The sequence below is a fragment of the Blastococcus sp. TF02A-35 genome, assembly GCF_004571075.1.
Taxonomy (GTDB): Bacteria; Actinomycetota; Actinomycetes; order Mycobacteriales; family Geodermatophilaceae; genus Blastococcus.
Window position 1 is genome coordinate 1 of record NZ_SPQP01000024.1, and the last position, 55,996, is coordinate 55,996.

The window sequence follows — 55,996 nt, forward strand, 5'->3', positions numbered from 1 at the left end:
CGGGACCGGAGGACCGGGGTGCGGGTCAGTGGTGCGTGGAGTTGTCCTTCGCGCGCTGGATGGAGGCCTCGATCTCGGCCTCGGCCTCCGCGCGACCGACCCACTCGGCACCCTCGACCGACTTGCCCGGCTCGAGGTCCTTGTAGGTCTCGAAGAAGTGCTGGATCTCCAGACGGTCGAACTCCGACACGTCGTGGATCTCCTTGAGGTGGGCCACCCGCGGGTCCGTCGCCGGAACGCAGAGGACCTTGTCGTCGCCACCGGCCTCGTCGGTCATGCGGAACATGCCGATGGCCCGGCAGGTGACCAGGCACCCCGGGAACGTCGGCTCCTCGAGGATCACCAGGGCGTCGAGCGGGTCGCCGTCCTGGCCGAGGGTGTTCTCGATGTATCCGTAGTCCGCCGGATAGCGGGTGGAGGTGAACAGCATCCGGTCCAAGCGGATGCGTCCGGTCTCATGGTCCAGCTCGTACTTGTTCCGCTGGCCCTTCGGGATTTCTACCGTCACGTCGAACTGCACGAACGTAGTGTGGCTCACGGGGGCCGATCAGGTGGGCGCAGGCCCCCCTCTGGGGGGTGGAGAGCATTTCGTCGGGTGGATCGACGGTCATCACCGCGAACTACGGGCGGTTCCGCCGGCGCATGACGATGGCCGTCATCGCGCTGGTCCTGCTGCTCGTCGGAGGCGGTGTCGGGCTCGGCGTCTTCATGCGCGGCGAGGACTCCCCGGGCACCGACGCGGCCCCCGTCCCCGACGCCCGGCTGCCCGAGCTGGGAGACGTCGAGCCGGTCCTCGCCGCCCTCGGTGCCGAGGCCCCGGTCCCGGACCCCGACGTCCTCACCACCCGCCTCACGCCCCTGGTCACCGGCTCCGCGCTCGGCGCGGGGGCGAGCGCCCAGGTCATCGACGTCGCCACCGGCGAGGTGCTCTTCGACCAGCAGGCCGACGCCCCCGTGACGCCGGCGTCCACCGCCAAGCTGCTCACCGCCGTCGCCGCCCTCACGACGCTCGACCCGTCGGACACCTTCCCGACGACCGTGGTCAGCGGTACGGCTCCCGGCGAGGTCGTGCTCGTCGGCGGGGGCGACGTGACGCTCTCGCGGACCACCCCCTCCCGCACCTACCCGGGGGCGCCCACCGTCGAGGACCTGGCCACCCAGGTCGTCGGGGCGCTGCCCGCCGGCACCGCGGTGACCCGGGTCGTCGTCGACAGCTCGCTCTACACCGGCCCGCTCACCGCGGCCGGCTGGGGGCCGGGCGACGCCCCGTCCAGCTACGCCGCGCCGGTCACCGCCACCGCCGTCGACGGCGCCCGGGTCAGCCCGGGTGCCACCGCGCGCAGCGGCCAGCCCGGCCTGGACGCCGGCGCCGCGCTCGCCGACGCGCTCGGCGCCCCGGGCGCCACCGTCGTCCTGGGCCAGGCCCCGGCCGGTGCCAAGACGCTGGGCACCGTGCGGTCGGCGCCGGTCGCCCGGCTCGTGGAGCAGGCCCTCTCGCTGTCGGACAACCTGCTCGCCGAGGCCCTGGCCCGGCAGGTGGCCATCGCCCGCAACCAGCCCGCCTCGTTCGAGGGCGCGGCGCAGGCGGTCACCGACGCGCTGGAGGAGGCTGGGGTCGCCGTCGGCGACGTGACGCTGGCCGACGGCAGCGGGCTGTCCCGCGGGAACCAGCTCACCGCCGAGGTCCTGGCCGAGCTGGTCGCCGGCGCGGCCGACGGCAGCCTGGGCGACGCCGCGGGCCTGCTCGCGGGCCTGCCGGTCGCCGGCTACGACGGCACGCTGGCCGACCGGGGCGACGCCGACCCCGCGACCGCTCCCGGGACCGTGCGGGCCAAGACCGGCACCCTGCTCGGCGTGCACGCGCTCGCCGGCACCGCCGTGACCGCCGAGGGCCGGCTACTGGCCTTCGCGGTGATCGCCGACAAGAGCACCGGCAGCGAGGCCGCGGCCGAGGGCGTGCTCGACGACTTCGCCTCCGAGCTGGCCGCCTGCGGCTGCTGACCGGCGGGGGAGGCGCTCCGGCGCGGGTACGGTGAGGCGATGAGCAGCCCCACCTCGATGGTCGACTGGGCCCTGGCCGGACGCACCGCCCGGCGGCTGGTCAGCTCGGGCCCGCAGACCACCCGGGACGAGGCCGCCGCCGTCGTCCGCGAGCTGCACGAGGCCGCCGCGACCGCGGTCGCCCACGTGGAGGCCCTCACCGGGCTGCGCCCGGTCCCCGGCGGGGCCGTCCCCGAGGTCGTCGTCGTCGACCGCCCCGGCTGGGCCGACGCCAACGCCCGCGGCATGGCGGCGCTGCTGGACCCGCTGGTCGAGAAGCTGGCCGAGCAGCAGGAGAGCCGCCCGGGCGCGCTGGCCACCGCCATCGGCTCGCGGGCCACCGGCCTGCAGGCGGGCGGGCTGCTGGCGTTCCTCTCCAGCCGCGTGCTCGGCCAGTACGAGATCTTCGGCACCGGCGGCCGGCTGATGCTGGTCGCGCCGAACATCGTGGCCACCGAGCGCAAGCTGGGCCTGGACCCGTCGGACTTCCGGCTGTGGGTCTGCCTGCACGAGGTCACCCACCAGCTGCAGTTCACCGCCGTCCCCTGGCTGCACGGCTACGTGGAGTCCCAGATCGCCGAGTTCGTCGCCGCCACCGACCTGGCGCCCGAGGCGCTGCGCGCCCGCCTGCAGGAGGTGCTGCGCAGCGTCGGGGACGCCGTGCGCGGCACCGAGCCCGGTGGCGGGCCCGAAGGGCTGATGGCCCTGGTGAACGACCCGCGCCAGCGCGAGGTGCTCGACCGGGTCACCGCGGTGATGAGCCTGGTCGAGGGGCACGCCGAGTACGTGATGGACGGCGTCGGGCCGGACGTCGTGCCGTCGGTGCGCACCCTGCGCAAGCGGTTCGCCCAGCGCCGCAAGGGCCGCGGCCCGCTGGACCGGGTGCTGCGCCGGCTACTCGGCCTCGAGCAGAAGATGAAGCAGTACGCCGAGGGGCGGGTCTTCGTCGGCGGGGTCGTGGAGCTCGCCGGCATGGACGGCTTCAACCGCGTCTGGGACGGCCCGCAGAACCTGCCGCGGATCGACGAGCTCACCGCTCCGGAGCGCTGGGTCGAGCGGGTGCTGGGCCGCCCGGCCATCCCCGCCTGACCGCCGCGTGAGCGGGCCACCCCGGGCGGTCGCGGTCCTGCGGCACGCGGTCCGGGCCGGGCTGCGCGCCTCCGACCGGCCGGTCCTCGCCGCCTGCAGCGGGGGAGCGGACTCCGTGGCGCTCGCCGCGGCCCTCGCCTTCGAGGCGCGCGACGCCGGCGTGCGGGTGGGCGGCGTGACCGTCGACCACGGGCTGCAGCCCGGGTCGGACCGCAGGGCGCAGGAGACCGCGGGCCTCCTCGCCGGGCTCGGCCTGGACCCCGTGCTGGTGCTCACCGTGCAGGTGGGGGAGGCCGGCGGCCCGGAGGGCGCCGCCCGCGAGGCCCGGTACGCGGCGCTGGCCACCGCGGCGGCCGGCCACGACGCCCGCGTCGCGCTCGGCCACACCCTCGACGACCAGGCCGAGACGGTGCTGCTGGGCCTGGGCCGCGGCTCGGGCCCGCGCTCGGTCGCCGGGATGGTGCCGGACCGGCCGCCGTTCTGGCGGCCACTGCTCGGCGTCCGGCGGGCCACCACCCGGCAGGCCTGCGCCGCCCAGGGCCTCCCGGTGTGGGACGACCCCTGGAACGACGACCCCGCCTACACCCGCGTCCGGCTGCGCACCGAGGTGCTGCCCCTGCTGGAGGAGGTGCTCGGTGGTGGCGTCGCGCCGGCCCTGGCCCGGACGGCGGACCTGCTGCGCGAGGACCTCGACGCCCTGGACGGGCTGGCCGCCGCGGAGCTCGCCCGGCTGGCGGCCGAGGCGGGCGACGGCAGCCTGCCCGCGCGGCCGCTGGAGCCGCTGCCGGCCGCGCTGCGCCGCCGTGTGCTGCGGGGCTGGCTGCGCGCCGCCGGGGTGCCCGACCTCCAGGCGGTGCACCTGCGGGCGGTGGAGGCGCTGGTCACGGGGTGGCGGGGGCAGGGCCGCATCGACCTACCCGGCGGCGCAGGCGTCGTCCGGGCGTCTGGCACTCTGGTGGTGCTGCCGCCGGACCTCCGGCGCGCTGTTCCCGGACCCGCACCCCTCGAGGAGCCCCTTCCGTGACGACGGAGCCCGCCAGCACCCCCGGGGCCCTCGGTCCCGACCACGGCTACGGCCCGGACATCGACCACGTGCTGCTCAGCGAGGAGCAGATCCAGGCCAAGATCGGCGAGCTCGCGGCCCGCATCGCGGCCGACTACGCGGGCAAGGAGGTCCTCCTCGTCGGTGTGCTCAAGGGCGCCGTGCTGTTCATGAGCGACTTCGCCCGTGCGCTCCAGCTGCCGACGCAGATGGAGTTCATGGCGGTCTCCTCCTACGGCTCCTCCACCAGCTCCTCCGGCGTCGTGCGGATCCTCAAGGACCTCGACCGCGACATCACCGACAAGCACGTGCTGGTGCTCGAGGACATCATCGACTCCGGGCTGACGCTGTCCTGGCTGCTGAAGAACCTCGGCGGCCGGGCGCCGGCCTCGCTCGAGGTGTGCGCGCTGCTGCGCAAGCCCGACGCGGTGAAGGTCGAGGTGCCGGTGAAGTACGTCGGCTTCGACATCCCCAACGAGTTCGTCGTCGGCTACGGCCTGGACTACGCCGAGCGCTACCGGGACCTGCCCTACATCGGGACGCTCAAGCCCGAGGTCTACTCCAGCTGAGCGCCGGGGCGTCCTCCGCCTGAGGGATGCGGGGGGCTTCCCGGCTCGCACCCAGGGGATCCACAGGGTCCCCGGTGTACCGTCGATCGTGACGACGCTGCACCGAGCGCCGGGGTCCCCACCCGGGCCGCCGGCTGCGTCCTGGGGACGATCGGGAGGGTCGACGGGCAGGCCGGCACGCCGGCGCCCGGCATCGGTGTATGGAACGCAAGAAGATCTTCCGCTCCGTCTGGTTCTGGATCGTCCTGGTCATCCTGCTGGCTCTGACGGTCTCCACGATCGTCGGCAACAGCGGTGGCTACAAGGAGATCTCGACCTCGACCGCCATCGAGCAGATCGAGCGCGGCAACGTCGAGTCCGCGACGCTCAACACCCGGGAGCAGACGCTCGACCTCGAGCTCGCCGAGGAGGTCGAGGGCAGCACCGAGGTGACCGCCTCCTACCCGGTGGCGTTCGAGGGTGAGCTGGTCGACCTGCTGCGCGAGCAGGAGGACGGCTCCGAGGGCTTCGACACCAACGTCACCCAGGACAGCCTCCTGGTCAGCCTGCTGGTCAGCTTCCTGCCCTTCCTGATCCTCCTGCTGCTGCTCTTCTGGCTGTTCAACTCCATGCAGGGCGGCGGCCGCGGCGTCATGCAGTTCGGCAAGTCCAAGGCCAAGCAGGTCACCAAGGACACCCCGAAGACGACCTTCGCCGACGTCGCGGGCGCCGACGAGGCCGTCGAGGAGCTGCACGAGATCAAGGACTTCCTGCAGAACCCGGTCAAGTTCCAGGCCGTCGGCGCCAAGATCCCCAAGGGCGTGCTGCTCTTCGGCCCGCCCGGGACCGGCAAGACGCTGCTCGCCCGCGCGGTGGCCGGCGAGGCCGGCGTGCCGTTCTACTCGATCTCCGGCTCGGACTTCGTCGAGATGTTCGTCGGTGTCGGCGCCAGCCGGGTCCGCGACCTCTTCGAGCAGGCCAAGACCAACGCCCCGGCGATCATCTTCATCGACGAGATCGACGCCGTCGGCCGGCACCGCGGCGCCGGCATGGGCGGCGGGCACGACGAGCGCGAGCAGACCCTCAACCAGATGCTGGTCGAGATGGACGGCTTCGACGTCAAGGGCGGGGTCATCCTGATCGCGGCCACCAACCGGCCCGACATCCTCGACCCCGCGCTGCTGCGCCCCGGCCGCTTCGACCGGCAGATCGCCGTCGACCGGCCCGACCTCGAGGGCCGCAAGGCGATCCTCTCGGTGCACGCCAAGGGCAAGCCGCTCGCGCCCGACGTCGACATCGAGACCGTCGCCCGCCGCACCCCGGGCTTCACCGGCGCCGACCTGGCCAACGTGCTCAACGAGGCCGCGCTGCTCACCGCGCGCAACAACGGCTCGCTCATCACCGACGACACCCTCGAGGAGGCGATCGATCGCGTCATCGCCGGCCCCGAGCGCAAGACGCGGGCGATGAGCGAGAAGGAGAAGAAGGTCACCGCCTACCACGAGGGCGGCCACGCCCTGGTGGCGCACGCACTGCCCAACCTGGACCCGGTGCACAAGGTGACGATCCTGCCGCGCGGCCGCTCGCTCGGGCACACGCTCGTGCTGCCGACCGAGGACAAGTACACCCAGACCCGCTCGGAGATGATCGACACCCTGGCGTACGCGCTGGGTGGCCGGGCGGCCGAGGAGCTGGTCTTCCACGAGCCGACGACCGGTGCGGGCAACGACATCGAGAAGGCCACCGCGATGGCCCGGGCGATGGTCACCCAGTACGGCATGAGCGCCAAGCTGGGCGCGGTCAAGTACGGCAGCAGCGACTCCGAGCCGTTCCTCGGCCGGGACATGGGCTCGCGCCCCGACTACTCCGAGGCCGTCGCCGCGGACATCGACGGCGAGATCCGGGCCCTGATCGAGGCCGCGCACGACGAGGCCTGGGAGATCCTGGTGGAGCACCGCGAGGTGCTCGACCAGCTGGTGCTGGAGCTGATGGAGAAGGAGACCCTCTCCAAGGACGACATGGCCCGCATCTGCGCGCCGGTCACCAAGCGTCCGTCGCTGGCCCCGTACAACGGCTTCGGCAAGCGCACGCCGTCGGACCAGCCGCCGGTGCTCACCCCGTCCGAGCGCGCGGCGCAGAACGGTTCGGCGCCGCACGAGACCACCCCGGTCGGCGACGTCGGGGCCCCCGCGCAGCGATGAGCGAGATGCCGGCGGAGCCGGAGGACCTGCTCCTGACGCCGGCTGCCGGCGTGGACCAGGAGCGGGCCGCCGCGGCGGTCCGCGAGCTGCTCATCGCGGTGGGGGAGGACCCCGACCGGCCCGGGCTGCAGGACACCCCGGCCCGGGTCGCCCGCGCCTACGCGGAGACCTTCGCCGGCCTGTGGCAGGACCCGTTCGACATCCTCGCGACGACGTTCGACGAGGACCACGACGAGCTGGTGCTGGTCAAGGACATCCCGATGTACTCGACCTGCGAGCACCACCTCGTGCCGTTCCACGGCGTGGCGCACGTGGCCTACATCCCGGGCAGCGACGGGCGGGTCACCGGGCTGTCGAAGCTGGCCCGGCTCGTCGAGGTCTATGCCCGCCGGCCCCAGGTGCAGGAGCGCATGACCCGGCAGATCGCCGACGCGCTCAACGACGCGCTCAAGCCGCGCGGCGTGCTCGTCGTCATCCAGGCCGAGCACCTGTGCATGGCCATGCGGGGCATCCGCAAGCCCGGCTCCTCCACGGTCACCTCGGCCGTGCGGGGGATCTTCCGGGAGAACGCGGCGACACGCAGCGAGGCCATGAGCCTGGTGCTGGGCAGGTGACCGCCGTGCCGCGCCCCGACCGGTGCGTGGTCATGGGCGTCCTGAACGTCACCCCCGACTCGTTCTCCGACGGCGGCTGCTTCGCCGAGCCGGGGACCGCCATCGCGCACGGGCTGGCCATGCACGCCGCCGGTGCCGACTACGTCGACGTCGGCGGGGAGTCCACCCGCCCCGGCGCCGACCGCGTGGACGCCGAGGAGGAGTGCGGCCGCGTCGTCCCGGTGGTCCGGGAGCTCGCCGCTGCCGGGGTGCGCGTCAGCGTCGACACCACCCGCGCGGAGGTCGCCGAGGCCGCGCTGGCCGCCGGGGCGCAGCTGGTCAACGACGTCAGCGGCGGGCTGGCCGACAAGAACATGGCCGAGTTCGTCGCCGAGGCCGGCGTCCCCTGGGTGCTCATGCACTGGCGCGGGCACAGCCGCGAGATGTACGCCGCGGCGCAGTACGGCGACGTCGTCACCGAGGTGTGCGCGGAGCTGATGGCCCGCGTGGAGGACGTCGTCGCCGCCGGCGTGCGGCCCGAGCAGCTCGTGCTGGACCCCGGCCTAGGCTTCGCCAAGCGCGCCGAGCACAACTGGGCGCTGCTGGCCGGGCTGGACCGGCTGATCGGGCTGGGGCTGCCGGTGCTCGTCGGCGCCTCCCGCAAGACCTTCCTCGGCCGGCTGCTGCCGGGCCCCGACGGCGCACCCCGCCCGGCCGAGCAGCGCGACGCCGCCACGCTGGCCACCACGGTGCTCGCCGCGGAGGCCGGTGCGTGGGGCGTGCGCGTCCACGACGCCGCCGCCTCGGTGGACGCCGTCCGCACCGTGGCCGCCGTCCGCGCGGCGAGAGGAGCCGGCCGTGGCCAGCACCCCTGACCGGATCACCGTCCGCGGCATCCGGGCGCACGCCCACCACGGCGTCTACGCCTTCGAGCGCGAGCGCGGCCAGCTGTTCCTCGTCGACGCCGTGCTCGAGCTGGACACCTCCGCGGCCGCCGCCGGCGACGACCTCGCACGGACCGTCAACTACGCCGAGCTGGCCCAGAAGCTGCAGCACGTGCTGGCGGGGGAGCCGGTGAACCTGCTGGAGACTCTCGCCCAGCGGCTGGCCGACGTCTGCCTCGCCGACCCGCTGGTGGACGCCGTGGAGATCACGGTGCACAAGCCGGAGGCCGAGCTCGGCGTCCCCTTCGACGACGTCGCCGTCAGCATCCGCAGGCAGCGCCGGTGACCCGGGCGGTCCTGTCGCTGGGCGCCAACCTCGGGGACCGCGCCGCGACGCTGCGGGCGGTGCTCACCGCGCTCAAGGACGACGGCGTGCTGGTCGCCCGGTCCACCCTCTACGAGACGCCGCCGTGGGGGCCGGTCGAGCAGCCGCCGTACCTGAACGCCATCGCCGTCGTGCGCGGGGACCGCGACGCGCGCGGGTGGCTGGAGCGCGCCCGCGAGCTGGAGCAGGCGGCCGGCCGCACCCGCGAGGTCCGCTGGGGGGCGCGCACCCTCGACGTGGACGTCGTCGCCGTGACCGGGGACGACGGCCAGCCGGTGGTCTCCGACGACCCGGAGCTGACGCTGCCGCACCCGCGGGCCCACGAGCGCGCGTTCGTGCTCGTCCCGTGGGACGTCGTCGAGCCGACCGCCGTCCTCCCCGGGCACGGCCGGGTCGCCGAGCTGGTGGCCGCGCTCGACCCCGCCGAGGTCGCGGCGGTGCAGCGCTGGGACCACCTCCACTGAGCCGGCCGTGACCCCGATCCGTCGTCGCGACCTGCTGGTGCTGGCCGCCGGCCTCGCCGTCGCCTCCTGGCTGATGGTGCGGGCGCTGTACGGCGAGCTGCCCGCCCTGCGCTGGTGGCAGCCGGTGCCGCTGGCGGTCCTCGCCCTGGCCGAGGCCCTGGGTGCCCGCACCCTGCGGTCCCGGCTGGCCGCCCAGCGGGAGGCCCGTGCCGGGCGCGGTCCCACGGCGGCCGACGGCCGCGCCGCCCTCCTGCGGCCCGTCGAGCCGATGGTGGTGGCCCGGCTGGCCGTGCTGGCCCAGGCGAGCGCCTACGCCGGCGCCGTGGTCGCCGGGATCTGGGGCGGCGTGCTGCTGCACGCCGCGCCGGCGGTCGGCCGTCTCGCGGCGGCGGGCGGCGACACGGTCGTCGGCGTGGTCGGCGTGGCGTGCTCCGCGGCGCTGGTCGTCGCGGCCCTGTGGCTCGAGGGCGCCTGCCGAGTGCCGCCGACCGACAGCGGTCCCGCCGGTGCGGAGCCGTCCGCCCCGAGGTGAGCAAGATCGGTCGGGCCGCGGGCGACCGCGGGGACCCAGACTGACCCCATGACCGGACGGGACCGTCTGCGCGAGCTCCTCGACGCGGTGCTCGACGAGGACAACCGCACCCTCACCGACATGGCCGACGACGCCTACGCCTCGCCGTTCCACTTCTCGCGGGTGCTCACCCGGGACGCGGGGGAGTCGCCCGTCGCGATGCGCCGGCGGGTGATGCTCGAGCGCGCCGCCTGGCAGCTGCGGCAGGGGAGCAGCGTCACCGACGTCGCCTGGGCCGCGGGCTACGAGTCCGTCGAGGGGTTCAGCCGCGCCTTCAGCCGTGCCTACGGCCGGGCGCCCAGCACCGTGGACGCCACGTCCGGGCACTGGCTGCCGGCGCCGAACGGCATCCACTTCCACCCGCCCACCTCGCTGTGGGTGCACAGCACCGAACGGGTCATGGACCCGCTGACCGAGCAGCTGGTCGCGCACGACCTCGACGACGCCCGCCACCTCGTCGAGGTGGCGAAGGGGCTGACCGCCGAGGAGCTCCGGGCCGTGCGCCTGCCCGGGCTCGTGGTCCTGCCGTGGGACGGCCCCGAGGAGTCGGTCCAGGCGGTGCTGGAGCACCTGGTCTTCACCTTGGAGGTCTGGCTGGCCTCGATCGAGGGCCGCGACACCCCCGGGCACGACGACGACCCGGACGCCGCCCGGCTGCTGGAGCGGCACGACGCCGTGGCACCGCGCTGGCTGGCGACGGTCCGCGACATCGACCGCCGGGGTGGCTGGGACGACCGGCTGGTCGACGCGCTGTGCGAGCCGCCGGAGAGCTTCGTGCTCAGCAGCGTCGTCGCGCACGTGCTGACCTTCTCCGCCCACCGCCGTCAGCTGGTCCGGCACCTGCTCCGCACCGCCGGGCAGGACGTCGGCACCGGCGACCCCATCGAATGGCTCCGCGCGCGCCGCGGCGAGACCCCGGGAGGAACCCCGTGCTGACCTACCACACCGCCACCACCCTCGACGGCTTCATCGCCGACCCGGACGACTCCCTCGACTGGCTGCTGCGCCAGCAGCACGACGCGAGCGGCCCCTTCGGGTTCGACGAGTTCATGGCCGGCATCGGGGCCGTCGTCATGGGCTCGACCACCTACGAGTGGGTGCTGGCCCACGAGGGGGACGCCTGGCCCTACGCGATGCCGACGTGGGTCATGACCTCCCGCGACCTCGCGCCGGTCGAGGGCGCGGACATCCGGTTCGCCTCCGGGGACGTGCGCGCGGTGCACGAGGAGATGACCGCGGCCGCCGGGGGCAAGGACCTCTGGCTGGTCGGTGGGGGAGACCTCGCCGGGCAGTTCGCCGAGGCCGGGCTGCTCGACGAGGTCGTCGTCTCGGTGGCCCCGGTGACGCTGGGGGCCGGGCGGCCGCTGCTGCCGCGGCGGCTGGACCTCGAGCTGGTCGGGTCGGCGGTGAACGGTGCCTTCGTCTGCGCCCGGTACCGGGTGGCCGGCCCCCTGCTGGAGGACCGCGCCTAGGAGCGCGCCGCCCCGGCGGTCTCGGGCACCGCCCCCTCCACCGAGCGCCGGAGCGCGGCGTGCAGCGACTCCGGGGTCAGCACCCCGAGGAACCGCTCGCCGTCGAGGACCGCGACCCACCCCGCCTCCAGCTGCAGCATCTGCGCGAAGGCCGTCTTCAGGGACGCGCCCACCGGCACCCAGGCCTCCATCCGCCGGCAGGCGTCCCGCACCGTGCCGCTGCCGGACGCGCGCTCCACCGACAGCCACCCGTGCAGCGCCTGCCGGTCGTCGAGGACCACCGCCCACCGCGCACCGGCGCGGACCATGGCCGCCCGCGCCTCGGTGAGCCCGTCGTCGACGCGCACGACGGGCGGGTGCTCCAGGTCGGCGGTGTCGATGCCGGTGACCGCCAGCCGCTTGAGCCCCCGGTCGGCGCCGACGAAGTCGGCCACGAAGTCGTTCGCCGGCCGGCCGAGGAGCTCGGCGGGCGTCGCGAACTGCTCCACGTTCCCGCCGGTGCTCATCACCGCGATCCGGTCGCCGATGCGCACCGCCTCCTCGATGTCGTGCGTCACGAAGACGATGGTCTTGCGCACCGTCTCCTGCAGCCGCAGGAACTCCGACTGCAGGCGCTCGCGCACCACCGGGTCGACGGCGGAGAACGGCTCGTCCATGAGCAGCACCGGCGGGTCGGCCGCCAGCGCCCGGGCGACGCCGGCGCGCTGCCGCTGGCCGCCGGAGAGCTGGCCGGGGTAGCGGTCGCCGTGCACCGCCGGGTCCAGCCCGACCAGCTCGAGCAGCTCGTCGACCCGGGCCCGGGTGCGGGCGCGGTCCCAGCCGAGCAGCCCGGGCACCGTGCCGACGTTGGCCCGCACGGACTGGTGCGGGAACAGCCCGACGTTCTGGATGACGTAGCCGATGCGACGGCGCAGCCGCTCCGCGTCGACCCGCGTGACGTCCTCCCCGCCGAGCAGGATCCGCCCGGTGGAGGGCTCGACCAGCCGGTTGATCATCTTCATGGTGGTCGTCTTGCCGCAGCCCGACGGGCCGACGAGGACGCTGATCTCCCCGGCGGCGAACGTCAGGTCCAGCTCGGCGACCCCGACCGTCCCGTCCGGGTAGGTCTTGCTGACGCCCTCCAGCCGGATCTCCTCGGCCGTCGAAGCTGCCGGTGGGGCGGGGTGAGCAGTAGCGTCCACGAGGTGGCCTTCCTGACAGGCATCCGGTGCTGAGCGCGGAAGCGGGGACGGCGCTGGCCGCGGACGCGGCACCGAACCCGTGGTTCGACCTCTCCTGGGTGGCGGACAACTGGTCGACCATTCTGCCGCTGGCGGGCCAGCACGTCAGGCTGACGCTCGTCTCGGTCCTGATCGGTGCGGCGATCGCCTTCCCGCTGGCGCTGCTCGCCCGCCGCAGCCGGGGGCTGGCCGCGGGCGTGCTGGGCTTCTCGACGTTCCTCTACACGATCCCGTCGCTGGCCATGTTCGCCTTCGTCGCCCCGTTCACCGGCCTGTCGGAGACCACGGTCGCCATCGGCCTGGTCCTGTACTCCCTGGTCGTCCTCGTGCGGAACTTCCTCGCCGGGCTGCAGGCGGTGCCGGCGGAGGTGCTCGAGGCGGCGCGGGGGATGGGCTACGGCCGCCGGCGGCTGCTGCTGCGGGTGGAGCTCCCCCTCGCGCTGCCGGCGGTGATGACCGGGCTGCGCATCGCCACCGTCTCCACGGTCGCGCTGGTCACCGTCGGCGTCATCGTCGGCCAGGGCGGGCTGGGCCAGCTGATCATCGTCAACGGGTTCGGGGCGAACTACTACCGGCCGCCGATCGTGTTCGGGACGCTCGCCTGCGTGCTGCTCGCGCTCGTCGCCGACCAGCTGCTGGGCCTGGTCGAGCGGCTGCTGACCCCCTGGGCGCGGGCATGAGCGCGCTGGCGGACGCCGTCGTCTGGCTCAACGACCCGCTCAACTGGACCCGCCCCCGGGGCATCCTGGAGCTGGCCGGCCAGCACCTGCGGATCTCCGCGCTGGCGATGGGCATCGCCCTGGTCGTGGCGCTCCCGCCGGCGGTCTGGCTCGGCCACCGCGGGCGGTCCGGCGGCTTCCTCCTGGGGCTGTCGAACGTCTCCCGGGCGGTGCCGACCCTCGCCATCCTCACGATCTTCGCCGTCACGCCGCTGGGCTTCACGATCTGGGCGCCGGTCATCGCGCTCGCGGTGTTCGCGATCCCCCCGGTGCTGGCCAACACCTACGTGGGCTTCCGGGAGGTCGACCGCGACGTCGTGGAGGCCGCGCGGGCCATGGGGATGACCGGCCGGCAGGTGGCGTGGCGGGTCGAGCTGCCGCTGGCGCTGCCCCTGGTGATGACCGGGATCCGGACGGCGGCGGTCCAGGTGGTCGCCACCGCCACGCTGGCCGCGCTGCTCGGCGGCGGGACGCTCGGTGCGGTCATCCGCTCGGGCTTCGGCCGCCAGGACTACGGGATCGTCGTCGCCGGCGCGCTGCTGGTCGCGGCGCTGGCGCTGCTGACCGAGCTGGTGCTGGCCGCGGTGTCCCGGGCGGTCACCCCGGGGCCACCCCGGCGGCTGCTCCCGTCGCTGCGGCCGCGGCGCGCGCAGGTCGCGGCGCTGCCGCCCACCTGAGCGGATCGGTCGCGCACGACCGACTTGCCCTCGCAGGGCAGGGACCACTTGGATGGGGCTGCGGGAGCTGCTCCCGCCAGACACGCGTGGTCCAACACGGGGCCACGGGACACAGAAGGCGGAGCCATGCGCACGCGTGCCCTCATCACCCCGCTCGCCCTCCTCGCCGTCCTCGGGACGGCCGCGTGCGGGGAGTCCGGGTCCTCCGGGAGCAGCGGCGGGGGTGGCACCGAGGCCTCCGGCGACGCGTGCGCCCCCGTCGCCGGTGACCAGCTCGTCCGGCTCGAGGACGACAAGAACCTGCAGACCGTCGACAACGTCATCCCCGCGGTGTCGCAGGAGGCCGCCGCGGCCGACCCGAACCTGGTCACGACCCTGAACACGGTCTCGGCGGTGCTCACCACCGACGACCTGGTGGAGCTCAACGACCAGGTGGACAACCAGCGCCGCGGCGCCGAGGAGGTCGCCCGCGAGTACGTGGAGGAGCAGGGCCTGGGCGAGGGCGTCTCCGGGGGCAGCGGCGAGGTGCGGGTCGGTGGCGCCAACTTCACCGAGAGCCAGGTGCTGGCCCACGTCTACGCGCGCGTCCTCGCCGCGGCCGGCTACCAGGCGACCGTGCAGTCGGTCGGCAACCGCGAGGCCTACCTGCCGGCGCTCCAGCGCAACGAGATCCAGGTGTTCCCCGAGTACGTGGGCACGGTGACCGAGTTCCTGGAGGGCGACGACCAGACGGCGGTGGCCAGCAGCGACCTGGACGCCACCGTCGAGGCGCTCACCGGCCTCGCCGCGGAGAACCAGCTGGTCTTCGGCGAGCCCGCCGAGGCCGCCGACCAGAACGCCTTCGCGATCACCCAGGAGCTCTCCGACCAGCTCGGCGGGGTCACCACCCTGTCGGAGCTGGCCGAGGCCTGCGGCGACGGTTCGCTGGTCCTCGGGGCGGTCTCGGAGTGCCCGACCCGGCCGTTCTGCCAGCCGGGGCTGGAGAAGACCTATGGGCTGACGTTCGCGAGCGTCGAGGACCTCGACCTCGGCGCTCCCACGAACGAGGCGCTGAAGCAGGGCGTCGTCTCGCTCGGCCTGGTGCTCTCCACCGACCCCGCGCTCGCGGCCGGGTAGGGCCTAGCGGTACCAGCCGCCGGGGGGCAGCTGCTCCCCGGCGGCCACCGGCGTCGCGACCCGGTTGCCCTCCGGCGCCAGCGGGCAGGACCAGCGCGGGTCGTAGGCGCAGGACGGGTGGTAGGCGAAGTTGAGGTCGACGACCAGCCGGCCCCCGTCCCCGCCGAGGTCGGCGCCCTTGACGGTGTCGAGCAGGTAGCGCCCCCCGCCGTACGTGCTGCCGCCCGCGGTGCCGTCGCGCAGCGGCAGGAACACCCCGCCGCCGTACAGGGCCACCCACCAGACGTCGAGCCTGCCGACCCCGGGCAGGTCCACGGCGCCGATGCGGTCCAGCGGCACCACGCCGTCGGCCGCGGTGGGGACCTCCAGCCGCAGCGGCTCGGCGGGCCCGACCAGCGGCTCGAAGCGCAGCGCCGGGTCGTAGGGGGCCACGGGGAGCCCGGTGAACCCGGCGCGGGCGGCGCCGTCCAGCGGGGACTGCGGGTGGCCGGCGAAGAGCTCGTCACGCCCGGCCCGCCACCGCCGCCAGCCCTCCTCGGGGTCCGCGGTCGCCCGGACGGCGGCGTGCAGCGCGGCGACGCGTCGGCGCCAGTCCAGCAGCGGGAGGCTCACCCGGGCAGCCTTGCACGCCGCGCCCGCCACTGTGGGCACGGAGCCGGATGCTGCCCGTGAACGCCGCTCGTCGCTACGCTGGACCCATGCCCCGCCGCGAGGACGACGACGTCGCCCGCGGACCCGTCCTCACCGACCGCCGCACGCTCATGCAGGCCGGCGGTTTCCTGCTCGCCGGCGCGGCGACCCTCGTCGTCTTCCTGACCGAGAACCCGCAGCTGCTCCGCCTCGCCGTCGTGGCGGTGGCGTGGGCGTTCGTCCTGGCCACCTTCGCCGCCGGCCGCTGCGGGGCCGACCGCGTCCGGGCCGCGGCGCGCGAGGCCGACCTCCGCCGGGCCTACGAGCTGGAGCTGGACCGCGAGGTCGCCGCCCGCCGGGAGTACGAGCTGGAGCTCGAGAACGAGCTCCGCCGCGAGACCGAGGACGCGATGCGCGACGAGCTCGACGCGCTGCGCCAGGAGATCGCCTCGCTGTCCGGCCTGCGCGACGAGGTCGCCCGCGTCTCGGCGATGCGCGCGGACCTGGCCGCGCTCAGCGGGCTGCGCGACGAGGTCGCCCGGGTGGCCGCCCTCCGCGACGACGTCGCCGCGCTGACCTCCCTGCGCGGCGAGCTGGGGCAGATCGGTGCCCTCCGGGACGACATGGGCCGGCTGCGTGCGGAGCTGGCCGAGCAGCTGTCCAGCGAGATGCTGGTGGAGCGGATCGTGATGCGCACCCAGGCCAGCCGGCTGCCCGGTGAGGCGCCCCGGCTCGACGGCCCCGCCCGCACGCTGGAAGGGGCCGGCTGGAGCGACGACACCCCGCCGCGCGAGCTGACCGGGGGCTGGCCGGCGATCCGGCTCGACGAGCAGCCGCGGACCCAGCAGTTCGAGCAGGTGCGCGGCACGGCGTCGTGGGCGCCGTCCCCGGTTCCCCCGCCCGCGCCCCCGACGACCTCGTTCCCCGCCGTCACCCCGCCGTGGCAGGCCGCGTCGGCGCCGCCGACCGTGGTCCCCGCGCCCCCGGCGGCCGCCCCCTACGAGCCGGCCCCCGCCTACGAGCCGCTGCCGAGCTACCTCTCCGACGCCCGCTACACCGCGGAGCCGGCCCGTCCGCAGCCGCCGGAGCCCGGCGTCCCGCCGGCGTTCGACCGGCACGCGCGGGCGGCCGCGCACGAGTCCGACCCCTACCTGGGCTCCCGGTTGCCGGCCGCCGGGCCGGCCGCACCGCCCACGGTGGTCTCGCCCGTGGTGACGCCGTCGTCGGCCATGCCGCCGGCCCCTGCCGAGCGGCCGCAGCTGCCCGTGGAGTGGTCCGTCGCCCGCCCCCTGCTGGAGCCGCCCCCGGCCCCGCCGGCCGACGAGGCCGCCCCGCGTCGCCGGCGCACCGACGAGCCGCCCGCGTGGTCGCCCGCCCCGGAGCAGGCGCCCACGACCGAGCGGCCGACCGCGGCCCCGGCGTGGTCACCGCCGGCCGCGCCGGACACCTCCGACAGCCTGGCGCGGATCCTCGCCGAGAACGGCGGCACGCCGCCCTCGGGTGGGCGGCGGCGCCGCCGCTACCGCGAGGACGGCGAGTCCGACGACGTCCTGGCCCGGGTGCTCGGCCGCGACTAGCGAGGTCCTCGCGACAGCCCTCCGCCGTCGACCACCAGCGTCTGGCCGGTGACCCAGCCGGCGCCCTCGCCGAGCAGGTAGGCCGCCGCCTCGCCGATGTCCTCGGGCGTCCCGAGCCGGGCCATCGGGTAGGCCTGGGCCACCTCGGCCTCGCGCCCCTCGAAGAGCGCCCCCGCGAACCGGGTCTTCACGACCGCCGGCGCCACCGCGTTCACCCGCACCTTCGGCGCCAGCTCGACGGCGAGCTGGGTGGTGAGGTTGATCAGCGCCGCCTTGCTCACGCCGTAGGCCCCGATCTCCTGCGACGAGCGCAGGCCGGCCACCGACGCGACGAACAGCACCGAGCCGCCGTGCTCGGACATCCAGGCCCGCCACGCCTCCTGCACGAGGCCGAGCGCCGACACCACGTTGGTGTCGAGGATCTTGCGGAAGGCGTCCAGCTCGAGGTCCATGAGCGGCCCGTACGCCGGGTTGATCCCGACGTTGCCGACGAGCACGTCCAGGCTGCCGAAGGTCTCCACCGCGGTGCGCACGGCCTCGGCCCGGTGCGCCGGGTCGCCGGCATTGCCGGCGACGGCCACCGCGACCTCCGGGCCGCCCAGCGACCCGACCGCCTCGGCCAGCGCGTCGGGCTTGCGGGCGGTCAGGACCACCCGCGCGCCCCGGTCGACCAGGCTCCTCGCGATCCCCAGCCCGATACCCCGGCTGCCGCCGGTCACCAGGGCGGTGCGTCCCTCGAACGTGCGCACGCTGCCTCCTTCGTCGGTGTGCCGGGGGTCACGGTAGGGCGGCCGCCGACCGCGCCGGCCCGCGGGTGCACGTCCCCTGGGTGAGGTAGGACACAGGGCTGCGCCGTTGCGGGCCGCCCGAAGCGGTCACACACTCGCCATCGGCACGTCGCCCGCGTGACACATCCGGTTGCAGCGGGCGCCGTCTCCCCGCACGACCCGCACGACCCACTCGCGGCCACCCGGCCGCGACCGACGTCCGGTACCCGCCAGGGACTGGAACGAGAGGTGCACCGATGCCTGCTGCCCGTAGGAACCGTGCCGCCGGGCTCGCCCCGGCCCCCGACGCACCCGCGCGCCTGCGCGTGGGGGTCATCGGCGCCGGCCGCGTCGGCGCCGTCCTCGGTGCCGCTCTCGCCGCCGCCGGCCACGACGTGGTCGCCGCCTCGGGTCTCTCTGCCGCCTCCGCCGAGCGCGCCGCCCGGCTGCTGCCCGGCGTCCCCCTCGTCCCGGCCGACGCCGTCGTCGCCGCCTCCGACCTGGTCGTCCTCGCCGTGCCCGACGACACGCTGCCCGGCCTGGTCTCCGGACTCGCCGAGACCGGCGCCTGGCGCGCCGGCCAGCTGGCGTTCCACACCTCCGGCGCGCACGGGCTGGCCGTGCTCGCCCCCGCGACGGCGGCCGGCGTGCTCGCCCTGGCCCTCCACCCGGCCATGACCTTCTCCGGCGCCCCCGAGGACGCCGACCGCCTCGACGGCGCACCGTTCGGCGTCACCAGCCGCCCCGAGCACCGCCCGGTCGCCGAGACCCTGGTGCTGGAGATGGGCGGCGAGCCGTTCTTCGTCGCCGAGGCCGACCGCGGGCTCTACCACGCGGCGCTGGTGACCGGCGCCAACCACCTGGTCACGCTCGTGGCCGAGGCCGCGGACCTGCTCCGCACCGCCGGCGTCGACGAGCCGGCGCGGGTGCTGGCCCCGCTGCTCACCGCCGCGCTCGACAACGGCCTGCGCCGCGGCGACCGCGGGCTCACCGGGCCGGTCAGCCGCGGCGACGTCGGCACCGTCGGCCACCACCTCGACACCCTGGCCGAGCGCGCCCCCGACGCGGTCGCGGCCTACGTGGCGATGGCCCGCCGCACCACCGAGCGGGCGCTGGCCGCCGGCCGCCTCAAGCGGCACGAGGGCGCCCCGCTGCTGGACCTGCTCGACGGCTCGCCCACCCAGCCGGCGGACTCGCGATGAGCACCACCACCCGCCCCGCCGTCGCCGAGTCGGTCGCCGAGCTGCGCCGGCTGGTCGCCGCGCTCCCCGGACCGGTGGCCCTGGTGCCGACCATGGGCGCGCTGCACGAGGGGCACCGGACGCTGGTCCGCGCCGCCCGCGAGCGGGCCGGCAGCGTCGTCGTCTCGGTCTTCGTGAACCCGACCCAGTTCGGCCCGGGGGAGGACTTCGACCGCTACCCGCGCACCTGGGACGCCGACCTGCAGGCGCTGGCCGAGGAGGGCGCCGACGTCGTCTTCCACCCGCCGGTCGACGAGGTCTACCCGTCCGGCGCGCTGGGCGTGACCGTCCACCCCGGCCCGCTGGGCTCGGTGCTCGAGGGCGAGGTGCGGCCCGGCCACTTCGCCGGCGTGCTCACCGTCGTCGCCAAGCTCCTCGGCCTGGTGCGCCCCGACGTGGCGTTCTTCGGCGAGAAGGACTACCAGCAGCTCACGCTGGTCCGGGCCATGGCCCGCGAGCTGGCGCTGGGCGTCGAGGTCGTCGGCGTGCCGACCGTCCGCGAGGGCGACGGCATGGCGCTGTCCAGCCGCAACCGCTACCTCTCGCCGGGGCAGCGGGCCACCGCCGCCGCCGTCTCCGCCGCGCTGCGCGCCGGTGCCGCTGCGGGAGCGCAGGGCGCCGACGCCGTCCTCTCGGCCGCCCGGACCGTGCTCGCCGAGCACCCGGAGCTGGTTCAGGACTACCTCGAACTCACCGATACCGACCTGGGGCCGCCGCCCGCCGCCGGTCCCGCCCGCCTGCTCGTCGCCGTGCGCGCCGGCAGCACCCGCCTCCTCGACAACACCGCAGTCCAGCTGGGAGCCCCCCGATGATGCGCACGATGCTCAAGTCCAAGATCCACCGCGCCACCGTGACGCAGGCCGACCTGCACTACGTGGGCTCGGTGACCGTCGACGAGGACCTCCTCGACGCCGCCGACCTGATCCCCGGCGAGCAGGTCGCGATCGTCGACATCACCAACGGCGCCCGCCTGGAGACCTACGTCATCCCCGGTGAGCGCGGCACCGGCGTCATCGGGATCAACGGTGCCGCCGCGCACCTGGTGCACCCCGGCGACATGGTCATCCTGATCAGCTACGGCGTGATGGACGAGACCGAGGCCAAGAGCTACATCCCCAAGGTCGTGCACGTCGACGGCGCCAACCGGGTCGTCGAGCTGGGGAGGGACCCCTCGGCCCCGGTGCCGGGCGCCCCCGACCAGCAGCGCAGCGACCTCGGCGTCCCCGTCCGGTGACCCGGTGCTGCTGACCGTCGACGTCGGCAACAGCCAGACCGTCCTGGCCACCTTCGACGGGGACCGGCGGGTCGGCTCCTGGCGGGTGACCACGGCCGCCCGCGCGACCTCCGACGAGCTGCGCATGGTGTGGCGCGGCCTGCTGCGCGACACCGAGGTCACCGGCGTCGCGGCCTGCTCCACCGTGCCGGCGCTGCTGCCCTCGCTGCGCCAGCTGCTGGGCTCCCTCGAGGTCCCGGTGGTGCTGATCGGGCCGGGGGTACGCACCGGCGTCCCGCTGCACGTGGACAACCCGCGGGAGGTCGGCGCCGACCGCGTCGTCACCGCGCTCGCCGCGCACGAGCTGTTCGGCCGCACCCGCGACGGCCGGGGACGCCCGGTCGTCGTCGTCGACTTCGGCACGTCCACCAACGTCGACGCCGTCGGCCCGGACGGGCAGTTCCTGGGCGGCGCGCTCGCCCCGGGCGTCGAGGTCAGCCTGGACGCGCTGGCCAGCCGGGCGGCGCAGCTGCGCTCGGTGGAGCTGTCCTGCCCGCCGCAGGCGATCGGCAAGAACACCGTGGCCGCGCTGCAGTCGGGGCTGGTGCTCGGCTTCGCCGGCCTGGTCGACGGTCTGGTCACCCGGATCGCCGCCGAGCTGGTCGCCCAGTTCGGCTCCGCGCCGGTCGTCGTCGCCACCGGTGGGCTCGCCCCGGTGGTGGTCGACAGCTGCGCCTCGATCGGGGAGCGGGAGCCGGACCTGACCGTCCACGGGCTGCGGCTGGCCTTCCAGCGGCATCGGGCGCAAGCCGCCCGCTGACCCGCCCGTACGCTTTCCTCCCGTGAGCGAAGGACCGAACGGCCCCGGCGAGGACAACGGCGGCGAGGAGCTGCCCGAGCAGATGCGGGTGCGCCGCTCGAAGCTCGACCGGCTGCGCGAGTCCGGCGCCGACCCCTACCCGGTGTCGGTGCCGCGGACGACGTCGCTGTCCGACGTCCGCGCCGCGCACCCCGAGCTGGAGCCGGACACCATGACCGGCGAGCGCGTCGGGGTCACCGGCCGGGTCATCTTCTCCCGGAACACCGGCAAGCTGGCCTTCGCGACGCTGCGCGAGGGGGACGCCGAGCTGCAGGTCATGCTCTCCCGCGACCGCGTCGGCGAGGACGCTCTGGCGGCGTGGAAGTCCGACGTCGACCTCGGCGACCACGTGTTCGTCGAGGGCGAGGTCGGGACGTCGCGCCGCGGCGAGCTCTCCGTCTTCGCCGACTCCTGGCAGCTGACCGCCAAGGCGCTGCGCCCGCTGCCGGTCGCGCACAAGCCGATGAGCGAGGAGCTGCGGGTGCGCCGCCGCTACGTCGACCTCATCGTCCGCGACGAGGCGCGGCGCACCGTGCGCCAGCGGGCCACCGTGATGTCGACGCTGCGCGCCGGCCTGGGCCGGCGGGACTTCATCGAGGTCGAGACGCCGATGCTGCAGACGGTGCACGGGGGCGCGGCCGCCCGGCCGTTCCGCACGCACATGAACGCCTTCGACCTCGACCTCTACCTGCGGATCGCCCCCGAGCTGTTCCTCAAGCGCTGCATCGTCGGCGGCCTGGACCGGGTGTTCGAGATCAACCGGAACTTCCGCAACGAGGGTGCCGACAGCTCGCACTCCCCGGAGTTCGCGATGCTCGAGTTCTACGCGGCCTACACCGACTACCAGGACGTCGCCCGCATCACCCGCGAGCTGGTCCAGGAGAGCTGCGCCGCGCTCTTCGGCGACCACGTCGCGCGCCACCACGACGGCACCGAGGTCGACCTGTCCGGGGAGTGGCGGCAGGTGAAGCTGTTCGACCTGGTCAGCGAGGCGGTGGGGGAGACGGTGACCCCGCGGACGCCGATCGAGCGGCTGCGCGCCCTCGCCGAGCGGCACGAGGTCGGCGTCGACCCGGCCTGGATCCACGGCAAGCTGGTCGAGGAGATCTTCGAGGCGCTGGTGCAGCCCTCGCTGCAGGAGCCGACGTTCGTCATGGACTACCCGGTGGACACCTCCCCGCTGACCCGCGCGCACCGGTCCGAGCCGGGCGTGGCCGAGAAGTGGGACCTCTACATCGGGGGCATCGAGCGGGGCACGGGCTACTCCGAGCTCGTGGACCCCGTGGTCCAGCGCGAGCGGTTCACCCAGCAGGCCCTGCTGGCCGCCGCCGGCGACCCCGAGGCCATGGTGCTCGACGAGGACTTCCTCGAGGCACTCGAGTACGGAATGCCCCCGACCGGTGGAGTCGGTATGGGGATGGACCGGTTGATGATGACCCTCACCGGGCTCGGAATCCGCGAGACGATCCTGTTCCCGCTGGTGAGACCAATAAGTTCCTGATCGGCCGCTCTTGGCTTCCCCACAAAAGGGCAGAACGTCCCGGGTGCAATGTCTCGTAAAAGTGAGGCTTGTGCTTTAATCGATTCACACCCGTCGGGTGTGGAATAACGATCGGCTCCCGGGCCGCTGTGAATAAAGCGAGGAACGAATGGCGCGCAAGGTCCAGGTCATCCTGAGCGACGACCTCGACGAGAATCTCCCGGCCGACGAGACCGTCAGCTTCTCGCTGGACGGGACCTCGTACGAGATCGACCTGGCGGAGAAGAACGCCAAGGAGATGCGTGACGCTCTCGCCCGCTACGTCTCGGCGGCGCGCAAGGTCGGCCGCGGCAGCGGCAACCGCGCCTCCGGCGGTGGGCGCTCCCGCGCCACCGGTGGTCGCATGGACCGCGAGCAGGCCGGCGCGATCCGCGACTGGGCCCGCAAGAACGGCCACGCCGTGAGCGACCGCGGCCGCATCCCGGCCAGCGTCGTCGAGGCCTACGAAGCCGCGCACTGACCGAAGGACCCGCTCGCCCCCCGGCCCGATCCGCTCGCGCCGGGACCCTGCGAGGGGGCTGTTCCAGCCACTCACCGAGCCCGGCTCCCCGCGAGGGGGGCCGGGCCTTCGGCTTCTCCGGGGCGCGCCGACGTCCGCTCACGGCGTAACGGGTGCGGAACAGCGCCTGGAAAGGGACGGTTGGAACGAGCAGCCACCCACCGCACCGCCGCGCCGCGACGGGACGGCGTGGTCCGCGACTACAGTGGAAAGACCGGTGCCCCCGCGCGCCGACGGACGTCGGGTGCTCCTCCCCATCTCCGGGGAGAGCAGTGCCGGACCAGCCGGTCAGAGGAGAAGCAGCAGATGTTCGAACGGTTCACCGACCGAGCCCGTCGAGTCGTCGTCCTGGCCCAAGAAGAGGCCCGGATGCTCAACCACAACTACATCGGCACCGAGCACATCCTCTTGGGCCTGATCCACGAGGGTGAGGGCGTCGCCGCCAAGGCCCTGGAGTCCCTCGGCATCTCGCTGGAGGGCGTCCGCCAGCAGGTCGAGGAGATCATCGGGCAGGGCCAGCAGGCGCCGTCCGGCCACATCCCCTTCACCCCGCGGGCGAAGAAGGTCCTCGAGCTGTCGCTGCGCGAGGCGCTGCAGCTCGGCCACAACTACATCGGCACCGAGCACATCCTGCTCGGCCTGATCCGCGAGGGCGAGGGCGTCGCCGCCCAGGTCCTCGTGAAGCTCGGCGCCGACCTCAACCGCGTCCGCCAGCAGGTCATCCAGCTGCTGTCGGGCTACCAGGGCAAGGAGCCCGCCGCTGCCGGGGGCCCGGCCGAGGGCACCCCCTCGACCTCCCTGGTCCTCGACCAGTTCGGCCGCAACCTCACCCAGGCCGCTCGCGACCAGAAGCTCGACCCGGTCATCGGGCGGGCCAAGGAGATCGAGCGGGTCATGCAGGTGCTGTCGCGGCGCACCAAGAACAACCCGGTCCTCATCGGCGAGCCCGGCGTCGGCAAGACCGCCGCCGTCGAGGGCCTCGCGCAGGCCATTGTCAAGGGCGAGGTGCCCGAGACGCTGAAGGACAAGCAGCTCTACACGCTGGACCTGGGCGCGCTCGTCGCCGGCTCCCGCTACCGCGGTGACTTCGAGGAGCGGCTGAAGAAGGTCCTCAAGGAGATCCGCACCCGCGGCGACATCATCCTGTTCATCGACGAGATCCACACCCTCGTCGGGGCGGGCGCCGCCGAGGGCGCGATCGACGCGGCCAGCATCCTCAAGCCGATGCTCGCCCGCGGCGAGCTGCAGACCATCGGTGCCACCACGCTGGACGAGTACCGCAAGCACCTGGAGAAGGACGCCGCGCTCGAGCGCCGCTTCCAGCCCATCCAGGTCAGCGAGCCGACCCTCGCCCACACCGTGGAGATCCTGAAGGGCCTGCGCGACCGCTACGAGGCGCACCACCGGATCAGCATCACCGACGCCGCCCTCGTGGCCGCCGCGACGCTGGCCGACCGGTACATCTCCGACCGCTTCCTGCCGGACAAGGCGATCGACCTGATCGACGAGGCCGGCGCCCGGATGCGGATCAAGCGGATGACCGCCCCGCCGGACCTGCGCGAGTTCGACGACAAGATCGCCGGCGTCCGCCGCGAGAAGGAGTCGGCGATCGACGCGCAGGACTTCGAGAAGGCCGCGGCGCTGCGCGACACCGAGAAGCAGCTCCTGGGCGAGAAGGCCGAGCGCGAGAAGCAGTGGAAGGCCGGCGACATGGACGTCGTCGCCGAGGTGGACGAGGAGCAGATCGCCGAGGTCCTCGCCAACTGGACCGGCATCCCCGTCTTCAAGCTCACCGAGGAGGAGACCTCCCGGCTGCTCCGCATGGAGGACGAGCTCCACAAGCGGATAATCGGCCAGGAAGAGGCCATCAAGAGCGTCAGCCAGGCGATCCGGCGCACGCGTGCGGGCCTCAAGGACCCGCGCCGTCCGGGTGGTTCCTTCATCTTCGCCGGCCCCTCGGGTGTCGGTAAGACGGAGCTGGCGAAGGCCCTGGCGCAGTTCCTCTTCGGTGAGGACGACGCGCTCATCCAGATCGACATGGGTGAGTTCCACGACCGGTTCACCGTGTCGCGCCTGGTCGGTGCCCCTCCCGGTTACGTCGGTTACGACGAGGGTGGCCAGCTGACCGAGAAGGTGCGGCGGAAGCCGTTCTCCGTGGTCCTCTTCGACGAGATCGAGAAGGCGCACGCAGATGTGTTCAACACGCTGCTGCAGGTTCTCGAGGACGGCCGTCTCACCGATGGTCAGGGCCGGATCGTGGACTTCAAGAACACGATTCTGATCCTCACGACAAACCTCGGTACGCGGGACATCTCGAAGGCCGTCGGTCTCGGTTTCCAGGCCGGTAACGACGACCAGAGCAACTACGAGCGGATGAAGCTGAAGGTCCACGAGGAGCTGAAGCAGCACTTCCGGCCGGAGTTCCTCAACCGCATCGACGACATCGTCGTGTTCCACCAGCTGACCGAGAACGAGATCATCCGGATCGTCGACCTCATGCTGGCGCGCGTCGAGACGCAGCTCGGGAACAAGGACATGGCGCTCGAGGTCACGCCGGCGGCGAAGAAGCTGCTGGCCGCCCGCGGGTTCGACCCGGTGCTGGGTGCGCGGCCGCTGCGCCGCACGATCCAGCGCGAGATCGAGGACGCGCTGTCGGAGAAGATCCTCTTCGGCGAGCTGGCCAGCGGCCAGATCATCGTGGTGGACGTCGACGACGCCGAGGGCGCCGCGCAGAAGTTCACCTTCCGCGGCGAGGCCAAGCCGGTCGACCTCCCCGACACCCCGCCGGTCGCCCTCTCGGGCGGCGACGAGGACGGGAAGTCCGCCGCGGAGTGACCCGCCGGCACTGACGAGGAGGGCCGCTCCCACCGCGAGGTGGGGGCGGCCCTCTCCGTTCGCCGGCCCGGGTCAGGCGGGCAGGCGGAACAGCCCGTCCTCGGTCTGCTCGACCAGCCCGTCGGTCAGCAGCGAGCCCAGGCAGCGGGAGCGCTGGGCGGCGTCGTCCCAGGCGGCCTCCAGGGCGGCGGCGTCCACCGGCTCGTGCGCGGCACGCAGGACGTCGAGCAGCCGGCCGCGAACCTGGCGGTCGGTGCCGGCGAACTTCTGCACGCGCCGGGGCGGGCCGTCGTGCGCGGGGGAGCCGGCCAGGCGCCAGGCGCAGCGGTCGCGGACGGGGCAGGCCCCGCACCGCGGGGTACCGGCGACGCAGACCAGCGCCCCGAGCTCCATGACCGCCACGGAGAACCGCACCGCCCGGTCGTCGTCCTCCGGGGCCAGCGCCGTGATGTCGGCGAGGTCGGAGGCGCGGGCGTTCCCCGCCTCCGCGCGGCCGTGGACCAGCCGGGCCACCACCCGGCGGACGTTGGTGTCGACGACCGGCTGCCGCTGCCCGTGGCCGAAGCAGGCGACCGCCCGCGCCGTGTAGGTCCCGACGCCGGGCAGGGCCTCCAGGGCGGCGACGTCGGCCGGCACCACGCCGCCGTGCCGCTCGGTGAGGGCGATGGCGGCCTCCCGCAGCCGCAGGGCCCGGCGGGGGTAGCCGAGCTTCCCCCACGCGCGGATGACCTCGCCCGGCGGTGTGGCGGCGAGGTCGGCGGGCCGGGGCCAGCGGGCCATCCACTCCCGCCAGACCGGCTCCACCCGCGCGACCGGCGTCTGCTGCAGCATCACCTCGCTGACCAGCACCGCCCAGGCGTCCACCCCGGGGGCCCGCCACGGCAGGTCGCGCGCCGCGGTGGCGTACCAGTCGACGATGGCCTCACCGGCGTGCTCGCCGGGCGCGGTCGCGGACGTCACGGGTGCCCAGTGTGCCGTTGGTCCGGTGCGGCGCGCCGAGGGGGACGGCGTGGGCCCGCCGATTACCGTTCCCGGCGTGTTGCACCCGGTCGGCCCGCTCCCCGCAGCCGTCTACTGGCGGCGCCGGCTGGTCGTCCTGGCGCTCGTGGCCGCGCTCGTCGGCGGGCTGGTCTGGCTGGCCGTCGCACTGCTGGACCGGCGGGGCACCGCGGGCGGGGAGGCGGCTGCGCAGACGACGGCCGGGCCCACCGAGCTGCCGGCCCTGGACCGGGTCGTGCCGTCGGTGGCCGCCGTGCGGACCCCGGCGGCGCCCAGTGTGCCCGTGGCGGCCCCCAGCGCGCCCCCAGCGCCCTCCCAGGTGGCCGGTGAGCCCTGCACCGACGAGGTGCTCGCGATCGAGGTGCGCACGCCCGGGGCGGTGCCGGTGGGGAGCAAGCCGACCTTCGAGCTGCTGCTGGCCAACACCGCGGACGTGCCCTGCGTGCGGGCGCTGGACAAGGAGCTGCAGGAGCTGGTCCTCGTGGACGCCGCCGGGGCGCGGGTGTGGGGGAGCAACGACTGCTTCCCGGAGAGCAGCGACGACCCGCGCACGCTCGCGCCCGGCGAGCTCGTCGCGATCCCGGTGGTCTGGGGCGGCCTGACCAGCGAGCCCACCTGCACCGCCGAGCGGACCACGCCGCCGCCGGGGGCGTACGCGGTGCGGGGCCGGCTGGACACCAAGGTCTCCGCCGACGCCCCGCTCACCCTGCAGTGAGGCCGGCGGGCCGTCAGCTGTAGCGGTCGAGGATCGAGGTCTCGGCCAGCCGCGAGAGGCCCTCGCGGATCCCGCGGGCGCGGGCCTCGCCCACGCCCTCCACGGCCAGCAGGTCCTCGATGGTCGCGGCCAGCAGCTTCTGCAGCCCGCCGAAGTGGTCCACGAGGCGGTCGATGATGCCGGCCGGCAGCCGGGGGACCCGGGCGAGCAGGCGGTAGCCCCGCGGGCTGACCGGGGAGTCCAGCGCGTCCGGGGACGTCGGCAGCCCGTAGCAGCGGGCGACGGCGGAGAGGTCGAGCAGCTCGGTGGCGGTGAGCGCGCGCAGGTCGGTGAGGACCTGGTCGATCGTCCGCGGGCGGCGGCCGCCCGACGGGAGGTAGTCGCGGACCAGCAGGCCGCGGTCCTCCTCGACGCCGGCCAGCATCTCGTCGAGCTGCAGCGCGAGCAGCCGCCCGTCGGTGCCGAGCTCGACGACGAAACCCTCGATCTCGTCGGCGATCCGCCGGACCATCTCCAGCCGCTGGCTCACGCTCATCGCGTCGCGGACGGTGACCAGGTCCTCGATCTCGAGCGCGGACAGCGTGCTGGCGACCTCGTCCAGGCGCAGCTTGTAGCGCTCCAGGGCGGCGAGGGCCTGGTTCGCCCGGGCCAGGATCGTGGTCGGGTGCTCGAGGGTGTACCGGCGGCCGGCCACGTAGACGCTGATGATGTGCATCGACTGGCTGACCGAGATCACCGGGAAGCCGGTCTGCACCGCGACCCGCTCGGCGGTGCGGTGCCGGGTGCCGGACTCCTCGGTGGGGACCGTCGGGTCCGGCATGAGGTGCACACCGGCGCGGACGATGCGGGTGCCGTCGTAGGAGACGATCACCGCGCCGTCCATCTTGGCCAGCTCGCGCAGCCGGGTGGCCGACAGCGCCACGTCCAGGGCGAACCCGCCGGTGCACAGCGACTCGACCACCCGGTCGTAGCCGAGCACGATCAGGGCGCCGGTCCGGCCGGCGAGGATGCGCTCGAGGCCGTCGCGCAGCGCCGTGCCGGGAGCGATGCGGCCGAGGAGTTCGCGCAGGGCGATCTCGGGGTCCACGGCGGCGGGCACGAGCGCTCCTGACGGTCGAGTGGTGCGGCGGCTGAGTCTACGTGCCCGGGGGGAGGTCGGGCGGGCCTCGGGGTAGGACCCCCTCCGGTGCACTGCGTTACGAAACCCTAGAGGTTCAGAACATGCGGTGGAAGGCCGCACCCAGGTCGGGGACCTCGATCAGCCGCATCCCGGCCGGGGCGGTGCCGGCGTCCGGGGGTACGAGGGCCGTCCGGTAGCCCTGCCGTGCCGCCTCGGCCAGCCGGCGGCCGGTCCCGCCCACCCGGCGGATCTCCCCGGAGAGCCCCACCTCGCCCAGGGCCACCGTCCCGGCCGGCAGCGGGCGGTCCTTGGCCGCCGAGGCGATGGCGAGCGCGAGCGCCAGGTCGGCGGCGGGCTCGGCGATCCGCACCCCGCCCACGGAGGCGGCGAAGACGTCGGCGTCCGCGAGCCGCACCCCGCCGCGCCGCTCGACGACGGCGTTGACCATCGCGACCCGCTGGCTGTCGAGGCCGCTGACCGCGCGCCGGGGCGAGCCGCCGCCGCCGGAGCCAGCCACCAGCGCCTGCACCTCGGCCAACAGGGGGCGGCTGCCCTCCAGCGTGACGGTCACGCAGCTGCCCGGGACCGGGTCGGCACGGCGGGAGACGAAGAGCGCCGACGGGTCGGGGACGCCCACCACGCCGCGGTCGCCGATCTCGAAGCAGCCGATCTCGTCGGCCGGCCCGAAGCGGTTCTTCGTCGCCCGCACCATGCGCAGGGTCGAGTGCCGCTCGCCGTCGAAGGAGATGACCACGTCGACCAGGTGCTCGAGGGTGCGGGGGCCGGCGATGGCGCCGTCCTTGGTGACGTGCCCGACGAGGATCGTGGTCATCCCGCGGCTCTTGGCCACGCCGGTGAGCGCGGAGGCGACGGCGCGGACCTGCGTGGACCCGCCGTCGGTCCCCTCGACCGCGGGGGAGCGGACGGTCTGCACGCTGTCCAGCACCAGCAGCGACGGCTTGACCTCCTCGACGTGCGCCAGTACCGCCGAGAGCTCGGTCTCCGCCGCGAGGTAGAGCCGGTCGTGCAGGGCGCCGATGCGCTCGGCGCGCAGCCGCACCTGCCCGGCCGACTCCTCGCCGGAGACCACCAGCGCCGGCCCGTTGCTGGCCGCGACCCGCTGGGCGACCTCCAGCAGGAGCGTGGACTTGCCGACGCCCGGCTCGCCGGCGACGAGCAGCACCGCGCCCGGCACCAGCCCGCCACCGAGGACGCGGTCGAACTCCGCGATGCCGGTGGGGACGGCGCGGGCGCCCGCGAGCTCCACCTGCGCGATCGGCAGCGCCGGGGCGGTGACCTGGCCGGCGGAGACGGCCCGCAGCCCGGTGGTGGGGGCGCCGGTCTCCTGCAGCGTGCCCCACGCCTGGCACTCCGGGCAGCGCCCCACCCACTTGGCGGAGACGTAGCCGCAGTCGGTGCAGCGGTGGGACGGGCGGGCGGACTTGGCTCCGGCGGGTGGCACGGGTCGACGCTAGCCGCGACCACCGACAGTTCCCCGGAAACGCGCGACGGCGGCCCCGATCCGGGGCCGCCGTCGCGGCGGTGCTGAGGTGGTGCGGCTCAGCGGGAGCTCACTCGCCGCCCTCGTGGCCGGAGTTCTCGTCGTGCGAGTCGCCCGAGCCGCCCCCGCCGTGCGACTCCTCCTGGTGGAAGTCGAACGCCTCGCCGCGCTCGAGCTCCTCGCCGGGGGTGCCGACGGGGACCAGCAGGGTCACCTCGCCGGCGTTCTCGAAGACCAGCGTGAGCTCGATGACGCCGCCGGTGGTCAGCGACTCCTCCAGGCCGGTCAGCGTGATGGTCGCCGCGCCGTCCTGGCCGACGAACACCGAGGAGCCGGCGGGGATCTCCAGCTCGGTCGAGGCGGCGGCGGTGGGCGCGGCCGTCGTGGTGGGGGCGACGGTCCCGGTCGCGGTGCCGGTGCCGGGCGCGCTCGGCGTGGCCGGGGACGCGGTGGTGGTCGGGGCCGTGCTCGTGGAGGGGCCGGCGGCCCCGGCGGTCTGGATGACCGCCTCGTCGAAGCCCTCGCCGGTGATCTCGGTGAGCGTGTCGGCCTCGGTGGCGCCGTTGACGATCGCCAGCACGAGGGTGGCGTCGTCGCCCTCCTCGTAGCGGCCGCCGTCGGGGTAGGCGAGGTTGGCCTGGCGGAGCGTGATGTCGCCGACCCGCGCCATGGCGCCGGCCTTGTCACGGTCCTGGGTGGCGGTCTGCGTGACCTGTCCGGCGCTGCACCCGGAGAGGGCGAGCGGGGAGAGGAGCAGAACGCCCAGGGTGGCGACGCGCAGAGCGCGGTTCACGGCTGTCGACCTCCAGCAGGACCGTGCCGGCCACCGCGGGATCGGTGGCACGAAGACTGGCTGAGCGTATCGGTCGCCCGTCCGGGTCGCCCGGAGGGAGCGGCGGCCGGTCGCGCCGCCCGCTCCCGCGCTCGCGCTCAGGACAGCGCCGAGCCCCCGGCGAGCAGCAGCACGACGTCCAGGACCGTCAGCGCCATGACGGCCGGGAACGCCAGCCGGCGGAAGCCGGGGCGGCCGGCGAGGCCGGCCACGACCGCGGCGGGGACGGCGAGGGCCAGGGCCGTCCAGCCGGTGGCGGACGGGGGGCCGGCCGGCCCCAGCACCAGCACGAGCGAGGCGGCGCCGAGCAGCAGCGCGGCGACCGCGGCGGAGACGCCGGCGCCGAGCCGGTGGGGGAGGCCGCGCACGCCGGTGGCGAGGTCGTCCTCGAGGTCCGGGGCGACGTTGGCGAGGTGGGCCGCGCCGCCCAGCGCCGCTCCCGCGGCGACCAGCCACCAGGGGGCGCCGGCGTCGCCCGGCGCGGCGGCCACGACGCCCGCGGGGAGGGCCCCGAAGCCGACGACGTAGCCCGCACCGGACCACACCGTGCGCTTCAGGCCGGCGTTGTAGGCCCACCCGCTGGCCACGAGGAGCAGCAGGAGCAGGCCGGGCACCGCCCCGAGGAGCAGCGAGAGGACGACGGCCAGGGCGGCCGACCCGAGCGCGGCACGGCGCAGCAGGGCGGGGCTGACCGCGCCCTGGACGACGGGCTTGTCGGCCCGGGCGACGGCCCGGTCGCGGTCGGCGTCGAGCCAGTCGTTGCTCCACCCGATGGACGCCTGACCTGCGAGGACGGCTGCGCAGACGAGTGCGGTGCGGCCCGCCGGGGTGTCCGCCGCCACGGCCAGCAGGGTGGCCACCGTGGTGACCGCCACGGCCGGTCCCGGGTGGGTGGCCAGGGCCAGTGCCCGCAGCAGGGCGGACGGCCGGGCGGCTCCCGGAGGCACATCAACCACGCTCTGTCAACCCCCTGAGGCCAATGCATCAAGGCTCTGACCTGCAGATTTACTGCCCGGGCCCGATCCGTTGGGCAGTGTGCCGTGCTAACCTAGAGGCAGCGAAAGGGGTCACATTCACATGGGCTTCACTGTCGGCGAGACCGTCGTCTACCCGCACCACGGCGCTGCTCTGATCGAGGCGATCGAGAAGCGGGTCATCAAGGGCGAAGAGAAGGCCTACCTCGTGCTGAAGGTCGCCCAGGGCGACCTCACGGTGCGCGTGCCGGCCGACAACGCAGAGATCGTCGGCGTCCGTGACGTCGTCGGCCAGGAGGGCCTCAACCGGGTCTTCGAGGTGCTGCGCGCCCCGCACACCGAGGAGCCGACCAACTGGTCGCGGCGTTACAAGGCCAACCTCGAGAAGCTCGCCTCGGGCGACGTCAACAAGGTCGCCGAGGTCGTGCGCGACCTCTGGCGGCGCGACAAGGACCGCGGCCTGTCCGCGGGCGAGAAGCGCATGCTCTCCAAGGCTCGTCAGATCCTGGTCAGCGAGCTCGCGCTCGCCGAGGGCACCAACGAGGACAAGGCCGAGGTCCTCCTCGACGAGGTCCTCGCCAGCTGAGTCCGCCTCCGGCGCACTCACCTCCCCGTACGCACCGAACCGCTCCCGTGCACGCTGTCGCGATCGTCGCAGCGGCCGGGAGCGGTTCGCGTCTGGGGGCCGACCGCCCCAAGGCGCTGGTGGAGCTCGCCGGCCGCCCGCTCGTGTGCTGGGCCGTCGACGGGCTGCGGGCCGGCGGGGTGGCGGAGGTCGTGGTGACCGTCCCGGCCGCCGAGCGGGAGGCCTTCGCGGCCGTGCTGCCCGGCGACGTCCGGATCGTCGACGGCGGCGCCACGCGCACCGCGTCGGTCCGCGCCGGGCTCGCCGCCGCCGCTGCCGGTGCCGACGTCGTCCTGGTCCACGACGCCGCCCGGCCGCTCACCCCGCCCGACGTCGTCGCCCGGGTGCTCGCCGCGCTCGCGGCGGGCGCCCCGGCCGTCGTCCCCGTGCTGCCCGTCGTCGACACGACCGTCCTGGTCGACGACGACGGCGCGGTCACCGAGGCGGTTCCCCGCGCCCCGCTGCGCCGGGTGCAGACCCCGCAGGGCTTCGACCGGGAGACGCTCGTCGCCGCCTACGCCGCCCTGCCCGACGGCGCCGAGCTCACCGACGACGCCGCCGTCGTGCGGGCCGCCGGCGTCCCGGTGGCGACCGTCGCCGGCGACGAGCGGTCCGCGAAGGTCACGGTGGCGCACGACCTGGCCCTCGCCGAGCTCGCGGTCACCCTGGGCCCGTCTGGCACGGTGACCGCATGACCGAGCTGCCCCGGGTCGGCGTCGGCACCGACGTGCACCCGATCGAGGCCGGCCGCCCCTGCTGGCTGGCCGGGCTGGAGTGGCCGGGCGTCGACGGCTGCGCCGGCCACTCCGACGGCGACATCGTCGCCCACGCCATCACCGACGCGGTGCTCTCCGCGGCCGGGCTGGGCGACATCGGTGGGCTGCTGGGCACCGACGACCCGCGCTGGGCCGGTGCCCGGGGCGCGGACGTCCTGGTGCACGTCCGCGAGGTCCTCGACGCCGCGGGCTGGCGGGTGGGGAACGTGTCGGTCCAGCTGGTCGCCTCGACGCCCAAGCTCGGCCCCCGGCGGGGCGAGGCGGAGGCGGCGCTGTCGGCCGCCCTCGGCGCCCCGGTCAGCGTGACCGCGACCACCACCGACGGCCTCGGCCTGACCGGCCGGGGCGAGGGGCGGGCCGCCGTGGCCACCGCGCTGGTGGTCCGGACGGGGGAGGCGGCCGCCGACGCCGCACAACCGGGGCACCCGGCTCCGTAGACTCCCACCGGTGAGCCTCCGCCTGTACGACACGGCCGCCCGCGCGGTCCGCGACTTCACGCCCCTGCGTGCCGGTCAGGCATCGGTCTACGTCTGCGGGCTCACCGTGCAGGGCAGGCCGCACGTGGGGCACATCCGGGCGGCTGTCTCCTTCGACGTGCTGCGCCGCTGGCTGACCGCGGGCGGCCTCGACGTCACCTACGTCCGGAACGTCACCGACATCGACGACAAGATCCTCGCCAAGGCGGCCGAGCACGGCGTGCCGTGGTGGGCCTGGGCGTACGACAACGAGCGCGCCTGCACCCGCGCCTACGACGCCCTCGGCGTGCTCCCGCCGACCTACGAGCCGCGGGCCACCGGCCACGTGCCGGAGATGGTCGAGCTCATGCAGCGGCTGGTCGAGCGCGGCCACGCCTACGCGGTCGACGGCGACGTGTACTTCGACGTCCGTTCCTTCCCCGAGTACGGGGCGCTGACCGGGCAGCGGCTGGAGAACCTCGAGCCCGCGGCCGACACCGACACCGACGAGCGCAAGCGCGACCCCCGCGACTTCGCCCTGTGGAAGGGCAGCAAGCCGGGCGAGCCGGAGACCGCGTCCTGGCCGACGCCGTGGGGCCGCGGCCGGCCGGGCTGGCACCTGGAGTGCTCGGCGATGGCCGGTCGCTACCTGGGCGACGCCTTCGACATCCACGGCGGCGGCCTGGACCTGCGCTTCCCGCACCACGAGAACGAGCAGGCCCAGTCCCGCGCGGCGGGGGAGGACTTCGCCTCCTACTGGATGCACAACGGCTGGGTCACCCTCGGCGGCGAGAAGATGAGCAAGTCGATGGGCAACACCGCGCTGGTCGACGAGGTCCTCCAGCGGGTCCGCCCGGTCGAGCTGCGCTACTACCTGGTCGCCCCGCACTACCGCTCGACGATCGAGTTCACCGACGCGGCGCTGGAGGAGGCCGGCCAGGCCTACCGCCGGGTCGAGTCGTTCGTGAAGCGGGCCGCCGAGCGCGTCGGTGCGGACGCCGGGAAGCCGGAGCTGCCGGGCGAGTTCCGCGCGGCGCTCGACGAGGACCTCGGTACCCCGGCCGCGGTCGCCGCGGTCCACGAGGCCGTGCGGCAGGGCAACACCGCGCTCGCCGACGGCGACGACGCGGCGGTGGGGGCAGCGCTCGGCTCGGTGCGCGCGATGCTCGGCGTCCTCGGCCTGGACCCGCTCGACCCGCAGTGGGCCTCCACCGGCGGCTCCGACGACCGGCTGGCGCAGGCCACCGACGAGCTGGTGGCGCTCGCCCTCGAGCAGCGCCAGGCGGCCCGTGCACGCAAGGACTTCGCGGCGGCGGACGCGATCCGCGACCAGCTCGCCGCCCTCGGCCTCTCGGTCGAGGACACCCCGCAAGGAACCCGATGGGAGCTGAGCCGCTGATGGCCGGCAACAGCCAACGACGAGGCCGCAGCGACGGCGCCGGCAAGAAGACCGCCACCGCGGGCACGGGTGGCAAGAACCGGCGGTCGCTCGCCGGCCGCGGTGCGACCCCGCCCGCGGAGGCCCGCACCGGGCACCCGGCAGCGCGGCGGGCCGCGAACGAGGCACGGCAGCGCGCCGACCGCGCCCGCGCCCGCCAGCGGGCCGAGGAGCAGCCCGAGCTGCTGCTGGGCCGCAACCCCGTCGTCGAGGCGCTGCGGGCGCGGATCCCGGCGACGGCGCTGTACGTCGTCACCGGCGACACGACCCGGCCCGGCGCGGACGAGCGGATCACCGAGGCCCTGGGCCTGGCCGCCGACCGCGGCCTGCCGCTGCTCGAGGTCGGCAAGTACGAGTTCGACCGCATGTCCCAGGGCGCGCTGCACCAGGGCATCGGCCTGCAGGTGCCCCCGTACGACTACGCGCACCCCGACGACCTGCTGGCCATCGCCCACGACTCCGGGCGCGCCCCGCTGATCGTGGCCATGGACGGCGTCACCGACCCGCGGAACCTCGGTGCGGTGGTCCGCTCCGCGGCCGCCTTCGACGCCCACGGCGTCGTCGTGCCCCAGCGCCGCGCGGTCGGCATGACCGCCTCGGCCTGGCGCACGAGCGCCGGTGCCGCCGCCCGGCTGCGGGTGGCCCGCGCGGTCAACCTGCCGCGGGCGCTCACCGCCTACCAGGACGCCGGGCTGCAGACGGTGGGCCTGGCCGGCGACGGCGACGTCGACCTGCACGAGTACGACGGCTTCGCCGACCCGGTGGCGCTGGTCGTGGGTGCGGAGGGCACGGGCCTGTCGCGGCTGGTCCGGGAGAAGTGCGACGTCGTCGTGCGCATCCCGATCGGTCGGGACACCGAGTCGCTGAACGTCAGCGTCGCGGCCGGCATCGCGCTGTACCAGGCGGCCGCCGCCCGCCGCGGCTGATCCTCCCGGAGCGCCGGCTCAGCCGATGAGCTGCGCCAGGGTGTAGATCACCAGGCCGGCGAGGCCGCCGACGACTGTGCCGTTCACCCGGATCCACTGCAGGTCGCGGCCGACCTGGAGCTCGATGCGGCGGCTGGTCTCCTCGGTGTCCCAGCGGGCGACCGTGCTGCTCACCAGCTCGGCGAGGTCCCCGGAGAACCGCTCGACCACGTAGCCCGCCGCCCGGCGGCTGTGCCGCTGCACGAGCTCGCGCACCGTCGGGTCGCTCTGCAGGAGCTTGGCGCCGTCGAGGACCAGCGCCGTCAGCCGGGCGCGCAGCGGGGACGCCGGGTCGGCGGCGGCGGCCAGGACGGTGGTCTTCGCCGTGGTCCACAGCGACCCGGACCAGACCCGGATCGCCGGGTGCTCCAGGACCTCCCGCTTGAACTCCTCCACCCGTGCCGCCGTGTCGGGGTCGGTGCGCAGGGCGTGCACGTAGGCCCGCAGCCGCGCGTCGTAGGAGCGGCGCAGCTCGTGGCGGGGGTCGTCGCCGACCTCGGCGATGAAGCGGTGGATGCCGGCGAACGCGCGGTCGAAGACCCGGTCGTCGACCCAGTCGGGGACCCAGGCGGGCGAGGCGTCGCCCAGCTGGGCGCGGAAGACCAGGCGGTTCTCGTCCAGGAAGCGCGCCATCAGCCGCAGCGCCGCCGAGAGCACCTCCTGGTGCCGGTCGCCGTCGACCACCAGCTCGAGCACGCGGGCGACGGCCGGGGCCGCGGGCGTCTCGTGCAGCTTGCGGTCGACCAGGGCGGCGACGGCGGGCTGCACGTCCTCGTCCTGGACCAGGTCGCTCACGGCGGTGAGGACCTTGGACGCGTCACCGCCCAGCCGCTCCGCCCGGCCCGGTGCGGCCAGGAAGGCGCCCAGCCGGCCGGGGACGTCGATCGTCGCCAGCTTCTCCTCGACCACGGCCCGGGTCAGGAAGTTCTCCTGCACGAAGGTGCCCAGGCTCTCGCCGATCTGGTCCTTCTTGCGCGGGATGATCGCGGTGTGCGGGATCGGCAGCCGCAGCGGGTGCCGGAAGAGCGCGGTGACGGCGAACCAGTCGGCCAGCGCCCCGACCATCGAGGCCTCCGCGGTGGCCCGGACGTAGCCGACCCAGGCGCCGGTCTCCTCACCGAGGAGCACGCAGACGACGAAGACGGCGGCGGCGACCAGGAACAGCCCGGTCGCCAGCCGCTTCATGCGGGCGAGGTCGCGCGCGCGGGCCGGGTCGTCGAGGGAGCCGGCCAGGGGCGCGGTCGGTCGGGGAGCGGCCACCCGGTCCACCCTAGGGACCGTTACCGGGTGGCCGCTCCCGCCCTCAGCTGGTCTCGCCCAGGGTGACGTCGAGGGTGCGGGTGTCCGAGCCGCGGCGGACGGTCAGCTCCACGGTCGCGCCCGGCGCCAGGCTGCGCACGGCGGCGGTGAGCTCGGTGGACGTGGTGACCGGCCGGTCGCCCACGGCGGTGACGACGTCGCCCGGCTGGAGCCCGGCCTGCTCCGCGGCGCTGCCCGGCTCCACCGTCTCCAGCTGGGCGCCGGTGCCGACCTCGCTGTTCTCGTCGTCGGCGGCGGTACGGGCCCGCACGCCGAGGTAGGCGCGGGTTGCCTTGCCGGTCTCGATGATCTCCTGCGCCACGCGCTGGGCGGCGTTGCCGGGGATCGCGAACCCGACGCCGATGTTGCCGCTCTGCGACTGCCCGCCGGGCAGGCCCGAGGCGACGGTGGCGATGGCGGTGTTGATGCCGATGACCTCGCCGGCGCCGTCGACCAGCGCGCCGCCGGAGTTGCCCGGGTTGATCGCGGCGTCGGTCTGGATGGCGTCGAGGACCGTGGCGTCGTCCTGGGTGGAGCCGGTGGCCACGGCGCGGTTGGTGGCGCTGATGATCCCGTCGGTCACGGTGTTGGACAGGCCCAGCGGGGCCCCGATGGCGACGGCGACGTCGCCGACCTGGACCGCGTCGGAGTCGGCGAAGGTGGCCGGCGTCAGGTCGCGGGCGTCCTCGAGCCGCAGCACCGCCAGGTCGAAGGCGGGGTCGGTGCCGACGACCTCGGCGTCGTAGAGCGAGCCGTCCGCCGTCCGGACCTGGACGCTGCCGCCCTGCCCGCCCTCGGCGACCACGTGGTTGTTGGTCAGCACGTAGCCGTCGGCGGTGAGGACGACGCCGGACCCGCTGCCGGCGCCCGAGCCGCTGGCCACGTACACGGTGACCACGCTGGGCGCGGCCTTGGCCGCGGCGGCGGTCGTGGTGGTGGCCCGCTCCGGGTCCTTGATCGTCACGCTCTGCGCGGGGGAGGAGGAGCTGGAGGTGGTCCCCGGGTCGTCGACCAGGCTCGCCACGCCGGCGCCGGCGCCACCGCCGACCAGCGCGCCGACGACGAGCCCGGCCAGCCCGATGCGCAGCCGGCTGCCGCGCGACGGCGTCCGCTCCGGCTGCGGCGCCGGCAGGGGGGTCGTCGGGTCCGGCGTCGTCGGGGCGGTGGGGAAGCCGCCGTAGCCGGGGTAGGCGGGCGCCTGCTGCGGTGGCTGCTGCGCAGGGGGCGGCCAGCCGAACTGCTGGCCCGGGCCGGGGTGCTGGTGCTCGCTCACGGGTCCGATCCTCTCCTGGTGCGGCTCTCCGTCCGCGCCGTCGGTACCCACTGTGCGTCGCCGCGCTGGTCCGCCGCTGGACGGCGGCTGTGAGTCTGCTGGACGGGCCTAGCGGGGCACGGGGAGCAGCCGGCCTCGGGCGACCATCTCGGTGACGCCCCAGACCGCGAGCACCTCCGTCGCCAGCAGCCCGACCAGCACGAGCAGCTGCGCGGCCCCGGCCTCCAGCGGGCTCCCGCCGCCGAGCAGCACGCCGACGAAGGCGCCGGGGAGGGTGACCAGCCCGACGGTGCGGGTCTGGTCCAGCGGCGGCAGCAGCGCGGTGCCGGCAACCGGGCGGCCGACCAGGAGCACCGCGTCGCGGGGCAGCAGGCCCAGGGACAGCGCGGCCTCGACCTCGCCTCGGCGCTGCCCGACCTCGTCCCTGAGCCGCCGGCCGGCCAGGGACGTCGCGGTCATGGCGCCGCCGACCAGGATCCCCGCGACCGGGATGACCGCCTCGCCCCGCAGCGGCACGGTGCCGCTGGCGAGGACCAGCGCGACCACCGGTGCGGCGCCGCCGACGACGGGGAGGGCCGTCGCGAGCAGCCGCCGTCCCGCTCCGGGGGAGCGCAGGGGGAGGCCGGTGGTCCGGCCGGCGGCGGTGGCGGTCGCGACGGACACCATGAGCAGCACGAAGCCGGCGGAGAGCCACAGCGAGCGGACGACCAGCAGCAGCACCGAGGACACCACCGCCAGCTGGACGGTGGCGCGGACGGCGGCCACCACGACGGTCCGGTCCTCACCGAGCCCGGAGGCCCGGCCGGCCGCGGCGGCCAGCCCGGTCAGGAGCACCAGGACGACGGCGAGGCGCACGTCGACGTCGACCACGGAGGACCCCACGGCGCCCGATCCTCCCGGTCGCCGTCCGCGGTCCGGCAACGGGTGGTGCGTGTCGTGTGCAACACGGTGCCGGGCCGGGTAGTGCCCGGCCGGCGGTCCGGTCCGCCGATCGCTCCGTCCGCCGTGGAGGCTGCTCGTGCCCGTCCGTGGTCCTGTGTCCCGGTTCCTCGCCGGTGCCGGTCTGGTTCTCGTCGCCGCCGTCTCGGTGGTGGGTGGCATCGCCCTCCGGGGCCCGGGGCTGGTGGCCGTCCTGGTCTCCGGGCTGATGGCCGCGTGCGTCGCGGCCGGGGTGGCGCGCGAGTCCGCCGAGCCGCGCCGGCGGTCGGTCCTCGAGTCGGCCCTGCTGGCGGGTGCGGTGACCGTGGTGGCGCTGCTCGTGCTGAGTGGGACGGCGATGGTCGCCGGTGGTGGGGTGGCGGTGCTGCTCGTCGCCGTCGTCGGCGCCGGGTGGGGCGTGGCCCGCTGGCTCGGCGACCGGCGCGCCGCCGTCGTGCGGGCGCCGCAGGCCCGGGTCGCCCCGGCGCCCCCGGTCCCGATCCGGCCGGTCCACGGGCTGAGCACGAGCGCGCTGGCCGAGGAGTGGGTGCGCACGGGCGCAGCTCTGCACGGCGGGCTCACCCCCGCGGCGTGGCAGGGCACGGTCACGCGGCGGGCGCTGCTGCTCGACGAGCTGGAGCGCCGCGACCCCGCCGGCTTCGCCCGCTGGATGGCGGCCGGCCCCGACGCCACCGACCCGGCCGGCTTCGTGCGGGCCGAGCCACCGCGCACCGACCCCAGCGCGGAGGCCGAGGCGGCCTGACCGGCTGCCCGGCACCTACGATCGACGCGGCCACCGGCGGTGGCCGCCGCCGGCGTGGCGCAACTGGTAGCGCACCCGACTTGTAATCGGGCGGTTAGGGGTTCGAGTCCCCTCGTCGGCTCAGTCGAAGCTGCCCGCGCCGTCGCGCCGGTAGGGGGAGAGCCTGTCCAGGCGCTCGCGCTCCACCCGCTCGGCCCGCACCCGGGCCGCCGTCCCCGGCTCGTAGCCCGCCTTCACGACGCGGTGCTCGACGGTCTCGACCATGAAGGCCAGCGAGAAGAGCAGGCCGAGCAGCAGCCCACCGACGGCCGCCGAGGCCCGGTAGGCCAGCGGAACGGGCACGACCGACAGGCAGAGCAGGACCAGCGGGGAGAGCTGCACGACGGCGCGGGCCAGGTGCCGCCACACCCAGGTACGGCGGGTGGTGTCCTCGAGCACCCAGGGGGAGAGCTCGCGGGGGAGGCCGCCACCGAGGGCGTACCAGACCCACCGCAGGGGACCGGGCCGCGCGCTGCTCACGCCTCCGACGGTAGGCCGATCCGGTTGCGTGCTGCCGGTCGGGCGCCGCGGCGTACGGTGCGGCGGTGGACGAGCGGCGCCTGGGGGTGGTGTCCGGGCTCGGCGCCTACGCGCTCTGGGGGCTGTTCCCGCTGTACTTCCCCCTGCTCGAGCCGGCCGGGGGGCTGGAGATCGTCGCCCACCGCGTGCTCTGGTCGCTGCTCTTCGTCGGCCTGCTCCTGACCGTCGTGCGCCGGTGGGGGCTCGTGCGGGCAGCGGTCCGGGAGCGGCGCACGCTGGTGGTGCTCGCCGGCGCGGCGGTGCTCATCGCCGCGAACTGGCTGATCTTCGTCTAGGCGTGAACTCCGGGCAGGTCGTGGAGACATCGCTCGGCTACTTCATCAACCCCTGGTGAGCGTGCTCCTCGGGGTCGTCGTCTTCACCGAGCGGCTGCGCCCGCTGCAGTGGGTGGCCGTCGGCATCGCGGCGGTCGCCGTCCTGGTGCTGACGCTGGACCACGGCCGGCCGCCGTGGATCGCCCTCAGCCTCGCCGCGACGTTCGGCCTCTACGGCGTCATGAAGAAGCTCGTGGCGGTCGAGGCGGCGCCCGGGCTGTTCCTCGAGACGGCGCTCGTCGCCGTCCCGGCCGTGGTGGTGCTGTCCGTCCTGCACTCCGGGGGCGAGGGGACGTTCGCCGCCGCGGGCGCGGGGCACGCGCTGCTGCTCGTGAGCTCCGGGGTGGCGACCGCCGTCCCGCTGCTCCTCTTCGCCGCCGCGGCCCGGCGCATCCCGCTGTCGACGGTCGGCCTCCTCCAGTACCTGACCCCGCTGATGCAGCTGGCGGTCGGCGTCTTCGTCTACGACGAGCCGATGCCACCGGCCCGCCTGGCCGGTTTCGTGATCGTCTGGGTGGCCCTGGTGGTCTTCACGGCCGACATGCTGCGACACGCCCGGGCAGGCGCGCGTCGGACGTCACCGGAGGCGGTCCCGGCGACCCCCTGAGCGGTCGTCGTCGGACCCGCCGCGGCACCGGCGCGGAACTGTCGGTGGGCGGGGATACGGTGCCGGTCGAGCCGTCGGGGGAGCCCCGGCGGCAGGTGCGGCAGGAGATGGACCAGCGATGAGCATCGACCCAGCCCCCGTGGTCTCCCCGCCCCGGGCCGACGGGTCAGGGGAGGCGTCCGCGCAGGTCGGCGCCGTAGGGCTGTCGCGGCGGGAGCACGACATGCTCGGGTTCGAGCGGCAGTGGTGGCGGCGGGCCGGGGCCAAGGAGACGGCGATCCGCGAGCGCTTCGGTACGACGCCGACCCGGTACTACCAGGCGCTCAACGCCCTGGTCGACCGGCCCGAGGCGCTGGCCGCCGACCCCCTCCTCGTGCAGCGCCTCCGGCGGGTGCGCACGGCGCGGCAACGAACGCGTTCGTCTCAGGTCCTGGGCAAGGCGAATTACATGGATTAGATTTGCTCACCGTGGGCAGGCACGCCGCGTCAGGCAGTGACGGACTGGACCAGGGGACCGCTCCTGCAGCCGCTGGACGGCGCAGGACCGACTCCCTCGATCACGCTCGCCCGGCTCCTGGGCTGAGCGACCACCCCACGACCCGCGACCGGGACCGGTCCGGGCGCCGTGACGTGCTGCTCGGCCTCCCGCCGGCCGACCGCGCGCCGCAGGGCTCGCGCTCCCGGCTGCCGCTGCCCCCGGTCCCCGCAGGCGGCCGGCCCGCGGCCGCGGTCCCGCCGCGTCCGGTCCCCGCCCCCGCGCGTCCCGTGGCCCCCGAGCCGCGGCTCGGGCGCCCCGCCCGCCCGGCCGACGTCCTCGCGCCCGTCTCCGCCGGGGAGGGGATCGCCAAGCCCGTCCCCGCCATGGCCAAGGCCGCCGCCACCTCGCTGGCGCCCTCGGGCACCTGGGTCGAGGACGAGGCGCTCGTGACCACCGGCCCCGGCCGCGGTCCCCGCCCGGCCCCGCGGGTGCCCCGCGTGCCCCGGCAGACCACCCCGTCCGGCGCCCCCGCGAAGTCCTACGGCGACTGGACCAAGCCCTCCCGCGCCGACGAGGGCTCCCGCCCGGCCTTCGACCTCGGCACCGACCTGGACCTGCCGCAGGGCCTCGTCCCGCCGATGACCACCGCCATCCCCGAGCGGGGTGCCGGCCTGCGCCGGGCCGCCGACGTCGACGAGTACGACGAGGCCTACGACGAGGCGTACGAGGACGAGTACGACGACGAGCCCGCGCTCGACCGGGACGAGGCCCCGGCGCCCGTCCGCGGCCCCGTCAAGGGCGGTCGCGCCAACTTCCGCGCCGAGCGCCAGGCCGCCGACGCCGCGCGCCGCCGGGCAGCCAAGAAGAACGGCACGCCCGAGGTCATCTTCGAGGACGAGGACGAGCCCAAGCCGCGCATGGTCCTCAAGAGCCTGGTCGCCATGGCGGTCGTCGCTCTCGTCGTCCTCGGCGTCTACACCGTGACCAAGCCGGAGCAGACCGAGGCCGGCGCCCAGGCGCCGGTCGCGCCCGCCACCGTCGAGGCCCCCGCCATCCCCACCGCGGAGCTCCCGCCCCTGGCCAACGAGCCCATCTCGCTCGAGCCCGAGGCCCCCGTCGCCAAGCTGCCGGTCACCGTCCTGAACGCCACGACCGTCAACGGTCTCGCCGGCAAGATCTCCTCCGCCGTCGTCGGCGGCGGCTGGGAGTCCCCCGGCGTGGGCGCCTACGAGGGCGACCCGGTCGCCGCGACCACCGTCTTCTTCACCGAGGGCGACGAGGCGCAGCGCCAGGCGGCGCTCGCGCTGGTCGAGCAGTTCCCGCAGCTGGCGGGCCCTGCGCCGCGGTTCTTCGAGGTCACCGACGTGCCGGCCCCGGGCCTGGTCATCGTCGCCACCGGTAACTGGACGCCCTGACCCCGGCGGCCGGTGCCGCGCGGAACACGCGCGGCACCTCGGCCGTTGGGCGCTTCGTGCGCTCCCACCGTGGTCCCGCGCGTGCGGGCGGGCGCGCCGTGGTCGCCGCCCTCCTCGCCGTCGGCCTGACCCCCGCCACCGTCGTCCTGGCACCGCCGGCAGCAGCCGCGGAGGTCCGCACGGAGGACGCGCGGGTGCCTTCGGGCAGCGGCGCGGACGCGGTGGAGCTCGACACCACCCTCTACCTGCCGGACGGCGACGAGCCGGCCCCCGCCGTGGTCCTCGCGCACGGCTTCGGCGGCAGCAAGCGCTCCGTGGCCGACGACGCGCGGGACCTCGCCGAGCGCGGCTACGTCGTCCTCACCTACTCCGCCCGCGGGTTCGGCGAGAGCACCGGCCAGATCGGGCTCAACGACCCGCGCTACGAGGTCGCCGACCTCTCGACGCTGCTGGACCTGCTCGCCGAGCGGGACGACGTGCAGCTCGACTCCGACGGCGACCCGCGCGTCGGCGTAGCCGGCGGCTCCTACGGCGGCGCGCTCGCGCTGCTGGGCGCCGCCTACGACGACCGCGTCGACGCCATCGCGCCGCAGATCACCTGGAACTCGCTGACCACCTCGCTGTTCCCCTCGCAGACCGGCACCACCGACGCCGGCACCGTCGCGGCCACGCCGCAGTCGGAGGGCGCCGGCGTCTACAAGCGGCTGTGGGCCGGCCTCTTCTTCGGCATCGGCGCGTCCCCGTCCGGTGGCCTGCTGGGCGGTCTCGGCGGCGGGGGCGGTGAGACCGCGGGCGCGGACGGTGCCGCGGCCGGCGGCCGGGTGGCCGACGGCATCCCGCCCGAGCTCCTCGAGCGCGCCGCGCAGAACCCCGAGGCCGTGGAGCAGCTGCTCACCTGCGGCCGCTTCCGCGCCGACATCTGCGCCGCCTACCAGGCCGCCGCCGAGGCGGGCACGCTCACGCCCGAGATCGCCGCGGTGCTCGACCGCAGCAGCCCGGCGGGCGTCCTCGACCGCATCGACGCGCCCACGCTCCTGGTCCAGGGCACGCAGGACTCCCTGTTCGGGCTCGGCCAGGCCGACGCCAACGCCCGCGGCATCGCCGCCGACGGCACGCCGGTGAAGGTCGTCTGGTTCGCCGGCGGCCACGACTCCGCGTCGTCGGAGAACCAGACCGAGGCGCTGCGGGAGCAGGTGGCCGGCTGGTTCGACTGGCACCTCCGCTCCGCCGACGACCCCGCCCGGGGCCAGGACCCCGGCACCGGCTTCGAGTTCCCGGCGCCCACCGGCCTCGGCGCCACGTTCGGCCGGGTGCAGGGCGGCAGCCGGACCGTCGTCGCCGACCGCTACCCGGGCCTGGACGGCGAGGAGCCGGCCGCCCGGCGCGAGGTGTCGGTCGAGGGACCGCTGCAGCCGGTGGTCAACCCGGCCGGCGGCACCCCTGCCTCCCTCACCACCGTGCCCGGCCTCGGCGCGCTCGCCTCGGCGCTGGGCGGGACGACGCTGGAGATCCCGGGCCAGTTCGCCGCGTTCGACAGCGCGCCGCTGGACGCCCCCGTCGAGGTGGTCGGCGCCTCGACCGTCGACCTGCTGGTCGCGGCCCCCGGCGGCTCGGCCACGCTGTTCGCCAAGCTCTACGACGTCGCGCCCGACGGGAGCACCACGCTGCCCAGCGGGCTCGTGGCGCCGCTCGCCCTCACCGGCATCTCCACCGACCCCGCCGCGCCCACGCGGGTGAGTGTCACCCTGCCGGGCATCGTGCACCGGTTCGAGACCGGCCACAGCATGCGGGTCGTCGTCTCCTCCACCGACCAGGGCTTCGCGCTCCCGACGGCCGCGGGGGCCTACTCCGTGGGCCTGGCGTCGGCCGACCTGGCGGTCCCCGAGGTGAGCGGGCAGACGGAGAACACCGGCGGGACCTCGCGCTGGTGGGTGCTGCTCGGCGTGCTCGCCGCGCTCGGGCTGCTGGGGTGGCTGGCGGCGCAGTGGTGGGGCGCCCGGCGTCGTCGCCAGGTCTCGGCCGCCGACCCCGACGGCGAGGACGTGCCGCTGCGCTTCGAGGGCGTGACCAAGGCCTACAAGGACGGCTTCGTCGCCGTGCGCGACCTGTCCTTCGAGGTGCGCCGCGGCCAGGTGCTCGGCCTGCTCGGCCCCAACGGCGCCGGCAAGACGACGTCGCTGCGCATGCTCATGGGCCTGATCAAGCCCACCGAGGGCCGGATCAGCATCTTCGGCCACGCGGCGGGACCGGGCGCCCCGGTGCTGTCCCGGCTGGGGTCCTTCGTCGAGGGCACGGGGCTGCAGCCGCACCTCTCCGGCCGCGACAACCTGACCCTCTACTGGGCTGCGACCGGCCGGCCGGCCGAGGACGCGCACATGGAGGAGGCCATCGCCGTCGCCGGGCTCGGTGCCGCGCTCGACCGCCCGGTGCGCCGCTACAGCCAGGGCATGCGCCAGCGCGTCGCCATCGCGCAGGCGATGCTCGGCCTGCCCGACCTGCTGGTGCTCGACGAGCCGACCAACGGGCTGGACCCGCCGCAGATCCACGCCATGCGCGAGGTGCTGCGCGACTACGCGGCCACCGGGCGCACCGTCATCGTCTCCAGCCACCTGCTCAGCGAGATCGAGCAGACGTGCAGCCACGTCGTCGTCATGGCGAAGGGCCAGAAGATCGTGCAGGGCACGGTCGAGGAGATCGTCGGCACCGGTGGGTCGGTGCTGGTCGGCCTGGCCGACGACGCCGACACCGACCGGGCGGTCGCCGTGCTCGGCACCGTGCCGGGCGTGACCGCCGCCCGCACCGACGAGGGCCTGGTCGCCGAGCTGGACGGCGCCCGGCGGTCCGACGCGCTGCAGGCGCTCGTGTCCGCGGGCATCGCCGTCGACCAGTTCACGCCGCGACGACGGCTCGAGGACGCATTCCTCGCGCTGGTGGGGGAGAGCTGATGAGCACGACCGACCACGTGCAGCCGACCGGTGCGGTCAAGGGCTACCGGCCGGACCGCACCCTGCGGCTGTCGGTGGAGCTCCGCCGGCAGTTCAAGCGGCGCCGCACCATGGGCGTCTTCCTGCTCATGGCCGCGCTGCCGCTGGTCCTCATCGCCGCGCTGAAGCTGGGCGCGAACGAGGAGGCCGAGTCCAACGACCGGATCAACCTGGTCGACGTCGCCACCTCCAGCGGGCTGAACTTCACGCTGTTCGTGCTGTTCGCGACCACCGGGTTCTTCCTGGTCGTCGTCTACGCCCTGTTCTTCGGGGACACCGTGGCCACCGAGGCGCAGTGGGGCTCGCTGCGCTACGCGCTGGCCACCCCGGTGCCCCGCATGCGGCTGCTCCGGCAGAAGTGGTTCGCCGCGCTGGTGCAGTCGGTGGCGGCCCTGCTGACGCTCGCCGCGGTGGCGGTGGTCGCCGGCGGCCTCGCGTTCGGCTTCGACGACATCCAGACCCCGGTCGGCGTCACCCTCGACCAGGGCGACGGCATGCTGCGGCTGGCCGGGATGCTCGGCTACCTCGCCGTCCACCTGCTGGTGGTGGGGGCGCTGGCGTTCTGGTTCTCGACGATCACCGACGCGCCGCTGGCCGCCGTCGGTGGTGCGGTCTTCACGATGGTGGTCTTCGCGATCCTCGACCAGGTGGAGCAGCTCGGCGCGATCCGCGACTGGTTCCCCACGGCGGAGGAGTTCGCCTGGACCGACCTGCTGCAGACGCCGATCGACTCGGGCGACATGTTCCGCGGCGTCATCCAGTCGCTGGTCTACGTCGCCATCTTCACGGCGCTGGGCTTCCGCCACTTCGCGCGGAGAGACGTCACCAGCTAGTCGGGCGCGGACGGCGCTACAAGCTGGCGCGGACCGCCTGGGCCCAGCCCTCGCCCATCGCGCCGTCGGTGACCGTCACGTTGGGGACGGCGGTCATCAGCCCGGTCATGCCGTCGACCGCGGCCCCGTTCGCGGTGATGAACAGCCGCCCGACGGCCGGCGCCATGTCCAGGTCGCTGACGCTGTCACCGATCGCGACCGCGTCGTCGGGGGAGAGGTCGCGGCGCTCGAGGTCCCAGGCGATGGCCGCGCCCTTGGAGATGCCGCGCGGCATCAGGTGGTAGACCCGCGGGGGAGCGGCGTCGTCGTCCAGCCCCATCCAGGACGCCGCCGGGATCGCGCCGTTGTCCTTGAGGGTCAGCCAGCCCGCGCCCCGCTCGGCCAGCCACGCGTCGACGGCGAGCGGGTCGACCCGCCCGCGCAGCAGGGCGTCGGTGTCGTGCGTGGCGTGCCACGGCGCGTGCCACTCCAGGCGGCCGGGGTGGGCGGCGATCAGCTCCTCGACGACGCCGAGGGAGGCCATCACGTCCATCGGCGTCCGGTTGCCGTACTCCTCGGGCAGCTCGCCGCGGAGCCGGTGCGGCGTGCGGCCGGCACCCCAGCCGATCGTGGCGCCCAGCTCCGCGATCGCGCCGTCGGCGGCGAAGATCCGAGCCGCCTCCACGACCTGCTCGTAGGTGCGGCCGCTAACCAGCACCAGGGCGACGCCGGCCCGGTGCAGCTCCAGCAGCGCCGCGGCCGGCCCGTCGGTGAGCTCGCGCCCCGCCGTGTGCCAGAAGGAGCCCCGGGGACCGACCATCGTCCCGTCGAGATCGGTGTAGACGACGCGCGCGCTCACCTGGCCATCCTGTCCGCTCGCCGGTCGGCGCCCGCGACTGGGTAGAGTGCGGCTGTTCACTCATCCAGAGGGGCAGAGGGACACGGCCCGACGAAGCCCCGGCAACCGCCGACTGCGCTCGCGCAGCGGGAGGTGCCAATTCCGTCCTGCGCGGCTCGACGGCCCGACGCGGGGAAGATGAGGAGGTAGTCGTCGCATGACTCTGACCGCTCCCGGATCCGTCCAGGCCGACTCCAGCGCCGGTGGCCCGGTTCCCCCGTGTCCGGCCCGCGGGCTGGTCTGCCGCAACTGCGGCGCCACCTTCGGCCTGATCGCCGAGCACGCCTGCGCCGAGTGCTTCGGCCCGCTGGAGGTCGACTACGACCCCGAGGTGATGAAGGCCGTCACCCGGGAGCAGATCGAGGCCGGCCCGCAGAACATCTGGCGCTACGTGGCCCTCCTGCCCGTGGGCCAGGACCCCGCCTCCCGCGTCTCGCTCGACCCCGGCATGACGCCGCTGGTCCGCGCCGACCGGCTGGCCGAGGAGCTCGGGCTGACCGGCGGCCTGTGGGTCAAGGACGACTCCGCGAACCCCACCCACTCCTTCAAGGACCGCGTCGTCAGCCTCGCCGCCACCGCGGCCAAGGGCCTGGGCTACCGGAAGATCGCCGCGGCCTCCACCGGCAACCTGGCCAACTCCGTCGCCGCGCACGCCGCCCGCGTCGGGCTGCCCTCCTACGTGTTCATCCCGAGCGACCTCGAGCCGGGCAAGGTCGTGCAGTCGGCCGTCTACGGCCAGACGCTGGTCGCCGTCGACGGCTCCTACGACGACGTCAACCGGCTCACCAGCGAGCTCGCCGAGACCGACGAGTTCGAGGACACCGCCTTCGTCAACCAGAACGTGCGGCCCTACTACGCCGAGGGCTCCAAGACGATGGGCTACGAGATCGCCGAGCAGCTCGGCTGGCGGATCCCGGCCCAGGTCGTCATCCCCATGGCGTCGGGCTCGCTGCTCACCAAGGTGGACAAGGCCTTCCGCGAGCTCACCGCCGCCGGCATCGTCGAGGCGACCGAGTGGACGATCTTCGGCGCCCAGTCCGCGGGCTGCGACCCGATCGCGACCGCCTTCGACAACGGGTGGGACGTCGTGAAGCCGGTCAAGCCGACCGGGATCGCGAAGTCGCTCAACATCGGCAACCCCGCCGACGGCCCCTACGCCTTGGACGCCATCCGCCGCACCGGTGGTTCGGTCGCCCGCGTGGGCGACGACGAGATCGTGCAGGGCATCCGTGACCTCGCCCGCACCACGGGCGTGTTCGCCGAGACCGCCGGCGGCGTCACCGTCGCGGTCCTGCGCAAGCTCGTCGAGGGCGGGCAGCTCGACCCGGCCAAGGAGACCGTCGTCCTCAACACCGGAGAGGGCCTCAAGACCCTGGACCCGCTGGAGCCGGTGGTCGGCCCCACGCACCGGGTGGAGCCGTCGCTGAGGTCGGCGAGGGCCGCGGGCCTGATCGGCTGAACGCCGCGCCCCGGGAGGGCGTAGGGTCGGGGCCGTTCCCCGGTTCAGGCGACCACGAGTCGCTGCATCCGGGTATGAGCCGTGCGCGTGGGTACTCCCACCAGCGCTTTTCTGCTGTACGTTCTCCCGCGGTTCGAGTTCCACGTTCGTGTTCGGCGGGCGGAAGAGCAGAGACCCCGTCCCATCACGAGCGGTGGGGCGGCCGCACGCACGAAACGTGGGAGCACACGTGGCACAGGGCACCGTGAAGTGGTTCAACGCCGAGAAGGGCTTCGGCTTCATCGCCGTCGACGGCGGCCAGGACGTCTTCGTCCACTACTCGGCCATCCAGATGGACGGGTACAAGTCCCTCGACGAGGGCCAGCGGGTCGAGTTCGAGGTCGTCCAGGGCTCGAAGGGCCCGCAGGCCGACGCGGTCCGCAGCGCCTGAGCAACCGCTCGACAGCGGCCCGGTCCCCCTCGGGGGGCCGGGCCGCTGCCGTTCCCGGGTCCCCCCGGTAGGGCGGCCGACCACCCCCGTTCTTGCACTCGCCAGGGTCGAGTGCCAGACTCGTTTCTGGCACTCGGGACTCCCGAGTGCCAATCAGGTCGGAACGGTGAGGCACCGGCGCGCGGACGCAAGGGAGTCCGCGTCACCCGATGTCGTCCGTCGCGGGCACCAACCCGGCCGTGCAGCGATCAATGCATGGAGGACATCACCACATGGCCAAGATGATCGCCTTCGAGGAAGAGGCGCGCCGCGGCCTTGAGCGGGGCATGAACACCCTCGCCGACGCCGTCAAGGTGACCCTCGGCCCCAAGGGCCGGAACGTCGTTCTGGAGAAGAAGTGGGGCGCCCCCACGATCACCAACGACGGTGTGAGCATCGCCAAGGAGATCGAGCTCGAGGACCCGTGGGAGAAGATCGGGGCCGAGCTGGTCAAGGAGGTCGCGAAGAAGACCGACGACGTCGCGGGTGACGGCACCACCACCGCCACCGTGCTGGCCCAGGCGCTCGTGCGCGAGGGTCTGCGCAACGTCGCCGCCGGCGCGAACCCGATGGCCCTGAAGAAGGGCATCGAGAAGGCCGTCGCCTCGGTCAGCGAGTACCTGCTCTCCACCGCCAAGGACGTGGAGACCAAGGAGCAGATCGCCGCCACCGCCTCCATCTCCGCCGCTGACCCCGCCATCGGTGAGCTCATCGCCGAGGCCATGGACAAGGTCGGCAAGGAAGGTGTCATCACCGTCGAGGAGAGCAACACCTTCGGTCTCGAGCTCGAGCTCACCGAGGGCATGCGCTTCGACAAGGGCTACATCTCGCCCTACTTCGTGACCGACGCCGAGCGCATGGAGGCCGTCCTCGACGACCCGTACGTGCTCGTCGTCAACTCGAAGATCAGCTCGGTCAAGGACCTGCTCCCGCTGCTGGAGAAGGTCATGCAGGGCGGCAAGTCCCTGGCCATCATCGCCGAGGACGTCGAGGGCGAGGCCCTCGCGACCCTGGTCGTGAACAAGATCCGTGGCACCTTCAAGTCCGTCGCCGTCAAGGCCCCGGGCTTCGGTGACCGCCGCAAGGCCATGCTCGGCGACATCGCCATCCTCACCGGTGGCCAGGTCATCAGCGAGGAGGTCGGCCTCAAGCTCGAGAGCGCCGGCGTCGAGCTGCTGGGCCGCGCCCGCAAGGTCGTCGTCACCAAGGACGAGACGACGATCGTCGAGGGTGCCGGTGACGCCGACCAGATCCAGGGTCGCGTCAACCAGATCCGCGCCGAGATCGAGAAGTCGGACTCCGACTACGACCGCGAGAAGCTGCAGGAGCGCCTGGCCAAGCTGGCCGGTGGCGTCGCCGTCATCAAGGCCGGCGCCGCGACCGAGGTCGAGCTCAAGGAGCGCAAGCACCGCATCGAGGACGCGGTGCGCAACGCCAAGGCCGCCGTCGAGGAGGGCATCGTCGCCGGTGGTGGCGTCGCTCTCGCGCAGGCCACGGCCGTCGCGTTCGAGAAGCTCGAGCTCGAGGGTGACGAGGCGACCGGTGCCAACATCGTGCGCGTCGCGCTCGAGGCCCCGCTGAAGCAGATCGCCGTCAACGCCGGCCTCGAGGGCGGCGTCGTGGCGGAGAAGGTCCGCAACTCCGAGACCGGTTTCGGCCTCAACGCCGCCACCGGCGAGTACGTGGACCTGGTCGCGGCCGGCATCATCGACCCGGCCAAGGTCACCCGCTCGGCGCTGCAGAACGCCGCCTCCATCGCGGCGCTCTTCCTCACCACCGAGGCCGTCATCGCCGACAAGCCGGAGAAGGCCGCTGCGGCTGCCCCCGGTGGCGACATGGGCGGCATGGGCGGCATGGACTTCTGAGTCCAGCTCACCCGTAGCACCAGCACGTCCCGATGGGGGCGGTCCCGCTTCGGCGGGGCCGCCCCTGTCGGCGTTCGTCCTGGGCCGGTCGAGCCGCGCGGTCGACCCTCGAGCCGCGCCACGGCACGGCTCAAGGGTCGCTCGTCCGGCTCAACCCCGTGTGCGGGGCCATCGAGGGGGGAAGGCTCCCCGGGTGACCGTGATCATCGGGACGTCGGGGTGGCAGTACCGCGACTGGCGCGGCGCTTTCTACCCGCAGAAGCTCCCGCAGCGGCTGTGGCTGGAGCACTACGTCCAGCACTTCGCGACCGTCGAGAGCAACAACGCCTTCTACCGGCTGCCCGAGCACGAGACGTTCGTGAAGTGGCGGGAGCGCACCCCGGAGGACTTCCGGTGGGCGGTCAAGGCCAGCCGCTTCCTCACCCACATCAAGCGGCTGCGCGAGCCCGAGGAGCCCGTCGCCCGCCTGATGGGCCGGGCGGAGGGGCTGGGGACCAAGCTGGACACGGTCCTGCTGCAGCTCCCGCCGACGCTGAAGGCCGACGCCGACCTGCTGCGGGACTGCCTGGCCCAGTTCCCGGGCGGCACCCGGGTGGCGGTCGAGCCGCGCCACGAGTCCTGGTGGACCGACGACATCCGCGCCCTGCTCGAGCGCTACGGCGCGGCCCTGTGCTGGGCCGACCGCGACGAGCAGCCGGTCGCCCCGCTGTGGCGCACCGCCGACTGGGGGTACCTGCGCTTCCACCACGGCTTCGAGCAGTGGGGCTACCGCCCCGAGACGCTGCAGCTGTGGGCGGACCGGATCGCCGCGACCTTCGGCGACGCGGACGTCCTCGTCTACTTCAACAACGACCCGGGCTGCGCCGCCGTGATCGATGCGGTCCGCTTCGCCGAGGCGGTCGAGCGAGCCGGCGGCACCCCGACCCGGGTACCCACGGCCGACCAGGCGACCGGGCTGGCCTGGGCGCCCGTCTGAGCCGGACGCACGGCGGCCGGGACCCCCGAGGGGACCCCGGCCGCCGGCCGTGCGTGCGTCAGTCCTTCTTGCCCGCCCCGTGACCGGAGCTGCCGGCGCCCTCGGCGGCCTCCCGCGCCTGCTCCGCGGCCTCGCGGGCCGCGGCCCCTGCCTCGGCGGCCTGGCGCGCAGCCTCCTCCTGGGCCTCGGCCGCTTCCCGGGCCGCCTTCTCCTGGGCCTTGGCGGCCTCGCGGGCCGCCTTGTCGGCCTCGTGCTGCTGCTGCCGCTCCAGGTTCGCCTGCAGGCTGGCGTGCGCGTTGGGGTTCGCGTGCTGGAGAGCGTTCTCCAGGCCGCGCGCGGCCCCGGTCCCGGCCTCGGCGGCCTCGTCGGCCGCCTCCTCCTCGACGACGGTCTCGGGGGTCTCGGTGGCGGGTCGACCGGCTCGGCCGGGACGTCGACCTGCTCGGGCTCCTCCGTCGCCGGCTCCTCGGCCTCGACCACGTCCTCCGCGGGCGCCTCGTCCTCGGACGAGGGCAGCTCGAACGGGGTCACCGTCTCCACCGCCTGGGCCACGGTGTCCTGCACCGGCTCGGGCAGCGCGCCCGCGGCGCCCGCCCCGGTGACCCCGGCGGCGGCGATGCCCAGCCCGGTGGCGACCTGCGCCGCGGTGCTCGCGCCGGCGATCTTGGCGACGACGGCGGCCAGTCCCTCGAGAAGTGCCATGGGTGTGTGCTCCTTGCGAACGCGCGCCGCGGGTGCGGCTCCTACGTCCTCCATCGGCACCGACGGCCCACTGCTGCAGGCGGATCACCCGGACGGGCGGTCAGACGACGTCGGTCGCCTCCGTGTGCCGCACGCCCAGCTGGTCGGCCGCCTGGCCGAGCACGTCCTGCACCGCGAGCGTGTCGGCCAGCGGCATGACCGCGCTCTCGGTGCGCCCCGCGCGCAGGCACTCGGTGACCTCGACGAGCTCGTGCGCGTACCCGGCGCCGGTCTGCGGGCGGGTGATCTCCTCGGGCTCCGCGCCGTTGCGGTGCAGCACGATGGTCTGCGGGTGGTGGAAGCGCGGCTGGACGTCGATCCAGCCCGTCGTCCCCACCACCCGGGCGGTGCCCGGCAGCGCGTACCGCAGCGACGTCGTCAGGGCGGCGTTGCGGCCGTCGTCGTAGCCCAGCAGGATCGCCGCCTCCGCGTCCGCGCCGGACGGGAACACCGAGCCGGTCGCGACCACGCGGTCGGGGGTGCCGAGCAGCATCTGGGCGAAGGAGACGACGTAGACGCCGAGGTCGAGCAGGGCGCCGCCGCCGAGCTCCAGGGCGAAGAGCCGGTCGACCGGGTCGTACTCCCGGGCCACCCCGAGGTCGGCCTGCACCGACCGCACCTCCCCGATGGCGCCGTCGGCGACCAGGTCCCGCAGCGTGACGACGGCCGGCTGGAAGCGGGTCCACATCGCCTCCATGACGAAGGTCCCGCTCTCCCGCGCCAGGTCCACGACCTCGGCGGCCCCGGCGGTGGTGGCGGTGAACGCCTTCTCCACGAGCAGCGCCTTGCCCGCACGCAGGGCGGCGATGGCGAGGGCGTGGTGCTGGGGGTGCGGCGTCGCGAGGTAGAGGACGTCGACCTCGGGGTCGTCGATGATCGACGCGTAGGACCCGTGCGCCCGCTCCAGGCCGTGCCGCGCGGCGAAGGCGTCGGCCCGCTCCTGCGACCGGGAGGCGACGGCGACCGCCCGCGCGCCCGGCACGTGCGCGAAGTCGGGCACCACGCTCTCCGCGATGCGACCCGGTCCGACGATGCCCCAGCGGATCTCGTTGCTCACCGGGCAGACGCTAGCCGGGGCGCGCGAGACTGCTCCCCGTGGCCGTGCTGATCGACAGTCCCGTGTGGCCCTGGCGCGGCCGCCGGTGGTCGCACCTGGTCAGCGACGTGTCCTACGAGGAGCTGCACGCCTTCGTCGAGGCCGAGCTCGGCATCCCGCGGCGGGCGTTCCAGGGAGACCACTACGACGTCCCCGAGGACCTCTACGACGTCGCCGTCGAGGCCGGGGCGCAGCCCGTGGCCTCGCGGGAGCTGCTCAGCCGGCTGATGGCGGCGGGGCTGCGCGCCCGGAAGCCCCGCCTCCCCCGGCCCGCGACCTGAGCAGCGCGAGCTCCGCGCCCAGGTTCGCCCGGGCCCGGGGCTCCCAGCCGGCGACGGCGGGCAGCCGGTAGAGCCGGGGGAGCGCCAGCAGGTGCTCGAGGACGGCGACCCGCCCGGCGGTGAAGACCTCGTCGGACAGGTGCCCGTACTCGGCGCGGACGGCCGACGCGTAGGCGGCGTAGGCCTC

57 protein-coding genes, 1 tRNA gene and 1 riboswitch (1 of these 59 cut by a window edge) are annotated in these 55,996 nt (G+C 74.8%); of the genes, 42 read left to right on the forward strand and 16 right to left on the reverse strand.

Annotation, left to right across the window (positions count from 1 at the left end):
* Window positions 1–25: 25 nt before the first annotated feature.
* On the reverse strand, window positions 26–520 hold the full coding sequence (locus E4P43_RS12465) for an inorganic diphosphatase (RefSeq protein ID WP_167759169.1): 495 nt from the start codon (window positions 518–520) through the stop codon (window positions 26–28).
* A gap of 56 nt (window positions 521–576) precedes the next feature.
* Here E4P43_RS12465 and dacB point away from each other — a divergent pair, with 56 nt between their 5' ends.
* The 12 genes from dacB (at window position 577) to E4P43_RS12525 (ending at window position 11,289) form a co-directional block, all read left to right on the forward strand.
* Window positions 577–2,001 (forward strand): D-alanyl-D-alanine carboxypeptidase/D-alanyl-D-alanine-endopeptidase, encoded by a 1,425-nt coding sequence (dacB, locus tag E4P43_RS12470; protein ID WP_135145787.1) that lies wholly within the window; start codon window positions 577–579, stop codon window positions 1,999–2,001.
* Window positions 2,002–2,040: 39 nt separating this feature from the next.
* On the forward strand, window positions 2,041–3,129 hold the full coding sequence (locus E4P43_RS12475; RefSeq protein ID WP_135145788.1) for a zinc-dependent metalloprotease: 1,089 nt from the start codon (window positions 2,041–2,043) through the stop codon (window positions 3,127–3,129).
* A 7-nt stretch (window positions 3,130–3,136) separates the two neighbouring features.
* Window positions 3,137–4,153, forward strand: a complete 1,017-nt coding sequence (gene tilS, locus E4P43_RS12480) for a tRNA lysidine(34) synthetase TilS (RefSeq protein WP_135145789.1) — start codon at window positions 3,137–3,139, stop codon at window positions 4,151–4,153.
* Window positions 4,150–4,740 (forward strand): hypoxanthine phosphoribosyltransferase, encoded by a 591-nt coding sequence (gene hpt / locus E4P43_RS12485; RefSeq protein WP_135145790.1) that lies wholly within the window; start codon window positions 4,150–4,152, stop codon window positions 4,738–4,740. Before tilS ends, hpt begins: the two co-directional genes overlap by 4 nt.
* A 200-nt stretch (window positions 4,741–4,940) precedes the next feature.
* Window positions 4,941–6,920 carry an ATP-dependent zinc metalloprotease FtsH gene (gene ftsH, locus E4P43_RS12490; protein WP_135145791.1) on the forward strand — a complete coding sequence of 660 codons (1,980 nt, stop codon included), beginning with the start codon at window positions 4,941–4,943 and terminating at the stop codon, window positions 6,918–6,920.
* Window positions 6,921–6,925: 5 nt separating this feature from the next.
* Window positions 6,926–7,534, forward strand: a complete 609-nt coding sequence (folE, locus tag E4P43_RS12495; protein WP_209313859.1) for a GTP cyclohydrolase I FolE — start codon at window positions 6,926–6,928, stop codon at window positions 7,532–7,534.
* A gap of 5 nt (window positions 7,535–7,539) precedes the next feature.
* On the forward strand, window positions 7,540–8,388 hold the full coding sequence (folP, locus tag E4P43_RS12500) for a dihydropteroate synthase (RefSeq protein WP_245159103.1): 849 nt from the start codon (window positions 7,540–7,542) through the stop codon (window positions 8,386–8,388).
* A complete protein-coding gene (gene folB, locus E4P43_RS12505) occupies window positions 8,372–8,743 on the forward strand; it encodes a dihydroneopterin aldolase (protein ID WP_135145793.1) in 372 nt (123 codons plus the stop codon). The genes folP and folB overlap by 17 nt, the downstream gene beginning before the upstream one ends.
* Window positions 8,740–9,246, forward strand: a complete 507-nt coding sequence (gene folK, locus E4P43_RS12510) for a 2-amino-4-hydroxy-6-hydroxymethyldihydropteridine diphosphokinase (protein WP_135145794.1) — start codon at window positions 8,740–8,742, stop codon at window positions 9,244–9,246. Before folB ends, folK begins: the two co-directional genes overlap by 4 nt.
* A gap of 7 nt (window positions 9,247–9,253) precedes the next feature.
* A complete protein-coding gene (locus tag E4P43_RS12515; protein ID WP_135145795.1) occupies window positions 9,254–9,778 on the forward strand; it encodes a DUF3180 domain-containing protein in 525 nt (174 codons plus the stop codon).
* A gap of 48 nt (window positions 9,779–9,826) precedes the next feature.
* Window positions 9,827–10,753 carry a helix-turn-helix domain-containing protein gene (locus E4P43_RS12520; protein ID WP_135145796.1) on the forward strand — a complete coding sequence of 309 codons (927 nt, stop codon included), beginning with the start codon at window positions 9,827–9,829 and terminating at the stop codon, window positions 10,751–10,753.
* Window positions 10,747–11,289, forward strand: coding sequence for a dihydrofolate reductase family protein (locus tag E4P43_RS12525; RefSeq protein ID WP_245159104.1), 543 nt, complete (start codon window positions 10,747–10,749; stop codon window positions 11,287–11,289). Before E4P43_RS12520 ends, E4P43_RS12525 begins: the two co-directional genes overlap by 7 nt.
* Here E4P43_RS12525 and E4P43_RS12530 read toward each other — a convergent pair.
* Entirely contained in the window at window positions 11,286–12,470 is a 1,185-nt protein-coding gene (locus tag E4P43_RS12530; RefSeq protein WP_135145798.1) for an ATP-binding cassette domain-containing protein, read from the reverse strand. The two genes, E4P43_RS12525 and E4P43_RS12530, sit on opposite strands and share 4 nt — an antisense overlap.
* A 26-nt stretch (window positions 12,471–12,496) precedes the next feature.
* On the opposite strand from E4P43_RS12530, the gene E4P43_RS12535 reads away from it, so the two are divergent.
* The 3 genes from E4P43_RS12535 (at window position 12,497) to E4P43_RS12545 (ending at window position 15,021) form a co-directional block, all read left to right on the forward strand.
* Entirely contained in the window at window positions 12,497–13,189 is a 693-nt protein-coding gene (locus E4P43_RS12535) for an ABC transporter permease (RefSeq protein WP_135145799.1), read from the forward strand.
* On the forward strand, window positions 13,186–13,905 hold the full coding sequence (locus tag E4P43_RS12540) for an ABC transporter permease (protein WP_135145800.1): 720 nt from the start codon (window positions 13,186–13,188) through the stop codon (window positions 13,903–13,905). The genes E4P43_RS12535 and E4P43_RS12540 overlap by 4 nt, the downstream gene beginning before the upstream one ends.
* 126 nt (window positions 13,906–14,031) lie before the next feature.
* Window positions 14,032–15,021, forward strand: a complete 990-nt coding sequence (locus E4P43_RS12545; protein ID WP_135145801.1) for a glycine betaine ABC transporter substrate-binding protein — start codon at window positions 14,032–14,034, stop codon at window positions 15,019–15,021.
* 3 nt (window positions 15,022–15,024) lie between these two features.
* On the opposite strand, the gene E4P43_RS12550 is transcribed toward E4P43_RS12545, so the two are convergent.
* Window positions 15,025–15,633, reverse strand: a complete 609-nt coding sequence (locus E4P43_RS12550) for a DUF1684 domain-containing protein (RefSeq protein ID WP_135145838.1) — start codon at window positions 15,631–15,633, stop codon at window positions 15,025–15,027.
* 86 nt (window positions 15,634–15,719) lie between these two features.
* Between E4P43_RS12550 and E4P43_RS12555 the strand changes: the two genes are divergently transcribed.
* On the forward strand, window positions 15,720–17,228 hold the full coding sequence (locus E4P43_RS12555) for a DUF6779 domain-containing protein (RefSeq protein WP_135145802.1): 1,509 nt from the start codon (window positions 15,720–15,722) through the stop codon (window positions 17,226–17,228).
* Here E4P43_RS12555 and E4P43_RS12560 read toward each other — a convergent pair.
* Window positions 17,225–17,977: an SDR family oxidoreductase gene (locus E4P43_RS12560; protein WP_135145803.1), complete on the reverse strand. Its 753-nt coding sequence runs from the start codon at window positions 17,975–17,977 to the stop codon at window positions 17,225–17,227. The genes E4P43_RS12555 and E4P43_RS12560 overlap by 4 nt on opposite strands.
* A 275-nt stretch (window positions 17,978–18,252) precedes the next feature.
* Between E4P43_RS12560 and E4P43_RS12565 the strand changes: the two genes are divergently transcribed.
* From E4P43_RS12565 to E4P43_RS12595, 7 genes are all read left to right on the forward strand, one after another.
* Window positions 18,253–19,197, forward strand: coding sequence for a DUF2520 domain-containing protein (locus E4P43_RS12565; RefSeq protein ID WP_135145804.1), 945 nt, complete (start codon window positions 18,253–18,255; stop codon window positions 19,195–19,197).
* Window positions 19,194–20,048, forward strand: a complete 855-nt coding sequence (panC, locus tag E4P43_RS12570; RefSeq protein ID WP_135145805.1) for a pantoate--beta-alanine ligase — start codon at window positions 19,194–19,196, stop codon at window positions 20,046–20,048. Before E4P43_RS12565 ends, panC begins: the two co-directional genes overlap by 4 nt.
* Before the next feature lie 8 nt (window positions 20,049–20,056).
* Window positions 20,057–20,470, forward strand: coding sequence for an aspartate 1-decarboxylase (gene panD, locus E4P43_RS12575; RefSeq protein ID WP_280791000.1), 414 nt, complete (start codon window positions 20,057–20,059; stop codon window positions 20,468–20,470).
* 4 nt (window positions 20,471–20,474) lie between these two features.
* Complete coding sequence (locus E4P43_RS12580) at window positions 20,475–21,269, forward strand: type III pantothenate kinase (RefSeq protein WP_135145807.1); 795 nt, start codon at window positions 20,475–20,477, stop codon at window positions 21,267–21,269.
* Between the two features lie 82 nt (window positions 21,270–21,351).
* Window positions 21,352–22,809 (forward strand): lysine--tRNA ligase, encoded by a 1,458-nt coding sequence (gene lysS / locus E4P43_RS12585; RefSeq protein ID WP_135145839.1) that lies wholly within the window; start codon window positions 21,352–21,354, stop codon window positions 22,807–22,809.
* Between the two features lie 148 nt (window positions 22,810–22,957).
* Window positions 22,958–23,308 carry an Lsr2 family protein gene (locus E4P43_RS12590; RefSeq protein WP_135145808.1) on the forward strand — a complete coding sequence of 117 codons (351 nt, stop codon included), beginning with the start codon at window positions 22,958–22,960 and terminating at the stop codon, window positions 23,306–23,308.
* 345 nt (window positions 23,309–23,653) lie between these two features.
* A complete protein-coding gene (locus E4P43_RS12595) occupies window positions 23,654–26,182 on the forward strand; it encodes an ATP-dependent Clp protease ATP-binding subunit (RefSeq protein ID WP_135145809.1) in 2,529 nt (842 codons plus the stop codon).
* 72 nt (window positions 26,183–26,254) lie between these two features.
* Here E4P43_RS12595 and E4P43_RS12600 read toward each other — a convergent pair whose 3' ends face one another.
* Window positions 26,255–27,142 (reverse strand): A/G-specific adenine glycosylase, encoded by an 888-nt coding sequence (locus tag E4P43_RS12600; RefSeq protein ID WP_135145810.1) that lies wholly within the window; start codon window positions 27,140–27,142, stop codon window positions 26,255–26,257.
* Window positions 27,143–27,218: 76 nt separating this feature from the next.
* Between E4P43_RS12600 and E4P43_RS12605 the strand changes: the two genes are divergently transcribed.
* The gene (locus E4P43_RS12605; protein WP_135145811.1) at window positions 27,219–27,896 is read left to right on the forward strand and encodes a MucR family transcriptional regulator; all 678 of its coding nucleotides are present in this window, start codon (window positions 27,219–27,221) and stop codon (window positions 27,894–27,896) included.
* A gap of 13 nt (window positions 27,897–27,909) precedes the next feature.
* On the opposite strand, the gene disA is transcribed toward E4P43_RS12605, so the two are convergent.
* The 4 genes from disA to E4P43_RS12625 all read right to left on the reverse strand — a co-directional run bounded on the left by disA (window position 27,910) and on the right by E4P43_RS12625 (window position 32,296).
* A complete protein-coding gene (gene disA / locus E4P43_RS12610) occupies window positions 27,910–28,995 on the reverse strand; it encodes a DNA integrity scanning diadenylate cyclase DisA (RefSeq protein WP_135145812.1) in 1,086 nt (361 codons plus the stop codon).
* A 115-nt stretch (window positions 28,996–29,110) separates the two neighbouring features.
* On the reverse strand, window positions 29,111–30,478 hold the full coding sequence (gene radA, locus E4P43_RS12615; protein ID WP_135145813.1) for a DNA repair protein RadA: 1,368 nt from the start codon (window positions 30,476–30,478) through the stop codon (window positions 29,111–29,113).
* A 109-nt stretch (window positions 30,479–30,587) separates the two neighbouring features.
* Window positions 30,588–31,310: a hypothetical protein gene (locus E4P43_RS12620; RefSeq protein WP_135145814.1), complete on the reverse strand. Its 723-nt coding sequence runs from the start codon at window positions 31,308–31,310 to the stop codon at window positions 30,588–30,590.
* 137 nt (window positions 31,311–31,447) lie between these two features.
* A complete protein-coding gene (locus E4P43_RS12625; protein ID WP_135145815.1) occupies window positions 31,448–32,296 on the reverse strand; it encodes a UbiA family prenyltransferase in 849 nt (282 codons plus the stop codon).
* Between the two features lie 130 nt (window positions 32,297–32,426).
* Here E4P43_RS12625 and E4P43_RS12630 point away from each other — a divergent pair, with 130 nt between their 5' ends.
* Genes E4P43_RS12630 through rlmB form a run of 5 tightly spaced genes read left to right on the forward strand, consistent with a single transcriptional unit; the run spans window position 32,427 to window position 36,543 of the window.
* Entirely contained in the window at window positions 32,427–32,909 is a 483-nt protein-coding gene (locus tag E4P43_RS12630; RefSeq protein ID WP_097206868.1) for a CarD family transcriptional regulator, read from the forward strand.
* Window positions 32,910–32,956: 47 nt separating this feature from the next.
* Window positions 32,957–33,643: a 2-C-methyl-D-erythritol 4-phosphate cytidylyltransferase gene (gene ispD / locus E4P43_RS12635; protein ID WP_135145816.1), complete on the forward strand. Its 687-nt coding sequence runs from the start codon at window positions 32,957–32,959 to the stop codon at window positions 33,641–33,643.
* Window positions 33,640–34,161 carry a 2-C-methyl-D-erythritol 2,4-cyclodiphosphate synthase gene (gene ispF, locus E4P43_RS12640; protein ID WP_135145817.1) on the forward strand — a complete coding sequence of 174 codons (522 nt, stop codon included), beginning with the start codon at window positions 33,640–33,642 and terminating at the stop codon, window positions 34,159–34,161. Before ispD ends, ispF begins: the two co-directional genes overlap by 4 nt.
* A gap of 10 nt (window positions 34,162–34,171) precedes the next feature.
* The gene (gene cysS / locus E4P43_RS12645) at window positions 34,172–35,578 is read left to right on the forward strand and encodes a cysteine--tRNA ligase (RefSeq protein WP_135145818.1); all 1,407 of its coding nucleotides are present in this window, start codon (window positions 34,172–34,174) and stop codon (window positions 35,576–35,578) included.
* The gene (gene rlmB, locus E4P43_RS12650) at window positions 35,560–36,543 is read left to right on the forward strand and encodes a 23S rRNA (guanosine(2251)-2'-O)-methyltransferase RlmB (protein ID WP_245159106.1); all 984 of its coding nucleotides are present in this window, start codon (window positions 35,560–35,562) and stop codon (window positions 36,541–36,543) included. Before cysS ends, rlmB begins: the two co-directional genes overlap by 19 nt.
* Window positions 36,544–36,561: 18 nt before the next feature.
* Here rlmB and E4P43_RS12655 read toward each other — a convergent pair whose 3' ends face one another.
* The 3 genes from E4P43_RS12655 to E4P43_RS12665 form a co-directional block, all read right to left on the reverse strand.
* Complete coding sequence (locus E4P43_RS12655) at window positions 36,562–37,842, reverse strand: DUF445 domain-containing protein (RefSeq protein ID WP_135145819.1); 1,281 nt, start codon at window positions 37,840–37,842, stop codon at window positions 36,562–36,564.
* Window positions 37,843–37,885: 43 nt separating this feature from the next.
* Window positions 37,886–39,154: a trypsin-like peptidase domain-containing protein gene (locus E4P43_RS12660; protein ID WP_135145820.1), complete on the reverse strand. Its 1,269-nt coding sequence runs from the start codon at window positions 39,152–39,154 to the stop codon at window positions 37,886–37,888.
* Window positions 39,155–39,262: 108 nt separating this feature from the next.
* A complete protein-coding gene (locus E4P43_RS12665; RefSeq protein WP_209313856.1) occupies window positions 39,263–40,036 on the reverse strand; it encodes an ABC transporter permease in 774 nt (257 codons plus the stop codon).
* Between the two features lie 154 nt (window positions 40,037–40,190).
* On the opposite strand from E4P43_RS12665, the gene E4P43_RS12670 reads away from it, so the two are divergent.
* On the forward strand, window positions 40,191–40,835 hold the full coding sequence (locus tag E4P43_RS12670; RefSeq protein WP_167759168.1) for a hypothetical protein: 645 nt from the start codon (window positions 40,191–40,193) through the stop codon (window positions 40,833–40,835).
* Window positions 40,836–40,883: 48 nt separating this feature from the next.
* Window positions 40,884–40,956 (forward strand) — tRNA-Thr (locus tag E4P43_RS12675).
* Here E4P43_RS12675 and E4P43_RS12680 read toward each other — a convergent pair.
* On the reverse strand, window positions 40,956–41,354 hold the full coding sequence (locus tag E4P43_RS12680) for a DUF5313 family protein (RefSeq protein ID WP_135145823.1): 399 nt from the start codon (window positions 41,352–41,354) through the stop codon (window positions 40,956–40,958). The two genes, E4P43_RS12675 and E4P43_RS12680, sit on opposite strands and share 1 nt — an antisense overlap.
* 65 nt (window positions 41,355–41,419) lie before the next feature.
* Here E4P43_RS12680 and E4P43_RS20550 point away from each other — a divergent pair, with 65 nt between their 5' ends.
* From E4P43_RS20550 to E4P43_RS12705, 6 genes are all read left to right on the forward strand, one after another.
* Window positions 41,420–41,689: a hypothetical protein gene (locus tag E4P43_RS20550; protein ID WP_245159107.1), complete on the forward strand. Its 270-nt coding sequence runs from the start codon at window positions 41,420–41,422 to the stop codon at window positions 41,687–41,689.
* 55 nt (window positions 41,690–41,744) lie between these two features.
* Window positions 41,745–42,335: an EamA family transporter gene (locus tag E4P43_RS20555; RefSeq protein ID WP_245159108.1), complete on the forward strand. Its 591-nt coding sequence runs from the start codon at window positions 41,745–41,747 to the stop codon at window positions 42,333–42,335.
* Window positions 42,336–42,453: 118 nt separating this feature from the next.
* Window positions 42,454–42,792, forward strand: coding sequence for a DUF3263 domain-containing protein (locus tag E4P43_RS12690; protein WP_135145824.1), 339 nt, complete (start codon window positions 42,454–42,456; stop codon window positions 42,790–42,792).
* A 173-nt stretch (window positions 42,793–42,965) separates the two neighbouring features.
* Window positions 42,966–44,228: a LytR C-terminal domain-containing protein gene (locus tag E4P43_RS12695; protein ID WP_135145825.1), complete on the forward strand. Its 1,263-nt coding sequence runs from the start codon at window positions 42,966–42,968 to the stop codon at window positions 44,226–44,228.
* A gap of 98 nt (window positions 44,229–44,326) precedes the next feature.
* Window positions 44,327–47,173 (forward strand): alpha/beta fold hydrolase, encoded by a 2,847-nt coding sequence (locus E4P43_RS12700; RefSeq protein ID WP_245159109.1) that lies wholly within the window; start codon window positions 44,327–44,329, stop codon window positions 47,171–47,173.
* On the forward strand, window positions 47,173–48,045 hold the full coding sequence (locus E4P43_RS12705) for an ABC transporter permease subunit (RefSeq protein ID WP_135145827.1): 873 nt from the start codon (window positions 47,173–47,175) through the stop codon (window positions 48,043–48,045). The genes E4P43_RS12700 and E4P43_RS12705 overlap by 1 nt, the downstream gene beginning before the upstream one ends.
* 16 nt (window positions 48,046–48,061) lie before the next feature.
* Here the strand turns inward: E4P43_RS12705 and E4P43_RS12710 are convergent, their stop codons facing one another.
* Entirely contained in the window at window positions 48,062–48,883 is an 822-nt protein-coding gene (locus tag E4P43_RS12710) for an HAD hydrolase family protein (RefSeq protein ID WP_135145828.1), read from the reverse strand.
* Window positions 48,884–48,940: 57 nt separating this feature from the next.
* Window positions 48,941–49,067, forward strand: a riboswitch (SAM riboswitch).
* Between the two features lie 12 nt (window positions 49,068–49,079).
* Here E4P43_RS12710 and thrC point away from each other — a divergent pair.
* From thrC to E4P43_RS12730, 4 genes are all read left to right on the forward strand, one after another.
* Window positions 49,080–50,381 carry a threonine synthase gene (thrC, locus tag E4P43_RS12715; protein WP_209313857.1) on the forward strand — a complete coding sequence of 434 codons (1,302 nt, stop codon included), beginning with the start codon at window positions 49,080–49,082 and terminating at the stop codon, window positions 50,379–50,381.
* Between the two features lie 229 nt (window positions 50,382–50,610).
* A complete protein-coding gene (locus E4P43_RS12720; protein ID WP_089306482.1) occupies window positions 50,611–50,811 on the forward strand; it encodes a cold-shock protein in 201 nt (66 codons plus the stop codon).
* 272 nt (window positions 50,812–51,083) lie between these two features.
* Complete coding sequence (gene groL, locus E4P43_RS12725; RefSeq protein ID WP_135145829.1) at window positions 51,084–52,715, forward strand: chaperonin GroEL; 1,632 nt, start codon at window positions 51,084–51,086, stop codon at window positions 52,713–52,715.
* 193 nt (window positions 52,716–52,908) lie between these two features.
* Window positions 52,909–53,691, forward strand: a complete 783-nt coding sequence (locus E4P43_RS12730) for a DUF72 domain-containing protein (protein ID WP_135145830.1) — start codon at window positions 52,909–52,911, stop codon at window positions 53,689–53,691.
* A gap of 802 nt (window positions 53,692–54,493) precedes the next feature.
* Here E4P43_RS12730 and E4P43_RS12735 read toward each other — a convergent pair.
* On the reverse strand, window positions 54,494–55,489 hold the full coding sequence (locus E4P43_RS12735) for a Gfo/Idh/MocA family oxidoreductase (RefSeq protein ID WP_135145831.1): 996 nt from the start codon (window positions 55,487–55,489) through the stop codon (window positions 54,494–54,496).
* Window positions 55,490–55,527: 38 nt separating this feature from the next.
* On the opposite strand from E4P43_RS12735, the gene E4P43_RS12740 reads away from it, so the two are divergent.
* Window positions 55,528–55,809 carry a DUF4031 domain-containing protein gene (locus tag E4P43_RS12740; protein WP_135145832.1) on the forward strand — a complete coding sequence of 94 codons (282 nt, stop codon included), beginning with the start codon at window positions 55,528–55,530 and terminating at the stop codon, window positions 55,807–55,809.
* Here the strand turns inward: E4P43_RS12740 and E4P43_RS12745 are convergent.
* Window positions 55,745–55,996: the final stretch of a metal-dependent phosphohydrolase gene (locus E4P43_RS12745; protein WP_135145833.1), read on the reverse strand. 420 nt of this gene lie beyond the right edge of the window; only the last 252 of its 672 coding nucleotides appear in the window; its start codon lies beyond the right edge, outside the window — the gene reads right to left on this strand; the stop codon is at window positions 55,745–55,747. The genes E4P43_RS12740 and E4P43_RS12745 overlap by 65 nt on opposite strands.

Excerpts from the sequence above, each read along its gene's own strand:
- thrC (WP_209313857.1), top strand. The coding sequence starts at position 49,080 with ATGACTCTGACCGCTCCCGGATCCGTCCAGGCCGACTCCAGCGCCGGT.
- lysS (WP_135145839.1), top strand. The coding sequence starts at position 21,352 with ATGCGGGTGCGCCGCTCGAAGCTCGACCGGCTGCGCGAGTCCGGCGCC.
- E4P43_RS12590 (WP_135145808.1), top strand. The coding sequence starts at position 22,958 with ATGGCGCGCAAGGTCCAGGTCATCCTGAGCGACGACCTCGACGAGAAT.
- ftsH (WP_135145791.1), top strand. The coding sequence starts at position 4,941 with ATGGAACGCAAGAAGATCTTCCGCTCCGTCTGGTTCTGGATCGTCCTG.
- E4P43_RS12520 (WP_135145796.1), top strand. The coding sequence starts at position 9,827 with ATGACCGGACGGGACCGTCTGCGCGAGCTCCTCGACGCGGTGCTCGAC.
- E4P43_RS12475 (WP_135145788.1), top strand. The coding sequence starts at position 2,041 with ATGAGCAGCCCCACCTCGATGGTCGACTGGGCCCTGGCCGGACGCACC.
- folE (WP_209313859.1), top strand. The coding sequence starts at position 6,926 with ATGCCGGCGGAGCCGGAGGACCTGCTCCTGACGCCGGCTGCCGGCGTG.
- E4P43_RS12545 (WP_135145801.1), top strand. The coding sequence starts at position 14,032 with ATGCGCACGCGTGCCCTCATCACCCCGCTCGCCCTCCTCGCCGTCCTC.
- panD (WP_280791000.1), top strand. The coding sequence starts at position 20,057 with ATGCTCAAGTCCAAGATCCACCGCGCCACCGTGACGCAGGCCGACCTG.
- E4P43_RS12555 (WP_135145802.1), top strand. The coding sequence starts at position 15,720 with ATGCCCCGCCGCGAGGACGACGACGTCGCCCGCGGACCCGTCCTCACC.
- panC (WP_135145805.1), top strand. The coding sequence starts at position 19,194 with ATGAGCACCACCACCCGCCCCGCCGTCGCCGAGTCGGTCGCCGAGCTG.
- ispF (WP_135145817.1), top strand. The coding sequence starts at position 33,640 with ATGACCGAGCTGCCCCGGGTCGGCGTCGGCACCGACGTGCACCCGATC.
- E4P43_RS12705 (WP_135145827.1), top strand. The coding sequence starts at position 47,173 with ATGAGCACGACCGACCACGTGCAGCCGACCGGTGCGGTCAAGGGCTAC.
- E4P43_RS12565 (WP_135145804.1), top strand. The coding sequence starts at position 18,253 with ATGCCTGCTGCCCGTAGGAACCGTGCCGCCGGGCTCGCCCCGGCCCCC.
- E4P43_RS12595 (WP_135145809.1), top strand. The coding sequence starts at position 23,654 with ATGTTCGAACGGTTCACCGACCGAGCCCGTCGAGTCGTCGTCCTGGCC.
- rlmB (WP_245159106.1), top strand. The coding sequence starts at position 35,560 with ATGGGAGCTGAGCCGCTGATGGCCGGCAACAGCCAACGACGAGGCCGC.
- E4P43_RS12540 (WP_135145800.1), top strand. The coding sequence starts at position 13,186 with ATGAGCGCGCTGGCGGACGCCGTCGTCTGGCTCAACGACCCGCTCAAC.
- E4P43_RS12690 (WP_135145824.1), top strand. The coding sequence starts at position 42,454 with ATGAGCATCGACCCAGCCCCCGTGGTCTCCCCGCCCCGGGCCGACGGG.
- E4P43_RS12630 (WP_097206868.1), top strand. The coding sequence starts at position 32,427 with ATGGGCTTCACTGTCGGCGAGACCGTCGTCTACCCGCACCACGGCGCT.
- groL (WP_135145829.1), top strand. The coding sequence starts at position 51,084 with ATGGCCAAGATGATCGCCTTCGAGGAAGAGGCGCGCCGCGGCCTTGAG.